The 57671-nt window shown below is 48.7% G+C and carries 52 protein-coding genes, 2 tRNA genes and 1 riboswitch (2 of these 55 only partly in view); of the genes, 11 read left to right on the forward strand and 43 right to left on the reverse strand.

Annotation, left to right across the window (positions count from 1 at the left end):
• The 4 genes in view from sctD to ACO6UX_RS13635 are tightly spaced (at most 29 nt apart) and all read left to right on the forward strand, a layout consistent with a single transcriptional unit that may run on beyond the window.
• Nucleotides 1–82: the final stretch of a type III secretion system inner membrane ring subunit SctD gene (gene sctD, locus ACO6UX_RS13620; RefSeq protein ID WP_422448427.1), read on the forward strand. The gene continues 1355 nt to the left of window position 1, outside the view; only the last 82 of its 1437 coding nucleotides appear in the window; its start codon lies off the left edge, out of view; the stop codon is at nucleotides 80–82.
• The gene (locus ACO6UX_RS13625; RefSeq protein ID WP_163371874.1) at nucleotides 48–320 is read left to right on the forward strand and encodes a hypothetical protein; all 273 of its coding nucleotides are present in this window, start codon (nucleotides 48–50) and stop codon (nucleotides 318–320) included. The genes sctD and ACO6UX_RS13625 overlap by 35 nt, the downstream gene beginning before the upstream one ends.
• Before the next feature lie 14 nt (nucleotides 321–334).
• Nucleotides 335–604, forward strand: coding sequence for an EscF/YscF/HrpA family type III secretion system needle major subunit (locus ACO6UX_RS13630; protein ID WP_101746242.1), 270 nt, complete (start codon nucleotides 335–337; stop codon nucleotides 602–604).
• Nucleotides 605–633: 29 nt separating this feature from the next.
• Complete coding sequence (locus tag ACO6UX_RS13635; RefSeq protein ID WP_101746243.1) at nucleotides 634–1008, forward strand: tetratricopeptide repeat protein; 375 nt, start codon at nucleotides 634–636, stop codon at nucleotides 1006–1008.
• Nucleotide 1009: 1 nt separating this feature from the next.
• On the opposite strand, the gene ACO6UX_RS13640 is transcribed toward ACO6UX_RS13635, so the two are convergent.
• From ACO6UX_RS13640 to guaB, 5 genes are all read right to left on the reverse strand, one after another.
• Nucleotides 1010–4414 (reverse strand): glycosyltransferase, encoded by a 3405-nt coding sequence (locus tag ACO6UX_RS13640; protein WP_422448429.1) that lies wholly within the window; start codon nucleotides 4412–4414, stop codon nucleotides 1010–1012.
• Nucleotides 4415–4470: 56 nt separating this feature from the next.
• Nucleotides 4471–4893 (reverse strand): CesT family type III secretion system chaperone, encoded by a 423-nt coding sequence (locus tag ACO6UX_RS13645; RefSeq protein ID WP_422448431.1) that lies wholly within the window; start codon nucleotides 4891–4893, stop codon nucleotides 4471–4473.
• A 72-nt stretch (nucleotides 4894–4965) separates the two neighbouring features.
• Nucleotides 4966–6558, reverse strand: a complete 1593-nt coding sequence (locus tag ACO6UX_RS13650; protein WP_422448433.1) for a Na+/H+ antiporter NhaC family protein — start codon at nucleotides 6556–6558, stop codon at nucleotides 4966–4968.
• Between the two features lie 139 nt (nucleotides 6559–6697).
• Nucleotides 6698–6868: riboswitch (Lysine riboswitch) on the reverse strand.
• A gap of 144 nt (nucleotides 6869–7012) precedes the next feature.
• On the reverse strand, nucleotides 7013–8590 hold the full coding sequence (guaA, locus tag ACO6UX_RS13655; protein ID WP_422448435.1) for a glutamine-hydrolyzing GMP synthase: 1578 nt from the start codon (nucleotides 8588–8590) through the stop codon (nucleotides 7013–7015).
• Nucleotides 8591–8720: 130 nt separating this feature from the next.
• The gene (gene guaB, locus ACO6UX_RS13660; RefSeq protein WP_422448437.1) at nucleotides 8721–10190 is read right to left on the reverse strand and encodes an IMP dehydrogenase; all 1470 of its coding nucleotides are present in this window, start codon (nucleotides 10188–10190) and stop codon (nucleotides 8721–8723) included.
• 131 nt (nucleotides 10191–10321) lie between these two features.
• Between guaB and xseA the strand changes: the two genes are divergently transcribed.
• Nucleotides 10322–11683, forward strand: a complete 1362-nt coding sequence (gene xseA / locus ACO6UX_RS13665; RefSeq protein WP_422448439.1) for an exodeoxyribonuclease VII large subunit — start codon at nucleotides 10322–10324, stop codon at nucleotides 11681–11683.
• Here the strand turns inward: xseA and ACO6UX_RS13670 are convergent.
• From ACO6UX_RS13670 to iscR, 17 genes are all read right to left on the reverse strand, one after another.
• The gene (locus ACO6UX_RS13670; RefSeq protein WP_422448441.1) at nucleotides 11673–11996 is read right to left on the reverse strand and encodes a cupin domain-containing protein; all 324 of its coding nucleotides are present in this window, start codon (nucleotides 11994–11996) and stop codon (nucleotides 11673–11675) included. The two genes, xseA and ACO6UX_RS13670, sit on opposite strands and share 11 nt — an antisense overlap.
• Nucleotides 11997–12016: 20 nt before the next feature.
• A complete protein-coding gene (gene der / locus ACO6UX_RS13675) occupies nucleotides 12017–13441 on the reverse strand; it encodes a ribosome biogenesis GTPase Der (protein ID WP_422448443.1) in 1425 nt (474 codons plus the stop codon).
• Nucleotides 13442–13593: 152 nt separating this feature from the next.
• Entirely contained in the window at nucleotides 13594–14760 is a 1167-nt protein-coding gene (gene bamB / locus ACO6UX_RS13680; protein ID WP_422448445.1) for an outer membrane protein assembly factor BamB, read from the reverse strand.
• Between the two features lie 4 nt (nucleotides 14761–14764).
• The gene (locus ACO6UX_RS13685; protein WP_422448447.1) at nucleotides 14765–15466 is read right to left on the reverse strand and encodes a YfgM family protein; all 702 of its coding nucleotides are present in this window, start codon (nucleotides 15464–15466) and stop codon (nucleotides 14765–14767) included.
• Between the two features lie 77 nt (nucleotides 15467–15543).
• The gene (hisS, locus tag ACO6UX_RS13690; protein WP_422448449.1) at nucleotides 15544–16821 is read right to left on the reverse strand and encodes a histidine--tRNA ligase; all 1278 of its coding nucleotides are present in this window, start codon (nucleotides 16819–16821) and stop codon (nucleotides 15544–15546) included.
• Between the two features lie 201 nt (nucleotides 16822–17022).
• Nucleotides 17023–17988: a helix-turn-helix domain-containing protein gene (locus ACO6UX_RS13695; RefSeq protein ID WP_422448451.1), complete on the reverse strand. Its 966-nt coding sequence runs from the start codon at nucleotides 17986–17988 to the stop codon at nucleotides 17023–17025.
• The gene (pilW, locus tag ACO6UX_RS13700; RefSeq protein ID WP_163371854.1) at nucleotides 17981–18742 is read right to left on the reverse strand and encodes a type IV pilus biogenesis/stability protein PilW; all 762 of its coding nucleotides are present in this window, start codon (nucleotides 18740–18742) and stop codon (nucleotides 17981–17983) included. Before pilW ends, ACO6UX_RS13695 begins: the two co-directional genes overlap by 8 nt.
• 98 nt (nucleotides 18743–18840) lie before the next feature.
• Nucleotides 18841–20007, reverse strand: a complete 1167-nt coding sequence (gene rlmN / locus ACO6UX_RS13705; RefSeq protein ID WP_422448454.1) for a 23S rRNA (adenine(2503)-C(2))-methyltransferase RlmN — start codon at nucleotides 20005–20007, stop codon at nucleotides 18841–18843.
• Nucleotides 20008–20124: 117 nt separating this feature from the next.
• A complete protein-coding gene (gene ndk / locus ACO6UX_RS13710) occupies nucleotides 20125–20556 on the reverse strand; it encodes a nucleoside-diphosphate kinase (protein ID WP_101746258.1) in 432 nt (143 codons plus the stop codon).
• Nucleotides 20557–20895: 339 nt separating this feature from the next.
• Nucleotides 20896–21099: a Fe-S cluster assembly protein IscX gene (gene iscX, locus ACO6UX_RS13715; protein ID WP_209199592.1), complete on the reverse strand. Its 204-nt coding sequence runs from the start codon at nucleotides 21097–21099 to the stop codon at nucleotides 20896–20898.
• A 65-nt stretch (nucleotides 21100–21164) separates the two neighbouring features.
• Complete coding sequence (gene fdx, locus ACO6UX_RS13720; protein ID WP_101746260.1) at nucleotides 21165–21503, reverse strand: ISC system 2Fe-2S type ferredoxin; 339 nt, start codon at nucleotides 21501–21503, stop codon at nucleotides 21165–21167.
• Nucleotides 21504–23381 (reverse strand): Fe-S protein assembly chaperone HscA, encoded by a 1878-nt coding sequence (hscA, locus tag ACO6UX_RS13725; protein ID WP_422448457.1) that lies wholly within the window; start codon nucleotides 23379–23381, stop codon nucleotides 21504–21506.
• A 21-nt stretch (nucleotides 23382–23402) separates the two neighbouring features.
• Nucleotides 23403–23945 (reverse strand): Fe-S protein assembly co-chaperone HscB, encoded by a 543-nt coding sequence (hscB, locus tag ACO6UX_RS13730; protein ID WP_422448459.1) that lies wholly within the window; start codon nucleotides 23943–23945, stop codon nucleotides 23403–23405.
• Between the two features lie 178 nt (nucleotides 23946–24123).
• Entirely contained in the window at nucleotides 24124–24459 is a 336-nt protein-coding gene (gene iscA / locus ACO6UX_RS13735; RefSeq protein ID WP_422448461.1) for an iron-sulfur cluster assembly protein IscA, read from the reverse strand.
• Nucleotides 24460–24559: 100 nt separating this feature from the next.
• Complete coding sequence (iscU, locus tag ACO6UX_RS13740) at nucleotides 24560–24964, reverse strand: Fe-S cluster assembly scaffold IscU (protein WP_066016291.1); 405 nt, start codon at nucleotides 24962–24964, stop codon at nucleotides 24560–24562.
• Nucleotides 24965–25010: 46 nt separating this feature from the next.
• A complete protein-coding gene (locus ACO6UX_RS13745) occupies nucleotides 25011–26225 on the reverse strand; it encodes an IscS subfamily cysteine desulfurase (RefSeq protein WP_422448463.1) in 1215 nt (404 codons plus the stop codon).
• A 106-nt stretch (nucleotides 26226–26331) separates the two neighbouring features.
• Entirely contained in the window at nucleotides 26332–26802 is a 471-nt protein-coding gene (gene iscR / locus ACO6UX_RS13750) for a Fe-S cluster assembly transcriptional regulator IscR (RefSeq protein ID WP_269673865.1), read from the reverse strand.
• A gap of 450 nt (nucleotides 26803–27252) precedes the next feature.
• Between iscR and ACO6UX_RS13755 the strand changes: the two genes are divergently transcribed.
• Nucleotides 27253–29217 carry a hypothetical protein gene (locus tag ACO6UX_RS13755; protein ID WP_422448467.1) on the forward strand — a complete coding sequence of 655 codons (1965 nt, stop codon included), beginning with the start codon at nucleotides 27253–27255 and terminating at the stop codon, nucleotides 29215–29217.
• Between the two features lie 93 nt (nucleotides 29218–29310).
• Here ACO6UX_RS13755 and ACO6UX_RS13760 read toward each other — a convergent pair.
• The 3 genes from ACO6UX_RS13760 to ACO6UX_RS13770 form a co-directional block, all read right to left on the reverse strand.
• Nucleotides 29311–29386, reverse strand: a tRNA-Val gene (locus ACO6UX_RS13760).
• A gap of 210 nt (nucleotides 29387–29596) precedes the next feature.
• On the reverse strand, nucleotides 29597–30442 hold the full coding sequence (gene cysE, locus ACO6UX_RS13765) for a serine O-acetyltransferase (protein ID WP_422448469.1): 846 nt from the start codon (nucleotides 30440–30442) through the stop codon (nucleotides 29597–29599).
• 7 nt (nucleotides 30443–30449) lie between these two features.
• Complete coding sequence (locus ACO6UX_RS13770; protein ID WP_422448471.1) at nucleotides 30450–31223, reverse strand: RNA methyltransferase; 774 nt, start codon at nucleotides 31221–31223, stop codon at nucleotides 30450–30452.
• A gap of 466 nt (nucleotides 31224–31689) precedes the next feature.
• Between ACO6UX_RS13770 and ACO6UX_RS13775 the strand changes: the two genes are divergently transcribed.
• Nucleotides 31690–32508 (forward strand): inositol monophosphatase family protein, encoded by an 819-nt coding sequence (locus ACO6UX_RS13775; protein ID WP_101746268.1) that lies wholly within the window; start codon nucleotides 31690–31692, stop codon nucleotides 32506–32508.
• Between the two features lie 46 nt (nucleotides 32509–32554).
• Here the strand turns inward: ACO6UX_RS13775 and ACO6UX_RS13780 are convergent, their stop codons facing one another.
• The 6 genes from ACO6UX_RS13780 to queA all read right to left on the reverse strand — a co-directional run bounded on the left by ACO6UX_RS13780 (nucleotide 32555) and on the right by queA (nucleotide 40769).
• Nucleotides 32555–34948: an AAA family ATPase gene (locus ACO6UX_RS13780; protein WP_422448473.1), complete on the reverse strand. Its 2394-nt coding sequence runs from the start codon at nucleotides 34946–34948 to the stop codon at nucleotides 32555–32557.
• A 110-nt stretch (nucleotides 34949–35058) separates the two neighbouring features.
• Nucleotides 35059–35976 (reverse strand): protein translocase subunit SecF, encoded by a 918-nt coding sequence (secF, locus tag ACO6UX_RS13785; protein WP_422448475.1) that lies wholly within the window; start codon nucleotides 35974–35976, stop codon nucleotides 35059–35061.
• Between the two features lie 10 nt (nucleotides 35977–35986).
• Nucleotides 35987–37855, reverse strand: coding sequence for a protein translocase subunit SecD (gene secD / locus ACO6UX_RS13790; protein WP_422448477.1), 1869 nt, complete (start codon nucleotides 37853–37855; stop codon nucleotides 35987–35989).
• 146 nt (nucleotides 37856–38001) lie between these two features.
• Nucleotides 38002–38349: a preprotein translocase subunit YajC gene (gene yajC, locus ACO6UX_RS13795; RefSeq protein ID WP_101746272.1), complete on the reverse strand. Its 348-nt coding sequence runs from the start codon at nucleotides 38347–38349 to the stop codon at nucleotides 38002–38004.
• A 187-nt stretch (nucleotides 38350–38536) separates the two neighbouring features.
• Complete coding sequence (gene tgt, locus ACO6UX_RS13800) at nucleotides 38537–39670, reverse strand: tRNA guanosine(34) transglycosylase Tgt (RefSeq protein WP_194246433.1); 1134 nt, start codon at nucleotides 39668–39670, stop codon at nucleotides 38537–38539.
• Nucleotides 39671–39740: 70 nt separating this feature from the next.
• Nucleotides 39741–40769 carry a tRNA preQ1(34) S-adenosylmethionine ribosyltransferase-isomerase QueA gene (queA, locus tag ACO6UX_RS13805; RefSeq protein WP_422449557.1) on the reverse strand — a complete coding sequence of 343 codons (1029 nt, stop codon included), beginning with the start codon at nucleotides 40767–40769 and terminating at the stop codon, nucleotides 39741–39743.
• A 328-nt stretch (nucleotides 40770–41097) separates the two neighbouring features.
• Between queA and ACO6UX_RS13810 the strand changes: the two genes are divergently transcribed.
• Nucleotides 41098–41184 (forward strand) — tRNA-Leu (locus tag ACO6UX_RS13810).
• A 357-nt stretch (nucleotides 41185–41541) separates the two neighbouring features.
• On the opposite strand, the gene ACO6UX_RS13815 is transcribed toward ACO6UX_RS13810, so the two are convergent.
• The 3 genes from ACO6UX_RS13815 to ACO6UX_RS13825 form a co-directional block, all read right to left on the reverse strand.
• Complete coding sequence (locus tag ACO6UX_RS13815; RefSeq protein ID WP_422448479.1) at nucleotides 41542–42843, reverse strand: TniQ family protein; 1302 nt, start codon at nucleotides 42841–42843, stop codon at nucleotides 41542–41544.
• Nucleotides 42840–43970 carry a TniB family NTP-binding protein gene (locus tag ACO6UX_RS13820; RefSeq protein ID WP_422448481.1) on the reverse strand — a complete coding sequence of 377 codons (1131 nt, stop codon included), beginning with the start codon at nucleotides 43968–43970 and terminating at the stop codon, nucleotides 42840–42842. Before ACO6UX_RS13820 ends, ACO6UX_RS13815 begins: the two co-directional genes overlap by 4 nt.
• Before the next feature lie 146 nt (nucleotides 43971–44116).
• Entirely contained in the window at nucleotides 44117–46384 is a 2268-nt protein-coding gene (locus tag ACO6UX_RS13825) for a hypothetical protein (protein WP_422448483.1), read from the reverse strand.
• A 132-nt stretch (nucleotides 46385–46516) separates the two neighbouring features.
• Here ACO6UX_RS13825 and ACO6UX_RS13830 point away from each other — a divergent pair, with 132 nt between their 5' ends.
• Complete coding sequence (locus ACO6UX_RS13830; protein WP_422445623.1) at nucleotides 46517–47473, forward strand: IS1595 family transposase; 957 nt, start codon at nucleotides 46517–46519, stop codon at nucleotides 47471–47473.
• Between the two features lie 284 nt (nucleotides 47474–47757).
• On the opposite strand, the gene ACO6UX_RS13835 is transcribed toward ACO6UX_RS13830, so the two are convergent.
• Entirely contained in the window at nucleotides 47758–49113 is a 1356-nt protein-coding gene (locus ACO6UX_RS13835) for a transposase (protein ID WP_422444684.1), read from the reverse strand.
• Between the two features lie 119 nt (nucleotides 49114–49232).
• Entirely contained in the window at nucleotides 49233–49448 is a 216-nt protein-coding gene (locus ACO6UX_RS13840) for a hypothetical protein (protein ID WP_422448485.1), read from the reverse strand.
• Between the two features lie 554 nt (nucleotides 49449–50002).
• Here ACO6UX_RS13840 and ACO6UX_RS13845 point away from each other — a divergent pair.
• Nucleotides 50003–50287 carry a helix-turn-helix domain-containing protein gene (locus ACO6UX_RS13845; protein ID WP_422448487.1) on the forward strand — a complete coding sequence of 95 codons (285 nt, stop codon included), beginning with the start codon at nucleotides 50003–50005 and terminating at the stop codon, nucleotides 50285–50287.
• A 55-nt stretch (nucleotides 50288–50342) separates the two neighbouring features.
• Here ACO6UX_RS13845 and ACO6UX_RS13850 read toward each other — a convergent pair whose 3' ends face one another.
• The 6 genes from ACO6UX_RS13850 to ACO6UX_RS13875 all read right to left on the reverse strand — a co-directional run bounded on the left by ACO6UX_RS13850 (nucleotide 50343) and on the right by ACO6UX_RS13875 (nucleotide 56697).
• A complete protein-coding gene (locus tag ACO6UX_RS13850) occupies nucleotides 50343–50648 on the reverse strand; it encodes a hypothetical protein (RefSeq protein WP_422448489.1) in 306 nt (101 codons plus the stop codon).
• A 372-nt stretch (nucleotides 50649–51020) separates the two neighbouring features.
• Nucleotides 51021–51566, reverse strand: coding sequence for a TIGR00725 family protein (locus tag ACO6UX_RS13855; RefSeq protein WP_422448491.1), 546 nt, complete (start codon nucleotides 51564–51566; stop codon nucleotides 51021–51023).
• Between the two features lie 21 nt (nucleotides 51567–51587).
• Nucleotides 51588–51767: a hypothetical protein gene (locus ACO6UX_RS13860; RefSeq protein WP_422448493.1), complete on the reverse strand. Its 180-nt coding sequence runs from the start codon at nucleotides 51765–51767 to the stop codon at nucleotides 51588–51590.
• A 91-nt stretch (nucleotides 51768–51858) separates the two neighbouring features.
• The gene (locus ACO6UX_RS13865; RefSeq protein WP_422448495.1) at nucleotides 51859–53256 is read right to left on the reverse strand and encodes a glycosyltransferase family 2 protein; all 1398 of its coding nucleotides are present in this window, start codon (nucleotides 53254–53256) and stop codon (nucleotides 51859–51861) included.
• Between the two features lie 26 nt (nucleotides 53257–53282).
• Entirely contained in the window at nucleotides 53283–54212 is a 930-nt protein-coding gene (locus ACO6UX_RS13870; protein ID WP_422448497.1) for a glycosyltransferase family 2 protein, read from the reverse strand.
• 232 nt (nucleotides 54213–54444) lie between these two features.
• Nucleotides 54445–56697, reverse strand: coding sequence for a dynamin family protein (locus ACO6UX_RS13875; RefSeq protein ID WP_422448499.1), 2253 nt, complete (start codon nucleotides 56695–56697; stop codon nucleotides 54445–54447).
• 185 nt (nucleotides 56698–56882) lie between these two features.
• Between ACO6UX_RS13875 and ACO6UX_RS13880 the strand changes: the two genes are divergently transcribed.
• Nucleotides 56883–57203, forward strand: a complete 321-nt coding sequence (locus ACO6UX_RS13880) for a hypothetical protein (protein WP_422448501.1) — start codon at nucleotides 56883–56885, stop codon at nucleotides 57201–57203.
• A 76-nt stretch (nucleotides 57204–57279) separates the two neighbouring features.
• Here the strand turns inward: ACO6UX_RS13880 and ACO6UX_RS13885 are convergent, their stop codons facing one another.
• Nucleotides 57280–57671, reverse strand: the 3' portion of a protein-coding gene (locus tag ACO6UX_RS13885; protein WP_422448503.1) for a TerB family tellurite resistance protein. 823 nt of this gene lie beyond the right edge of the window; only the last 392 of its 1215 coding nucleotides appear in the window; its start codon lies beyond the right edge, outside the window — the gene reads right to left on this strand; its stop codon occupies nucleotides 57280–57282.

Consider the following 57671-nt stretch of genomic DNA (forward strand, 5'->3'; position numbering starts at 1 on the left):
TGAGTATCTTTTATTAGCTAACGGAACTGACAGAATCAAATACCGTCTTGGAGGGAACCGTGACGGACAAACCGAAAAATGAAGAGAATATTCTTCTCTCAACAACTGAAGAACAGTTGATTCAAGATAAGGACGGCTCCTACCGGGATCAGATCCTTAACCATTTACTCTCTGAAGCGACTCGCCTGAAAGGATTAAAAGATAAAGGCGCAGCTCCGGAAGATTTTTCAAAAATCGACAGCCTGCTCACCGCTGTAGTTGCGGCTATGGAGGTCGTTGATAAGAGCTGGAAACAGCATCACGGTCAATCAAAAGCCTGAGAGGGAACTCAGCCATGGCATACCAGGATACCTACAACCCGAATTACAATCAGCCAGGAAGCGCCGGTTTCAGCTTTGACAAAGTATCTGAAACATTCGGAAGCCAGGCAGAAGCGCTCGATACAGCACTGAAAACCCGTGTCGCCAATATGGATCCTAACAGTACCAAGGATATGGTTGAGTTCCAGGTAGAGTTCAACAAGTACATGATTGTTGAAGGTCTTCGTTCAAGTATCGTCAAATCCATCAAGGATACGATACAGAGTATTATTCAGAAGCTCTAAACTAATTTTATGGATGGAGATAGTCAGCAATGATTGATGACAAACTTTTAAAAACTCTGGCGGATATTGGCTTTATGGCCAGCGGAACCGGGCTGCCAAAACATGCTTTTGGCATTTTCAACGGTATTGAAGCCGCCAGGCCTGACAGCCCGCTTAGCACCATCGGCTTTGCCCTTGAGTTTATGAATCGAAAACGTCATCAGGAAGCTATTGACCTGTTGCATAAGGAAGGTCTGGCAAAGCACCCTGAAGATCCTACTATCAAGGCCTTTCTGGGATTAGCTTTGATGTTTGAGGGACGTAATAAAGAAAGTGAAGACTATCTTAAACCACTGCTGTCTTCAAAAGAGGCAGAACCCGCTGAAATGGCCAGAGAACTTCTTGCCAACATCCACGGCCAATAGCTTATTCCGGAAGCTTACCTCGCAAAGCTTCCGGGAAGTTTTTCCCCGGCACCGCTTTCTCAATCATCCACTGCTTGACCACCGCCGTAAGAAAGATTAGAAATTGCTCCAGTTGCTGAGGGTTCTCAGCCATAGTCTGCACCAGACGGACAGACTTGCTTAACGTATCAACTGAAAAATAATGGTCAGAAATTACCCTTTCAGATAGCCCGGAACCAGACTCACTGAATACTCCCTTCCCTCCAACTTCACGCCTGAACTCAGTAATTGAGCCAGAAAGCAAATTCTTCACCAACTCATCTGACAGCGTTGTTGCAGGTTCAAACCACTCAGGTTCACCCCAGCGTTGAATCTCTTCTGCCCCCTGACATAATCGACTTACCACCCTGTCAAAATACCCCTTGAGACGCTTTCCTGAGAATGCCTGAAAGCCATGAAAGGTCCATAGATTCACTTTCTGTTGCCAATAGAACTCCTGATCTAAACGCGGTAAGTGACAAACAGTCATTCCTTTACAACGCTCCAGAAGCGCACACCAGTCATCGTGATGATCCACAACAACCCTGAACGTAGCATCGAGGCCTTTTTCAAAAGCACTGGCATATTGACTGCAAAGGAAAGGCTTGATGTTCGATAACGTGTCACTCGCAGCGGTCCGGACCAAATTATTGGTCACCAGACTCTCTTTCACCGGCGGCATCTCAATCAATTCACCATTAACCAACTGGAAGAGGCAATCCCGATAACCATTAAAGTGGAACTGTTCAACAACGCTCCAGAGAGACGTGAGCATAAAGCTGTTATCCGTGCCACAGAAGGCTCCCCGGGGATCATTCAACTCAGACTCGAACGCTTTTATAACACCAGGGCAGAAAGCAGCTTTAACATCCACAAGATGAGGTATGCCATTTCTGGATACGACATTCCGATTATGAACATCCCCCATTCCCAACAGGATCGATAAACCAGCAATAACTCCCAGGCGCTGGTAATAATCGTTTATCTGCTGATCATCCAGCACCTCATTGAGACCTCTATCAACAAATTCACTATAACCGTAAGCGCCTTGAAAAGATCCTGACAATATCCTTATGGTCGCCAGCCCAGGTTGCTCACCCAGCCACTGGTTAAGCTTACCGGCGATATTACTGTTATCAGCAGTATGCCCGATAATCTGCCGCTCGACAGCCAGATCCCTGTTTTTATAAACCAGCTTCTCGCCATTATCGCAAACGATAATGGCAATCATGCAAGAAGACGAAGTACTTAACGGAAAATCAAGGCGGGCAATACTCTGCGCTGGCTGTTGCCAGCGATCAGAAAATAGCTGATTGACACCCCCAAGATCTCTGTAAAACCGGGCAAATAATTGTTTAAAGTCTTTCAGTGCACGGATAATCCATAAGCGATTCAAACGATACCACAAAGGAAATTCAGCACTCAGGAATACCAGCCCGCCCTGCTCAACGACAGAGTCCAACACATCGGTATATTGCACAGTCCCTTTCATCTCAGCAACCCAGCCAATTGCCTGCAACAACTGACCATCCAGCTTTGCAGCAAAGGGCTTGAGCAGGCTCGCTCGAAATTCAGGGCTTTCTGACTGGTTATGGTAGAACGCCAGCTGCACATCCAGCCAGCAAAGCAAAGGCTCCAGAAGCCTGAACCGATGAGGCTCGACACAATCCAGATGCAGCATCACCTCAGCCGGGAGCCTTTGCTCTTCAGGCCACCATCTTTTTTGATGGTCAGCCTGATTTATTGACGGTTTATCGGTCAGAGCCAGCAGTTGATATTTACACATCCACATAATATTCAACAGAAGTGCCGGTTCCTGAGGAAACTTCGCCTTCAGGTCCGTCACATGGCAACCGGATAGACAAAGACGGGCTACCTGGTCAATCAGGTCCGTTTTTAACAATGAGTCCATTTCGGTATAGTGAACAAACTGCTCGGATCTCAGCAGCAATCTAACACCTCGATCCGTTGTCGTAAGGAACTGGTCATCTGTCAACTGACTGGCTGGGTAATGCTCAAATATCTGATGATAAGGAAGCCCAACTGGCCTTTTATTTAATCGGGAAATCTGATCAGCGTCTTTATTCAGACCACTCACCAACTGATGATACTCATCAACAACGGCTTCCCATCGATAATTCTCAAATACTCTCTGCCTTCCCTGCTCTCCCATGCCAGACAGAAGTTCAGGCTCCTGAATCAACTGATGAATTTTCTCTGAACATTGGCTTAAATTAACCGCTGTCCCCTGGGCTTGCAGCATATGGGCATGGTCCGTCAATAATGAACCAAGTGGACGGGCGAGATCATCCAAATCTGTCGATACGGTTTCAATCAAACAGCCACTGACCCCATCATCAACCAATTCCGAATAGCCATTCCAGTCGGATAAAACAACAGCCTTGCCATTAACCATTGCTTCCAGAGGTACGATGCCAAAACTTTCCTGAATATTATCCGAAAGCGTCAGAACCAGATCACAGGCTGACAGCCATTGATGTTTACGGTCATCTGCAATTTCCAGCTCAAAGCGGACACTGCCTTCAAGGTTTAAATCATAAGCTTGTTTTAACAGGGACTGCACCGTTGGATTGCCAGCATCTCCTGCACCCGCAATAATCCATTTGATATTTCGGTGCCCATAACCCTCCACCAGATCATTCATTACCAGCAATACCGGATGGAGGTCCATCTTGTTTGAAGGAGCAATCCGGCCAAGGGTTAAAATGACAAAAGATTCCTGAGCAACACCCAATACCTCTCTGGCTTCCTCTTTACTTCCTGCATAACGCTCATCAGGATCTATCCCCAGGGGCAGCTTTGCAACACTCCCCTTGTAAGGTATAGCCACACCAATATGATCTGAAATACTGGAACTTGCAGCAGACAACAGACGCATCATCACTTTTTTCTGCGCTGCGCTGCTGCATAAAATTGCGTCACAGCTTTTTAGCGGTGACAACAATAAATCACGGGTATTTGACATATTTGAGTCTGTACTCAGCGTATGAGCCCGACCCGTAATAGGAAATGGTTCCACACAGTACGCATCACGAAGCGCTGCGAGATGACCAACCCAGGGATCACCCTGATGAAAAACCTGGTACCTGACCCTGGAAAAATACCGGTTTAACTCATGAGCCGGCAAGAAATGGATGGCTTTATCACTGCCATAATGCTGAAGAAAAGATTCCCAGCCGGTTCTCAACTCCGGCAATAACGACTGAGGGGAAAATATATGTATCTCTTTGAATCGACTGTAACGAATGATGGCTTTCAGAAATCCGTCATTGGCACGCCGGAGTCCATTGAAATAGGCAGCTTCAGTACTGGCAACCAGGCAACCAAATATTGAGGAACCAGTGGATTGCTGCTTTTTCAAAGGCATATCGAACAACTCTAATCATTGACATACCTTATATATCGAACTGACAGCAGCTTCTATTAGGACATGAACATCATGGCTGGGCCAGGGGGGGCACTTTGCTCAACCCAATTGACAAAAAGTGCATGATTATTGGCCAATGCTGCAATGACCTCTTCAATACCATCAACATTCAGGCTCTTTATCGGAGCAGAAGCATATAGAGCCAAAGCATCGACATCAGGGTCGATACACAATGAAACACGCTCATGGGCAACCAGAGCCAGGTTTTTTCCCAGCAGCCTGATCAACAATTCTTCACGCTTACTATTATCCCCGGGCAGCCTGGCAATGATGCTATAAGCATAAAAGCGACCATTGGCCTGAAAACAGGCAACCTCTATCCGACCATCAACCAACAGAGAATATCTGTCGTTTTCATACTCCAGCTCATCTATCTGCTGACGAGCAGCGTATGAATTCATCAATTGTTCAAAGCTCATAGCATCCATGCCCTTGATTTAAATAAGTTCAAAAAGGCGTCCCTGCCTCTCCTTAAGCATAGTGCAGCTTAATTACTTGGCCAGATGACCGGAAGCGGGTGCCAAAAAGCGAGATTTCAAAGAAATCCTTCTGAACAGAATAATAAGACCTGTAAACGCCACGAGTGATGCAGCAAAGCCTAAGGAAATCGAGTGAGTAATCCCCATGACCAGATACCCGAACATGGCTACAGCCGCTATGCCAAGCGCGTAAGGAAGCTGAGTATTGACGTGATCCATGTGGTGACAGGATGCCCCGGTGGACGAAAGAATTGTGGTATCAGAAATCGGGGAGCAGTGATCACCAAACACAGCACCTGCCAGCACAGAGGCCAACATGGGCAGCATCATGGCTATGTCCGCTGCTGCCGCCATATCTCCGGCAATGGGCAGCATAATACCAAAGGTGCCCCAACTGGTTCCGGTAGCAAAAGCCATCACACCAGAGACAATAAAAAGCATCATTGGCAGAAAGCTGGGAGAAATATTCCCACCAACCAGACCAGCCAGATACTTACCGGTCTCCAGCTGGCCAATTATTCCAGTCAGAATCCAGGCAAACACAAGAATATAAATAGCTGGCAACATTGACCTGCTGCCCTCAGCGATCGCCTTCTTCCAGGTGTTTCCGGAAATATTTCGACCCAACAACCGGGCCATCGCAAACAGAAGACCAATCATACCGCCACTGATCAGTGATAACGTAACATCGGTATTCTCAAAGGCACCCAGAATGGAAAATGCCTGATCATCACCAGCAAGAGCGGTATACCCCGTCCAGATCATGGCAGCGATCGTTGCCAGCACCAGTACCAGAATCGGTGACACCAGATCCGCCACACGGCCATTTTCATCTTCTTCCAGAGCTGGAGCACCCGGAGGGTTACCCTTATTGGCATCAAACAGATTGCCAGCAAGCGCTGCACTCTCGTGTCTGGCCATGGGGCCAACATTAAGATCCATGGCTGCAGTAAAGAAAACCAGCGCCAGCGCAAAAATTGCATAAAGGTTCATGGGAACCATGGCCAGGAATGAAAAGACCGGGCTATCGCCAACAACACCGTGGGTCGCCATAATAGTACCCACCAGAGCAATGATATAAGCACCCCAGCTTGAAATTGGCATAATTACGCAGATTGGAGCAGCGGTCGAATCAATCAAATAAGCGAGCTTGGCTCTTGAGACTTTGTGCCGGTCAGTGAGTGGCTTACTGATACTCCCCACGGCAAGGCTGTTGAAATAATCATCAATAAAAATGATAACACCGAGAAAGACCGTCAGTACCTGCGATCCCTGACGTGTCTTGACACGCTCACGAGCCCACTCACCAAAGGCCCTGGCTCCTCCAGAAATAGTGATCAGGCTGGTGATCACACCCAGAACCAGCAAAAACAACAGAATATAGAGATTGCTAAAATTAAGGCCTTCATCCCAAAACACACCAACAAACCCATCAAAAATACGATGAACGGTGATAAGCGGGTTCAAGCCGGTCAGCAGTAACGCACCGGTGACAATACCAGCGCCCAGAGACCACAATACTTTCCGGGTTATGACTGCCAGAATAATTGCGACGGCTGGGGCCAATAACGATAACGACGAATCACTGAAACTGGTTAATTCCATAAAAACTGATCTCGTTTATTGATCACCCATGCCCGTTATTCCAATACTTATCAGGATGAGTGAACCAGTTGTAATTAGATCAGGAGGCAAGCGTACATGGAGGAAGCGCGAATAAAGAAAACCTCATCAGCGCTCTCTGGTACCCGTTAGCTCTCCACAGTAAAAACTGTGACAGTAGTACACCTGTTCGATGCACTACCAGTGAGACTGGTTGACCACCAGGCTCACTTCGGCACCATTTCCTTTCAATCGGACTACGGACGTCACCCTATTCCGATTTACTGATAAACAGCGCGCCTCTAACTAGGGAAAGAGGATCACAGGCAGGAATGTAGCAAGAGGATACTCACTACATCACCCCTGAATGGGCGCATTATGCACCATTGCTCCCGATATAAATACCCAAAGCAAGTATAAGTAAAGGAATCAGATATTACATTTAGTAATAACTGTATCACTCCCACTCAATCGTAGCCGGTGGCTTACTGGATACATCATAGGTCACCCTGGAAACATGCTCAATTTCATTGATGATCCGATTAGAGACTTTTTCCAGCAGATCATAGGGCAGGTGGGCACAGCGAGCGGTCATAAAGTCTATGGTTTCCACTGCTCGCAGGGCAATCACATACTCATAGCGGCGACCATCACCCACCACGCCAACGGATTTCACCGGCAGGAAAACAGCAAAAGCCTGGCTGGTCTTTTGATACCAGTCGGCCTTACGCAGTTCTTCAATGAAAATAGCATCCGCCTGGCGGAGAATATCCGCATATTCCTTTTTGACCTCGCCCAGGATGCGAACACCGAGGCCCGGCCCCGGGAATGGGTGACGGTATACCATGTCATAAGGCAGACCCAGCTCCAGACCTATGGTTCGAACCTCATCCTTGAACAGCTCACGCAGCGGCTCAACCAACTCCATCTTCATCTCTTCCGGCAGCCCGCCCACATTATGATGGGACTTGATGACATGGGCCTTACCGGTTGTTGAACCAGCAGACTCAATAACATCCGGATAGATGGTGCCCTGGGCCAGAAAAGTGATGTTGTCCAGGGCACTGGCATGTTCATCAAACACTTCGATAAAGGTATTGCCAATAATCTTGCGCTTGTCTTCAGGATCCTGAACACCGTTCAGGCGACCCAGAAACAGCGCTTCAGAGTCCGCACGAATAACCCGAACCCCCATATTTTCTGCAAACATGGCCATCACCTGATCGCCTTCATGAAGGCGGAGCAGACCATTATCAACAAAAACGCAGACCAGCTGATCACCAATAGCCTTATGCAGCAGCGCCGCTACGACACTGGAATCAACACCACCGGACAGTCCCAGCAACACCTTCTGTTCACCCACCTGCTCACGAATACGGGCAATAGCGTCATCGATGATCTTGCCTGGCGTCCACAGTTTCTGACACCCGGCAATATCAACCACAAAACGCTCTAGAATTCGTAATCCTTGGGTGGTATGTGTCACTTCAGGGTGGAACTGGACACCGTAATACTGCTTTTCTTCGCAAGCCATGGCAGCAATCGGGCAGGAGCCAGTGGAAGCAGCAACCACAAAGCCTTCAGGTATGGCGGTCACTTTATCTCCATGGCTCATCCAGACATCCAGAGTCAGACGACCACCTTCACAGACATGGTCTTCAATGCCATCAAAAAGGCGCACTTTCTCTTCCAGCTGAACCTGGGCATAGCCAAACTCACGCAGATCAGAGGTACTGACCTTGCCACCCATCTGCTCTGCCATGGTCTGCATGCCATAGCAGATACCCAGCACAGGCACACCGAGTTCAAAAACAATATCTGCGGCTTTTGGAGAGTTGTCACCGGTAACGGATTCAGGGCCGCCGGACAAAATGATCGCTTTCGGGCTGAACTCCCGAATAGCGGCAGCATCCATATCATAGGGATGCAGTTCACAATAAACACCGATCTCACGCACTCTTCGGGCAATGAGTTGGGTGTACTGGGAACCAAAATCAAGAATCAGAATGCGGTCTGAATGGATATCCTGGGACATGATTAATCTCTAAGTCCTGTGATCAGCAAGGCCGGGAGGCTTACCCTTACTGAAAGTAAACAGCCGGTCAGAAGCTATCTCATTTCTGTCCGGCTGCAGGTGTCAACATGAACAACGCTGTGAAGCAGTCTTAACCAACACGGTAGTTAGGCGCTTCCTTGGTAATCGTTACATCGTGAACATGGGATTCGGCCATACCGGCATTGGTCACGCGAACAAACTGTGGCCGGGTGCGCATGGTTTCCATATCAGCAGAACCGGTATACCCCATCGCGGCACGCAAGCCACCCACCATCTGATGGATAATGGCATGGAGAGGCCCCTTGTAAGGTACACGCCCTTCAATACCTTCTGGAACCAGCTTTTCAGCACCCGCTTCGGCACTCTGGAAATAACGGTCACTGGAACCGGAAGCCTGGGACATTGCCCCCAGAGAACCCATGCCACGATAAGCCTTGTAGCTACGCCCCTGGTAAAGCTCCACTTCACCCGGCGCTTCTTCAGTACCCGCCAGCATACTGCCCAGCATGACGGTACTGGCACCGGCAACAATCGCTTTTGCCATATCACCGGAAAAACGGATACCGCCATCAGCAATAACAGGCACTCCGGTGCCTTTCAGCGCTTCAACCACATTGGCTACCGCAGTGATCTGAGGCACACCAATACCGGTCACAATACGGGTAGTACAGATAGAGCCCGGACCGATACCCACTTTAACACCATCAGCACCCGCTTCGACCAGAGCTTTGCCAGCCTCGGCGGTGGCTATATTTCCACCGATCACCTGAACCTGCGGGTAGTTTTCCTTTACCCACTTCACTCGCTCAATCACACCACGGGAATGGCCATGAGCAGTGTCGACGATAATGACATCAACGCCAGCAGCCACCAGGGCAGCGACACGATCAGGCGTTTCCGCCCCGGTACCCACCGCTGCCCCGACGCGCAACTGTCCCTGACTGTCTTTCGATGCATTCGGGTACTGCTGGGCCTTTTTAATGTCCTTAACGGTCATCATACCGGTGAGATTGAACTGATCATCCACCACCAGCACTTTTTCAATACGATGCTTGTGCAGAAGCTTGCGAACGGTCTCCGGATCAGTACCTTCCTGAACCGTCACCAGACGCTCTTTCCGGGTCATGATCTCGGAAACGGCTTTATCCAGATTAGAAACAAAGCGGACGTCACGACTGGTAACAATACCCACCAGATCGCTGCCAGAAAGCACGGGAACACCGGAGATATTATGTCTGGAGGTCAGCTCCAGAAGATCTCTGACAGTGGCACTGGCATCAATGGTAATCGGGTCTTTGACCACACCACTTTCGTGCTTCTTAACCTTGCGCACCTCAGCGGCCTGCTGCTCCGGCGTCATATTCTTGTGAATAATCCCGATTCCGCCTTCCTGGGCCATGGCAATAGCCAGAGACGCTTCGGTAACGGTATCCATCGCCGCAGAAATCAGCGGAATATTCAGCTCAATACCGCGGGTCAGTTTGGTTTTCAGGGAGACATCTTTGGGGAGGACTTCGGAGTAGCCGGGCAGGAGGAGGACATCATCGAAGGTGAGTGCATCTTGTGCAATTCTCAGCATTGCCTGTTACCAAGAGTTTATTTTATGGGAAAAAAATTCGGACAAGTATACCCTATATTTCAACTTCAGCTAAACCACTTATTCAGGCAGAATACCAAAAAAACCGACAATCCCCCTGCCAGGCTTGATCCATGCACCACTTTACAGACAAACCGACGCAAAACGCTGAGGCATCCGCAAAAGCCCTCTCTGTTACGGAGTTAAATGGTAAAGCCAGGCGATTGCTGGAGATGAACTTCAATAATGTCCGTGTTGAGGGCGAAATATCCGGACTGGCCCGTCCCAGCTCCGGGCATTGGTATTTCACCCTGAAGGACAAACAGTCACAGATCCGCTGCGCCATGTTCCGCAACCGTAACCAGGCGCTTAAGTTTGTCCCGACTGAAGGCATGCTGCTGATGGTCAGGGGGCGCGTAAGCCTGTATGAAGGAAGAGGCGACTATCAACTGATTGTTGAACACATGGATAATGCCGGCACCGGTGACCTGCAAAAAGCCTTTGAGGTTCTCAAGGCAAAACTGGCCGCTGAAGGCCTGTTCGACATCACGCGCAAACAACCCCTGCCCGCTCACCCAAAGCATATCGGGGTGATCACCTCACCCACCGGCGCAGCCATTCGGGATATCCTCACCGTACTGAAGAGACGCTTTCCTGCCATACCGGTCACCATTATTCCCAGCTCGGTTCAGGGAGAGCAGGCAAAACACGAACTGGTCAATGCGCTAAAACTGGCAACAAGTGCCAACCGGTTTGATGTACTGATTATTGGTCGCGGCGGTGGTTCACTGGAAGATTTGTGGCCATTCAATGAAGAGTTGGTGGCCAGGGCCATAACAGACTGCCCTATCCCCATAGTCAGTGCCGTTGGTCATGAAATTGACTTTACCATTGCCGACTTTGTGGCTGATCACCGGGCCGCAACCCCATCAGCAGCGGCAGAAATCCTCAGCCCGGATCGCCAGGCCCTGTTAAATCAGCTTAACCTGATCAGCAGAAAGCTCACGACACTGACTCGTCATAAGCTGCAGTTAAGCCAGCGAGAGCTTGATAACCTGCAAAAACGGTTAAGACACCCCGGGGATCGTCTGAGAGACAACAGCCAGCGGCTGGATGATCTGGAAATCCGGTTAAAACAGGCCATCACCCTGAAACTGGAACGGGCTCAATCAAGCCTGGGTCGGCTCAGAGACCGGGCAAATCAACAGAACCCCCAACGTAAATTGGAGCTGCTGAAAAGCCGTAATGAATATATGGGGCAAAAGCTGATTCAGCTCATATCCAGCAGCCTGGAAAGACGTCACCTGAAACTGGAGAAAGTGTCTGGAGAATTGAACGCCGTGAGCCCTCTGGCAACACTTTCAAGGGGCTATGCCATCACCATGGCTGGCGATGCCATTATCCGAAGCAGCCAGCAGCTCCGGGAAGGCGATCAGGTAACCACACGATTCTTCAAGGGCGAGGCAATCTGCAAAGTGGAAAAAATCACAAATTAATATGAACCGCTAACCAGATGGTATCAACATCGGGTTGAGTCCACGCAACCCGATGCCTGCACCCGGCAGGCAGCATGATATAATCACCGGCATGGAGAGTGACAGAGGCTCTTTCCCCATCAAACTCCAGTACAGCTGAACCCCTTAACAACACCACCCACTCATCCCGGGACTGGTCATACCACTCTCCTATCGGCGTCGTATGACCACGGGAAACAATCCGCTCTATTTTCACGCCCCCGGATTCCTGCAGAGTCTCAAACAACTCTTCAGGTAATTCGTCAGGTATGTGTTCGAACAGATTGTTTTTCATTGATTACTCACCTGAACCAGTCAGGAACGCTTTGTCTTACGCTTCTCTTTGGCAAACTGCGCCGATTTTTCAACTCTGCGCTTACGGTGAGCCTGCCTCTGATCAACCTCTTTGGTTTCCGCATAAGGGTTATCACCTGAGCGGAACTCAATTCGAATAGGCGTTCCCATAATCTTCAGCACTTTACGGAAGGTATTTTCCAGATAACGTCGATAAGCTGCGGGCACCCGCTCAGTCTGGTTACCATGAATAATAATCGTTGGCGGATTCATGGCTCCAGCATGGCAGTAACGCAACTTAATACGGCGATGATTGACCATGGGCGGCTGATGCTCCTTAACAGCATCTTCCAGAATTCGCGTCAGACGATTGGTGGACAGTTTACTCGTCGCCGCTTCATACGCCTCTTCAATAGAGTCATACAAATTGCCAACACCGGTACCGTGTTTTGCCGAAATCATGTGAATGCGGGCATAATTGATAAACCCGAGTCGACGCTTCAGCTCTGTCTTTACCTGGGTTTTCTGCTCTTCTTCCATGCCATCCCACTTGTTCAGTGCAATGACCACAGCACGCCCCGCGTCCAGAACAAAGCCCAGCAGATGCAGATCCTGCTCCACAATACCTTCACGGGCATCCAGCACAAGAACCACCACATTGGCATCTTCAATCGCCTGCAGCGTCTTGATGACCGAAAACTTTTCGATGGATTCGGACACCTTGCCTCTTCTGCGGACACCTGCCGTATCAATCAGCGTATAGTCCTGACCAAAACGCTCATAAGGAATGTAAACACTGTCACGGGTCGTTCCCGCCTGATCGTAAACAACCACTCGTTCCTCGCCTAACAGGCGGTTAACCAGGGTAGATTTACCCACGTTAGGGCGACCAACGATACCAATCTTGATACCTCTGGGCCTGGTTGACAGCTCATCAGACTCTTCTGCCTCACCGTCAGTACACTCCAGCAGCACGTCATTGATCATGTTGCTGACACCCCGACCATGCACGGCAGCAATATGATAGGCTTCGCCGATACCCAGGGAAGCAAAATCCGCCTCGGCCTGCTCAGCATCCACCCTGTCTACCTTATTCAGCACCAGGTGATACTTTTTGCCCTGTTTGCGAAGGTGCAAAGCAATCATTTCATCAGCAGCTGTCAACCCGGCTTTGGCATCCACCAGAAACAGGACAACATCCGCCTCATTGATGGCCGCCAGCGACTGTTCTGCCATGGCAGAGTCAATCCCCTCTTCATCACCGGAGATACCGCCGGTATCCACGACAATATAGGGATGCGAACCAATTTTGCCCTCACCGTATTTCCGGTCGCGGGTTAACCCGGCCACGTTGGCTACCAAAGCATCCCGGGAGCGGGTCAGACGGTTAAAAAGGGTGGACTTGCCAACATTTGGCCGACCCACCAGGGCAATTACAGGAACCATAAGATTTACCAAAATTACAAATTACGCAGCGGGGAAATCATTCAGAACACGCTTTCCCAGCGCATCGGTCATCAGACCGAAATTGAAAACGGGCTGAATCCTTGTAAAGATTCAGCCCGACAACATTCTTAAAAGTCAGAAACCAGCTTCCACTACCCGGAAGCTTTTTCCTTCAAAGCAACCAGCTCACCATCAGCTGACAAGACCAGGATCAAGTCACCATCCACCAGAGGCTGGGTTTTAATTGCAGAAGAGTCAGCCTTGAAACGTCCAGCCTGACTGCCATCAACCTGCGACAACAGGTGCACATAACCCTCACCATCGCCGACCACAACATAACTGCTGAACGCTGCGGGTGCAGACAGCTGACGGAACTCAAAATCTTCCTGTCGCCAGTTAGCGGCACCGGTTCTCTGGTCAATGGAGCTGACATAACTCTCTTCACTGGTCAGGTAGATAGCACCAAACCCTTCTGTCATGGATTCATAACTGGACAGCTCTTTTGCCCAGCGAACCCGGCCACTGTAAAGGTCCAACCCGGCAACATTGCCCTGGAAGCTGACAAAGAAAATGGAATCTCCAAGGATCAGCGGAACCCCCTTGATATCAACCATCCGCTCCAGCTCAGTACTACCCTTGGGGGCGGCAACCCGGGAACTCCACAATGGCGCACCGTTTTTCAGACGGAAGGCTTTTGCTTCGCCGCTGGCAAACCCGGCAAACACCGCTTCGCTGAAGATCAGTGGAGCAGCTGAACCTCTTAACGTCAGCGCCGGCTGCAGCGCTTCCTGACGCCAGAGGTACTGTCCGCTCTCAGCATCAAGCACGGTCAGACGGTCATCAATACTCTGCACAGCGACATAGAAACCATCAGTTATCGGCGCACTGAGAATCTCGCTACTGACTCGCTCTCGCCAGAGTTCATTGCCATTTTCCTGGTTCAGGGCAATCACTTCACCATCCAGCGTCCCCAGCAACACCATACCCGCTGAGGCACTGACCCCACCACCAACACGGGTATTGAGTTTTTTCTTCCAGACTTCCTTTCCGGTATCACGCTGAAGAGCAAAAACCGTACCTTCTGCGCCAGAAACAAAGACTTTATCGCCATCCAACGCGGGCTTCAGGCTTTCAAATCGCTTGCCAACCCCTTTGCCAACACCCCTGGACCACACTTCAACCAGCCTGACCTTTTCCTCAGCAATCGTCTGGAGAGGTTTGGCCGTTCTCACCTCCTCTTCATCCGATGATAAAAGACTGCATGCAGAGAGTCCCAGCATCAGCAGAAGAATCAAAGAGCCTTTAAATAACCTCTCCATTGCGTTATCCCTCCTGAGGTGCCATTGCGGCCAGATCGTCCAGCTTGAGTTGCAACAACGGACGGTTCAGGCCGTTGTCCTGTGCGGCATCGACCGCTTTGCGGTAAGCCGTCTCGGCCTGCTTACGATCACCAAGGGCGAGGTAAGCATCGCCTTTTGCTGACTCAACTGTCGCCTCATAGGACTTGCCAGCATTCAGTCGGGTCAGGATATCCAGCGCCTGCTGACCATTCCCGGAAGACTCACTGATCAGTACCCTTGCCAGCCGGACACTGGCCATTGTCTGAATTTCAACTGCGGGTTTCTGAGCCAGAACCCACTCCAGGGAAGCCCGGGCGGCACTTAACTGGTTATCTTGCACCTGCTGCTGAGCCAGAAAAAGCGTTGCAAAGGCGGCATACTGACTGCTGCCATGATCCTTTTGCAATGAAGATACAACGTGACTTACCGTTGCTTTTTGCTCCTCAGTCAGCGGCGCTGATAACTGGGCCTGTTGCTCCAGAGAGGATCCATTGGAAATAGTATCCAGCAAGTTCTGATAAAGCGATGAAGCTTCAGCAATTTCCTGCTGCTGCGTCTTCTGCCAGTACTGATAACCGGAAACCGCTGCCAGTGTCATGGCAACACCCAGCACAACTGGCTGACCATAGTCTTTCCATAGATTCTTGAGCAGTTGGACCTGCTCTTCATCAGATTGGTAACTCACCCTTTACTCCTGACTTCTTTCCTGAAGCCGTTAACAGTACGATCGCATCAACGAGCAGTTTACTGAACAGCAGTATTCTATAGTACTTTTTGCAAATGTCCGGCCACATCGGCGATTGGCAGCTGCTGCTGGGCTTCATCCGTCCTCAGGGATTTCACAGTAACCATCCCCGCACCCAACTCATCTTCGCCCAGAATGAGAGCATAGGCAGCACCGCTACGATCTGCACGCTTCATTTGTGCTTTAAAGCTGCCACCGCCGCAATTCATCAGAATCTTCAGCTCCGGCAATCCATCACGCAGTCTTTCCACTAACGGAAGCGCCCGGTGGCCAACACCCTCACCGACAGCAACCACCGCCACATCCACCCGATTAGAAACGGATTCCGGCAGTAACTGCAGCGTTTCCAGCATCAACACCAGACGCTCAATACCCATGGCAAAGCCCACGGCAGGTGTCGGCTTGCCACCCAACATCTCAACCAGCGCATCATAACGACCGCCAGCACACACAGTTCCCTGGGCACCCAGGCTTTCTGTCACCCATTCAAAAACGGTTCTGCCATAATAATCAAGGCCACGCACCAGTCTTGGATTCACGCGATAAGCAACACCCACCTCATCCAGAATCTGCTTTAACTGCGCAAAGTGTTCCTGTGACTCTTCGTCCAGATAGTCGAACAGCTCGGGTGCACCGGCAACAATTTTCTGTGTGTTTTGATCTTTACTATCGAGAATTCTCAGCGGGTTGATGGTCAGGCGACGACGGCTGTCGTCATCCAGCTCTGACTCATAATCCCTGAGATAAGTCACCAGAGCTTCACGATAACGGATGCGGGCTTCCAGAGTCCCCAGAGTATTCAGCTCCAGCGTGACATGCTTTGTCAGACCAAGCTTCTGCCAGAACCGTGCCGTCATCATGATGATTTCCGCATCAATATCCGGACCTGTCATGCCATAGGCTTCAACACTGATCTGGTGAAACTGGCGATAACGGCCTTTTTGCGGACGCTCATAGCGGAACATCGGGCCAGAAGTCCACAACCGCTGAATCTGGTTGTAAAACAGGCCCTGCTGAATACCTGCGCGAACAACCCCGGCAGTGGCCTCAGGACGAAGGGAGAGCTTGTCACCATTGCGATCTTCAAAGGTGTACATCTCTTTCTCAACAATATCCGTACCAGAGCCAATACCCCGGCTGAACAGGGCAGAGCTTTCCACAATCGGAACCCGGATTTCCTGATAACCATAAGTGCTCAGGACAGAGCGTACCTGCTGCTCAAGGTACTGCCAGACAGGGGTCTGTTCAGGAAGAATATCATTCATCCCACGGATGGCTTGAAGCTGCTTGCCCAAGTTCAAATGTCCTCTACTAAAAACACCACATAACTTCACCCGGTTCGTCAGGAACAGGCGATTTGGCGGTTCGCAATAAAAAGTAGGCAACTATAACCGTTAACGCCTTTGTGTGACAATCCCACAGCCCTTCCATTAAAGAATGCCCATCGCTGTCGGGAGTTTCTTCACTGAAAGGACATAGTTTTAAGGACTATTGATTTACCCCTGACCACTGCCTGTTAACAGGACACTGGCCACCCGGGTATTCGAGCTTGGTTTGGCTACCGGCTCGCCATCCAGCAGGATACTGTCCACGCCAGAGGTATTACCGAACCGCAAATTCACTGGGGGAAAAACATCTAGATTAATGGAAGACCCGGCTCTCTGCACGGTTGAAATCAGCACTTCACCGGTGGCATCCTTGATTTCAACCCAGCAATCTTCTGAGAAATTAATAACAAGAGGCTGAATCAGATCAACAATTGGTGAATTGGGCTCATCTGTCGTATCAACAACCTCGGAACCGGCCATGGCAATTGGGAGAACCTCTGAAATGGTCTCTTTCAGAACAGGCTGATCCTTTTCCAGGCTTGGGTCTTCTTTTAAAATTGTGGTGTCATCAGCTGGAACAGCCTCTTCCTCCACGCTCTCGCTAATTTCCGCAGCAGAGGGGACAGAGACAACACTGACATCAGTCACCAGAGGCTCAGGCACATCCTCAGATACGTCTTCGATAATGGCCACCTCGACCACTGGTTCGATACCCAGCAAGCTATTCCAAAGGTAATAACCAAACCCTCCCAGCGACACAAGCAGCAAAAGCGCAAGCGCATATACCGGAGAAGGTGCACTGTGAGCTCGCAGCGGCTTCAACTTCTTAGAACCCTGTAAACGCGGAGATTCCAGCCCATCGACACCCATAAAATGGTCAAAGTCCCTGACCAGATCTTCGCCATTAAGCCCCACCAGTTTCGCATAATTACGAATATAGCCACGGACAAATGCCGCCTGTGGCAGGATATCAAACGTGCTCTCCTCAATGGCCTTAACATAACTTTCGGTAATCTTCAGGCTTTCAGCCACTTCAAGGATAGATAGCCCCTGACTGTCACGGGCCCGGGCAAGCACAGCACCGGGAGCAAACGTCTGAATAACTTCTTCCTGCTGAGTATCCTGTTCACTCATGACCCAATCGACTCCGATAATGCTTCAGCTCCACAGAGCCGGGATACAACCTTTCCAGCTTCAAAGCATAACCTGCCGCTTTATCCTGAGCCCGGTTTGCCCTTGCCAGCTCAATACCCAGTAGCAAACTGCGAGGACTCTGCTCCGCCGAACCGGCAAAGGCCTGGTAGTGCTGCCACCCTGTGTAGAGATTGCCTTGCTCTTTGTAGATAGCGGCAAGCTCCAGATTGGCCCTTGGCAAGTTACTGTTCAGACGAAGAGCCCGGGTAAAGTGATCAACCGCCAGGGAAGACCGGCCCATCCGCAAAGCAACAATCCCGAGGTTTTCAAAGGTTCGGCTGCGCTGGGAATATGCAACATCCCCGGAAGCCAGTTGAAACTGACGATAAGCGTCCTGAAGCCGGTTTCTGGAGAACAGGAAAGCACCAAAGTTATTGCGTATGTCCGCGGCATCAGGGTCAATGGCCAGCGCCTTGTTGAACGCCTGCTCGGCAAGCTGATCCTCCCCCTGACGCTGATAAGCCATACCCAGCATGCCATGGACACTGGCCGAATAGGGCTCAATCTCAAGCGCTCTTTCCAGCGGCCTTACCGCTTTTTCCGAGTAACCTTCCTGAAGATAACCCCTGGCCAGATTCATATAGTCCACCACTGCCCTGTTCTCATTAACAGGCCGACTGTCCGTGGTGACACAGCCTGTCAGTGCCAGAGATACAGAAAACAGTAGTGCAATGGGCCTCAATTTGACTCCCATGCTGATCCCCACATTTGCAATTTATAAATATATCCGGGACGCCGTTGAGAGTAGCAACCTGCGGGAGCCTGTCGGATAACAGATGCATCCCGGACAGCTTATACCTGTCTGGCTGCTATGTAGCGCTCACTGCGCCGGGTCTTATCCATTACATTGCCCACTAACTGACCGCAGGCAGCGTCAATATCATCACCTCTTGTCTTTCTTACGGTGACATTAAAACCAGCCAGCTGCAAACTCTCCTGAAACCGCCTCACTGCATTATTGCTGGGTCTTTCATACCCTGAATGAGGAAATGGATTGAACGGAATGAGGTTTATCTTACAGGGCAGATCTTTCAGCAAAGCAATCAGCTGCTGTGCCTGTTCAGGTTGATCATTCACACCGGCAAGCAACGTATACTCGATCGTAACGACCCGCTTACTGTCCGTCAAACTGTTCATGTAATGATGGATCGCATCCAGCAGCTGATCCAGCGGATACTTCCGGTTGATCGGGACCAGCTGGTTTCTCAGCTCATCATTTGGCGCATGCAGTGACACTGCCAGGGAGACATTAGATACCTCACTTAACTTTCTCAGCGCAGGCACAACACCGGATGTACTTAACGTCACCCGACGTTTGGAAAGTCCATAGCCAAGGTCGTCCATCATCAGGTCCATGGCATCAACGACATTATCGAAGTTCATCAATGGCTCGCCCATCCCCATCATAACCACATTGGTAATGGATCGATCCATCCTGGCCGGTACATTGCCAAAATGACGGGCTGCAACCCATACCTGGCCAATGATTTCCGCCACCGTCAGGTCAGAGTTAAAACCCTGCTTACCCGTAGAACAGAAACTGCAATCCAGGGAACAGCCTGCCTGGGAGGAGACGCACAGCGTTCCGCGTCCATTTTCAGGAATAAATACCGTTTCAACACAACTGCCACTGGCCACCCGCACAACCCACTTGCAGGTCCCATCCTCAGAAAAATGGCTGCTGACCACCTCTGGACCGCGAATTTCAGCATTGGCCTTAAGCCGCTCACGAAGGGATTTACTGATATTGGTCATCTCATCGAAATTATCAACCCGATGATGATGAATCCACTTCAAAACCTGCTCAGCACGGAATTTTTTCTCACCAATAGTAAGAAAGAAGGCTTCCATTTTTTTCCGTGAAAGCCCCAGCAAATTGACTTTGGCTGCCTGAGTGGCCAGCTCGCCAGCCAGTTCACTGGCCTGATCGATAATAGATGGCTCGATCAATTCTGACATCTTATTAATACCTCAAAGCCATCAGAAGGCCTGCCTCCTGATGGCTTATATTCTCATGTTTACCCCGAACACGGTCAGGCCAGGGCAAACTGACAATTTGTCAGCGGGCTGATTCCGTTAACGTGTTCTGGGGCAAATCTCCGAACCTTCGAAGAAGTAGGCCACTTCACGCTCAGCAGAAGCTACTGAGTCCGATCCATGAACCGCATTTTCATCGATGGTCTCTGCAAAATCAGCCCGAATGGTGCCTTCAGCAGCTTCCTTCGGGTTAGTAGCGCCCATCAGCTCACGATTCAGGGCTACGGCATTCTCGCCCTCAAGGACGGATACCACAACAGGCCCTGACGTCATAAACGCAACCAGGTCCTGATAAAATGGACGCTCTTTGTGCTCAGCGTAGAAACCACCCGCCTGCTCGTCAGAAAGATGGATCATCCTGGTCGCTACAACCTGCAAACCAGCCTGCTCAAAACGAGCAAGAATTTTACCGATGACACTCTTGGCTACTGCATCAGGTTTTATAATGGATAAAGTGCGCTCTACCGCCATTACGATCTCCAGATTGTCATTTTCGAGCCCTTTCGGGATTGTTATTACTTATTAAAAACGTACGACTCTCTCAGCTTTCCATGTCTTGGAGCCTGTCGGACTTAAGCGTCCGTAGCGAGGATTGCGAGAAATTGAGGATAAAAATTTCTGTTTCTGAGGAGAATAGCGGGGCTATTTGACGAAGAAGCAGGAATTTTTAGACCAATTTATCGCAACCGCAGTAGGACAGTCTTAAGTCCGACAGGCTCCCTGGCTCAGGCTGTCCGTAGCAGGAGTTCTGGCAGCATTGTATACAATAGAGTCGATAGTGTCAGTTCTTTCAGCCTCAACGCCAAAAAATCACTCTTCAGACTCTTCAATCCAGGCCATCTGAATGGCCTCAAGCACCTTTTCACCACAACGCTCAGGATCATCTTCAAAACTGTCCAGCGCCAGAACCCAGCTTCTCAGATCGACAAAATTGACATACCGGGGATCCACATCCGGATAAGCCTCATAAAGCTCAATGGCAATATCATAAACATCTGCCCACTTTAAACTCATTGCCCCACTCCATGATCATTGCGCTGCTCTGTTCGGGAAACCCCCAAACAGACCAGCAACCGACATCAACGACGTTCAGAAACCTGGTTAATGGTGTACCTGGGAATCTCTACCACCAGCTCCTCATCACCCACCACAGCCTGACAGCTCAGCCGGGACTCAGGCTCAAGCCCCCAGGCCTTGTCCAGCATATCTTCTTCGAGCTCATCCGGCTCTTCCATGCTGTCGAAGCCTTCCCTGACAATGACATGACAGGTGGTGCAGGCACAGGACTTTTCACAGGCGTGTTCAATTTCAATACCATTCTGCAAAGCTGCGTCGCACACTGTGACTCCGGGCTCAACTTCGAGAACAGCACCTTCCGGGCACAATTCATCGTGAGGTAGAAAAACGATACGAGTCATTCAGAACTCCTCCAAATCATCTAACTTCTGTCCGGAAAGAGCCTGACGAATACCCTGGTTCATTCGACGGGCAGCAAATTCTTCACTGGACTTGGCAATACGTTCAATTTCACGGGCAATGGACTTGGCATCACCGGTTTCACGGCACTGTTTCAGCGATTCAACATCTGCCAGCAATGCACCGTATTCATCTTTATCGAGCAGTGTCTGGCCATCCTTATCCAACGCAACTACCAGCGCTTCAACAACCCGATCAGCCTCAACCTGCTGCTCAAGCAGCGCCCTGGCATCACGATCATCACCGGCATGGGCAAACGAATCTTTCAGCATTCGGGAGATATCAGAATCACTGAGACCATAAGAAGGCTTCACCTGAATGCTGCTCTTAACCCCGGTGGACAATTCCTCCGCAGCAACACCCAGCAAACCATCCGCATCCACCTGAAAGGTCACACGGATTTTAGCACCGCCCGCAGGCATGGCAGGAATTCCACGCAACTCAAACCGGGCAAGGGAGCGATTATCACGAATCAATTCTCGCTCCCCCTGGAAGACATGAATAGCCATGGCCGTCTGACCATCCTTGCAGGTGGTAAATTCCTGAGCCCGACTGACCGGAATGGTGGTATTGCGATGAATCACCTTTTCCATCAGGCCGCCCATGGTTTCCAGCCCCAGGGAGAGTGGAATCACATCCAGCAGCAGCATATCTTCTGCCGATTTATTACCAGCCAGAACATTAGCCTGAAGAGCTGCACCAACGGCCACGACCCGATCAGGGTCAATGGAGGTCAACGGTTGCCTGCCGGAAAATTCCTTAACCCGTTCACGAACCCTTGGCATGCGGGTAGAGCCACCCACCATAACCACTTCATCAATCTCATTCGCCTTCAGCCCGGCATCCCGAAGGGATCGCTTGAATGCCCGAATGGTACGATCAATCAAGGGGTCTACCAGTTCGTTAAACTGCGCGCGGGAAAGCGTACCACGCCACTCACCAAAGTTGACTTCCACTTCAGATCCGTCGGTCAACCCTTCCTTAACCCGACAAGCCTCAACCATCGCTTCCCGAAGCTGCAATGGGTTAATTGAGGACTCATCAACCCCCGCTTCACGAAGCATCCAGCGTGCCACCAGACGGTCAAAGTCATCACCACCCAGGGCAGTATCACCACCGGTGGCCATCACTTCAAACACGCCTTTTTCCAGACGCAAAATTGAAATATCAAAAGTACCACCGCCAAGATCGTAGACAGCGATAACGCCTTCGCCCCCCTGATCCAGACCATAGGCAACGGCTGCCGCAGTAGGCTCATTCAGCAGACGATAGACCTTCAGCCCTGCAAGCCTGGCAGCATCTTTGGTTGCCTGTCGCTGGGCATCATCAAAGTACGCCGGTACAGTAATCACGGCACCATCCAGATCACCACCCAGCGTCTCTTCTGCACGACCAACCAGGGAACGGAGAATCTCGGCAGACACTTCAACCGGGCTGACGTCACCACTGCGGGTTTTGATAAACGGCATTCCTTCGCTTTTTCCCGAAGCGTCGGTTACAAACTGGTAAGGCAGCACACCGCCAAGGGCATCAACATCCTCAAGCCCGCGCCCCATCATGCGCTTGACAGAGACAATGGTATTGCCCGGGTCAATCAGCGCACTGGCTTTTGCGCTGTTGCCAACATCAATTCCCTGCTCGCCGTAGTGAACAACAGAAGGCAAGGTATGATGGCCATCGATATCAGGAAGCGTCTCAGCAGCACCTGATCGAACAGCTGCAACCAGGGAGTTGGTGGTTCCCAGGTCAATGCCTACAGCACGCTTGTATTGATGAGGTTCCGGAGCCTGTCCCGGCTCGGAAATCTGCAGTAACGCCATATCTGCCTCTTCTCTTCCTGATTAATCGTCCAACAACTCGGATTCCAGCTGTTCCAGTTCAGCCGCCAGCTTTACCATGAACTGCATCTTTCTGACAACCGTTTCTGCCTGTTCAAGATCCTGCTCTGTTCCAGATGACCAGAAGCCTTCAAACCGCTGAAGATATCGAAGAATATCAGCATCCACCTGACTGGCCAGCCTCTCAATTTCCTGCTCAGGATTTGATGCAGACCTGATATCCGCGACAGCCTCACGCAACTCCATCTGCTCCATCAGAAATCCGGGATCCATAATGGTGTTGCGCTCCATATCAACATCACGGCCTGCCAGCTTCAGCAAATAGATCACCCTTGGCAATGGCTGTTTCAGTGTGTCAAAGGCCTCATTAACATGGGAAGCATACTGGATAGAGATACGCTGCTGACGCTCATCATCCCCGGCAAACCGGTCAGGATGAACTGCCCGTTGCAACGCACGGTACTGACTGGACAGGCGTTGCAAGTCAACCTGGCAGGAAACAGGCAACTCAAAAAGCTCAAAATAGTTTTTGGTTAAATCAACCACAATGCAATCTATTCCCAAGTCAGAAATGACAAACCCGGAGCATTCAACAGCAAAAAGGAACACCCCTTAAACAAATAAGGCCCGACCAGTGAGAACCAGCCGGGCCGGAAGGCAGATCAAAAGTGTCAGCCAACTTCTTTAACAGTATTAACGAAGCCGGAAAGCTTCAAAATTACCGTCAGCCAGCATCAGCAACATTAAAGCTTTCACCACAACCACACTCACTGGCAGCATTCGGATTGTTAAACTGCAAACCTTCGTTGAGCCCTTCCTTTACCAGGTCCAGCTCTGTGCCATCCAGGTAAACCAGACTTTTCGGGTCAACAAACACTTTGACTTCGTGATCTTCAAAAACCAGATCATTTTCATCAACTACATCCACAAATTCAAGGACATAGGCCATACCAGAGCATCCCGAAGTACGTACACCCAGCCTTATGCCGAGTCCCTTGCCCCTGCGGGAAAGCTGCCCTTTAATGTGACGGGCAGCCGCAATGGTTACGGTAATTGCCATTTAAAACTCCATCCACTTCCGGGAAACCAAACGATTACACCGGCTATATTCCTGCACTATTTAAAGACAGCACTTCTGCACATGAATACCCGGAACCGCATCAGGCAGCTGGAGCTGCATCATCATGCTTCTGCTTGGCCCGATAGTCATCGATTGCCGCCTTAATGGCATCTTCAGCCAGCACCGAACAGTGAATTTTAACCGGTGGCAGTGCCAGCTCTTCGGCAATATCGGTATTCTTGATGGTTGCCGCTTCATCCAGCGTCTTGCCCTTCATCCACTCGGTTGCCAAAGAACTGGAAGCAATAGCAGAGCCACACCCATAAGTTTTGAAGCGTGCGTCTTCAATAACGCCTTCATCATTGACCTGAATCTGAAGACGCATAACATCTCCACAGGCTGGGGCACCGACCATGCCAGTGCCCACGCTTTGAGAATCCTGGTCAAGCTTACCTACGTTGCGTGGATTCTCGTAGTGATCGATAACCTTTTCGCTGTATGCCATTTTTGTCTCCTCTGAAGTTTTGTTTGTGGCAAAACTTCATAAAAAATCAGTGTGCGACCCATTCAACCTGACTGAGGTCAACGCCATCTTTGTACATATCCCATAGCGGTGACAGCTCTCTCAGTTTTGCAACCGCTTCTCTGATCTCTGCTACGGCATGATCCACTTCAGCCTCTGAAGTAAAGCGACCCAGACTGATCCTCAGGGAACTATGGGCCAGCTCATCACTCAAGCCCAGAGCCCTCAGCACATAAGATGGCTCAAGGCTGGCGGAGGTACATGCGGAGCCAGAGGAGATAGCAAGGTCTTTCAGGGACATCATCAAAGACTCCCCTTCAACAAAGGCAAAGCTGATATTTAAAATCCCCGGAACCCGCTGCTCAAGAGAGCCATTCACATGAACTTCTTCCAGGTCGGACAGCTGGGAAAGCACTCGATCTTTCAATACAGCCAGACGCGCTCTTTCTGAATCCATCTCCGCCGCAGCAATACGGCATGCCTCACCCATACCAACGATCTGGTGAGTGGCCAGAGTACCGGAGCGCATACCCCGCTCATGACCGCCACCGTGCATCTGGGCTTCCAGACGAATTCGGGGCTTGCGGCGGACATAAAGAACACCGATACCTTTCGGGCCATAGAGTTTATGGGCAGAAATGGACAGCAGATCGACTTTCATCGTTGCCATATTCAGCGGAATTTTGCCGACACTTTGTGCCGCATCCACATGAAAGACAATCTTGCGTGAACGGGTCAGATCACCAATGGCGTCAATATCGTTGATCACACCAATCTCATTGTTGACGTGCATCAAACTCACCAGAATGGTGTCATCACGCAGGGCATTTTCCACCATTTCCGGCGTGATCAGGCCATCGCTGTCAGGCTCCAGGTAGGTGACTTCAAACCCTTCTCGCTCCAGCTGACGGCAAGGGTCCAGTACCGCCTTATGTTCAATTCGGGAGGTAACAATGTGCTTGCCCTTTTTGCTGTAAAAATGAGCAACACCCTTAATGGCCAGATTATCGGATTCAGTAGCACCGGACGTCCAGACAATCTCTCTTGGATCAGCATGAATAAGATCGGCAACCTGACGACGGGCATCTTCAACAACCTCTTCAGCACGCCAGCCAAAGACATGGGAGCGGGAAGCCGGGTTACCGAAATTACCTTCAAGAGAGAGGCACTGAATCATCTTCTCAGCCACTCGCGGGTCAACCGGCGTTGTTGCGGAATAATCGAGATAAATAGGTAATTTCATCTGGTACATCTCCAGGCGGTCAGTACGCTCAATACCCTTGATTCGCAAAGGGTTAAAATCATCATGCCACTACACACGCATCTTCAAAGCACTGTAAAAAGATGCCTTACAGGATGGTGTCAGCGGCAATTTTGTTGTCTTGCTGCTCATCCTGACGAATAGCAACACTTTGCACTTCCCTGCGCGCAACAAGATCAGCGAGGCTGATCCCTCCAAGAAACGAATGAATCTGTTCACTCAGGTCCTGCCACAAGTGATGGGTCAGACAGGTTACACCTTTCTGGCAACCGCCTGCTCCCTTGCACTTTGTAGCGTCTACGGACTCATTAACAGCATCGATCACCTGGGCAACATAAATAGCTTCAGTACCACGACTGAGTCGATAGCCTCCCCCGGGCCCCCGCACACTGCAAACCAGATCACCACGACGTAGCTTGGAAAACAGCTGTTCCAGGTAAGAGAGAGAGATTTCCTGACGATCCGATATGTCTGCGAGAGAAACCGGCCCCTGATCGGAATGAAGTGCCAGATCCAGCATGGCGGTCACCGCATAACGTCCTTTGGTCGTCAATCTCATACAGCATCTCTCTTGCTATTCAGGCAGAGTTATCACTCTTTATCCGCTCATGATCACCTTAAGCCCATGTTTCTTAACTGTGACTCCCCGGACAGCAGAATATTTACAGACTCAAGGCACTTGCGAGGCATTATGAAATACCTTAGCAAAACAGTCAACTATTAGCGATAAAACTTAAACAAATTGTCAAATAAATCGTAGATAAAAAAGATGTTAAAAAGCAGATTCATATATTTTTTCGGCATTTTATAGAAAGCAGTTCCAACTTTCAAAGACACTTTTCCCAGTAGCTGGCACACCACAATTGACCAGCAAACGCCCCTCCTGCTGAGTTAGTTTCACTGACAACAGCGTTAACCGGGGATCTTTTAGAGAAAATACCTGTCTGAAATTGAGACTCCCTCACAAAGGAATCAACCGAGAATCATTATTTACCCAAGGATTGCAACAATGGATACTCAACTCTACACAGCCCTGATCCAAAGCTTTTCTGCACAACTCGAGCAACACCTTTTAGACGATACATATCGACTGGACACAGAAAACACATGCCTGATAAGCAATAGAAGAAAGGTTATCTGCATTGTCAACGAAGAGATTGGCGAACACAAAAACAGCCCACTCAATCTAGCGCTTGCGAAGGCATTTTACGACAAACTCCCTCCACAGATTAAAAGCCTCGCGCAACTCAGGGTTGCACCGCACAACGCCAGCAAATCCCTGGTCAGGCCAGCCAATGATGCAACACTAAAAGAAAAATACCCGACTCCAGGCCCACGAACGGCATCAGCCAATGCATCATCCAGATCTGAAAACCTGCTGACGGATGAACACTACAAAAGACTTAAAAGTCTTCTGGAAAACCAGACAGATAGTGCATACTTTAACGATGATGCCGCAGCCATCACATCGCTGGATGGGCAAATTCACTACATGCCCGGAAAAAACGGTAAGTTCAAAATAGATTTAACCTGCGCCAAACTACCAAATTACAGGGCCATAAAAGAACATTACACTGAATGGGCAACAGCAACATCTGCCGCCCAATGGGACAAATCTGCGTTACGGGGCAAAGATAAGACCTTTCCCAAGAAACATACCAAGGCAACACCTGGTTTATTAAAAGCATCTCTGCCACCCACGCCCCACACAAAATCTCCTGCAACAAAACCCAAAAGCTCACCCATCAAACAAAAGCCCCTTGAACCGCGTGAATATCAAAGCGAAAAAAAACTGACACGACCGACAATGACTGCTGCACAACCCCCTTCAGGGAAGGTGCAATGGCAAATCCAACAATTCCTGGACAATATCGATGCTGAAATTGATCTGATAAACATTCCCGGCCCTGATAATGCTTCTCGCTGGGACCCCGAGACAAAATCACGTATTCGCAGCGCACTCAAAAATACATTTGCTCTCTACCGCGAGCAATTCAAAAGCGGTCAATGGTGCAATACCACTCAGAAACTGCAGAATGATTTAGACAAATTAAAAGAAATGCAAAGAAGCATGTACCATGCAGCCAGATCACCCGACGCAAAACCAGAAGACCTTCCCCTGAAAGGCATTAAAAACAGAGACTATGATTGCCTGCCAATCTCACAAAATCAGTGTGAAATACATAACCAGAATTATCTCTTTTTCGTCACTGCCTACCAGCTTATTGGCGAGGATGCTCTTTGCCCGGAAACACACCCTATACCGAACGAAGAGATTGAAGAAAAACGTAAAATTCAAAATAGCCTTATAAATCTTCGTAAGGAACGGGCAGATCTTGAAAGTCTAATAAGACAAACAGCCATCGACAATAAAGAAAAACGTGCCACTATTGAAGACCTAAAAAAGGAAGACCCAGAAGCCCATAAAAAAAAGATAAAGGAGAAAGCGGAGTCTATTTTTCTTAATGAACTACTCCTACCGGGACATGAAGAAGATTTAGCCAAGTTGCAAGATAAACTGCATCGTGAGGAAGAAAGAATAAAAGATATAGAAAGCAAAGAACGTGCAAAAGCTATTAACCTGGCCAAGGACTGGAGCAGCTTCTATAAATACCAACTATCAACAAAACAAACAGACAATCGCACCAGACACCTTCCAGAGAAATTTAATAATCCCATTGATCGTGGAAACACTTTCCCTTCATGGTTATTTGGTATTCCAAATGAGCTACACGTAAATTATGACATCATTCCCAAATCATCAATGGCAAAGGTATTGCAACAGAATTGGACGGCTGTCTGTGTCGACCAGAATGCTAAACATTTCTGCACACTGGTAAAACGAACCGATGGATCAATAGCCGAACTCAATGACAGTTGTGTCAACCCAAAAAGATTTCCAAATGTGCAAGCGATGATTGCGTACTTCATGGACCCAGACTGCAAATTTGGAATACGAATCCAAAAGAATTGAGAATAGACAACGCGAAGTTAAGATTAACAATGCCAATCGTCAAAATGGCTATCGCTGGCTATGCAGGGATATTACTGAGGAAAGATAAAAATCTGGTAGTCGGTACTGGACTTGAACCAGCGACCCCCACCATGTCAAGGTGGTGCTCTACCAACTGAGCTAACCGACTGAAGTGCCGCGCATATTATCAATACTTCTAAAAAATGCAATACCTTTGCCGCAACAATTTCAGCAGAAAATGCTGCGGCAATATTTCAGGAACTGCTCACGGGATCGGGACAATCATCCTGAAACAAAGCACCATATATCACTTGCCACCCACTCTAACCAGGAAAAAAGCCAGATCATCACTGGAAAGCCAGTCAGATTAAACTCACAGCTACGGTAGCGATGAAGTAATCTCCTCTTTCACAGGTGCAAAGTCTTCTTTCTTTAACTCTGGCAATGGCCGCACCTTGCACTCAAGACCATGGTCTTTTAACACCTGGCACAAAGTATCAAAGCGGGAATCCACTTCATGGAGATGATCCAGCATAGCCGAGATGGCATGGGCGGTAGGGTCAGGCATTTCAGATGTGACGGCATAGGCATCAAAACCCATTTTCTCCGCCATCTTTTCCGCATTGGCATGACGGCGTTCACCATTGCTATCGGTCACCTCCGACTTCTTCACAATCCTGCCGGGAATACCAACAACGGTTGCCCCCGGCGGAACTGCACGCACAACCACCGCATTTGACCCAACTCTCGCTCCTTCTCCTACCACAAATGGTCCAAGCACTTTTGCGCCAGCTCCCACAACGACGCCATTAGCCAACGTCGGGTGCCGCTTACCCTGGTTCGCCGGATGCTCCTTGCCCTTATTGGGAGAAGTACCTCCCAGCGTCACACCATGATAAAGAGTGACATCATCGTGTATGACCGCCGTTTCTCCAATAACAACCCCCATACCATGATCGATAAAAAAGCGTCGACCAATGGTAGCGCCCGGATGTATCTCAATACCGGTTAACCAGCGATTAAATGTTGACAGCATGCGCCCCAGCCAGAAAAACCCCGACGTCCAGAGTTTGTGCGACACCCTGTGCAGCAATAACGCGTGCAGCCCGGGGTAGTTGGTAACCACCTCGAAGGTGTTCCGTGCCGCCGGATCCCGGTCCATTACTGTTTTAATATCTTCTTTTATTCGCTCAAACATGGTCTGCGCCTGTCTGTTATTATCCATGTCCTGCTCATTCTGTTTCTTTCGTGGCAAGACATCGCTGGGTTTCTGACAGAACCCCCCGAAGAATACTCAGCTCAACACGATCCGGACGAACCCGCCCATAAAGGCGACGCAATTTGGCCATAATCTTCTCGTGGCTGCTGTGATCGAGAAAACCAATCTCCAGCAACACCTGGTACAGATGGTCATAGTAACGCTCCATATCCTCCATATTTGCCAACTCATGACTGCGGGGCTCGGGCATCTCAAAGGTATCAGCACTGAGCAACTGCATCATCCGCAACTCATAACAGAGTACCTGTACCGCCGCCCCCAGATTGAGAGAGCTGAATTCTTCATTGGTTGGGATATGAACCTGCAGATGACAGCGTCGCAACTGATCATTGGTCAGGCCTTTATCTTCCCGGCCAAAAATCAGGGCGACCTTATGGATCACTGCTTCGTCAATAATGCTCCGGGCACATGCTCGGGGGTCCACCAGCGGGAGAGAAACACCTCTTACCCGGGCGCTGGTACCCACCACAAACTGACAATCCGCCAGGGCCTCATCCAAAGTTGCACAAACCCTGGCATTTCGCAGGATATCGTCAGCGCCAGAAGCCAGGGCTGTTGCGGTGCCGGATGGAAACTCATCCGGCGCGACCAGACATAACTGGCTTAACCCCATGGTTTTCATGGCACGGGCAGCAGCCCCGATGTTACCGGGATGGGAAGGATTGACCAGTACTATGGAAATGTTCTCGGAAAAATTGTCGAGCACCGCAGGAATCTCTAGCTTCATGTAGTATCAGCCAGTCAGTGTACTCAAATTACGGCCAATGCCAAGCTTATAGTAAAACTACCGACCGGCAGACGCACATACTCCATTGCAAGTTAAAGGGCATCCTGTCAGAATGCGCCCCCACTTTTTCGTGAAAATGTTGCTACCCTCTGAACGACAGTCATTTTCACAGCATAGCCCGGATATTTCATAAACTGCCCCGAATCTCGCGCACGACCACATGGATGTGGGAGATAGGGCGACGCAGGATGCCAAAGCCGAGGACTTTGTCGCTCTAAGGGATTTTGTGAGGGAGCGCCGTACCGGGGAGTACGGTCGACTGAGCAAAACTCCCTTAGAGCGGCAAAGGACAAGCGAGAGCGGGAGCACGTTTATGAAATATCCGGGCTAGGATACAATCGGATCGTTGAATCCGGTACAATCCCATCCCCATACGATCTTTCACATTTCAGATGTAACTAAGCCTATGCAACCGATGGTTAATATGGCGCTGCGTGCAGCACGCCAGGCTGGCGAAATCATAGCCCGCGCCTACAAAGATCTCGATCACGTTAATATCGAATTCAAAAGCCGTAACGACTTTGTAACTGAGGTGGACAAGGCTGCTGAGAAGGCCATTATCGCCTCTCTGAGCAAAACCTACCCTGACCATGGCTTCTACGGTGAAGAAAGCGGACACCGTGAAGGCAAGGGTGAAGGCAAAGATTACCTCTGGATCATCGACCCGCTTGACGGCACCACCAACTTCATCAATGGCATCCCTCATTTTGCGGTTTCCATTGCGGTTCAATACCGCGGACGCCTTGAGCACGCCGTTATTCTCGACCCGCTCAAAGAGGAAGAGTACTGCGCCAGCCGTGGCCACGGTGCCACCCTGAACAGCAAACGCATTCGCGTTGGCAACCGGAGAAATCTGGACGGCGCACTGATCGGTACCGGCATCCCATTCATGCACCCGGGCATCAACCACCTGGACAGCTACCTGAATATGATGAGAACCCTGCTGGGGGATACTGCTGGTATCCGTCGCGCTGGCTCTGCCGCTCTCGACCTGGCCTATGTGGCTGCCGGTCGTCTGGATGCATTCTGGGAAATCGGCCTGCAGGACTACGATATGGCAGCAGGCGTACTGATGATTCAGGAAGCGGGCGGACTGGTTGGTGACTTCAAAGGTGGTCATACCTACATGAAGAACAACCAGATCGTTGCCGGTAACAGCGGCTGCTTCAAAGAAGTACTGAAGCGCATCAGGCCTTTCGTTACCGAAGGTATGTTCCGCTACTAACCCCATTTAGAGTGAGGCTATTTTCCGCCTCACTTCATCCCTTACCTCAGCCAGACCTTCCCTGCCCATGATCAGCAGGCAATATATTTTGCAGTTTCTCCTTACCGATCGTTTTGAACACCAGATCATCGGGAAACAGGCGGGAAAGAAAATCAGCACCACCCTCTTCATGTGCTGTCGCGGTAACGAGCGTGAGTAATTTCCCTCCCTCCAGCCCCTGCAAAGACTGCTTGGTATGAGCATCCAGCACAGACACCATGGCACGGTCATAGAAAGCACCATCGTAGTTAATCATGGTATCAAAATCGTCAATAATCACGACATAATGACAGTCAGGATTGGTCTGATGATTACGCCGCTGTGCAAATACATCATTCAACGGTCTGGTGCGATCCCTGGATTTGACCACATCGGTGGCCGACACATAGCTGCAAAAAGAACCAAACTCATGGTTCGCCAGGGCAGCCAGTGTTGATTTACCACTACCCTGAGGACCTGTAATAAGAATACGCAGGGTAGAGCGGGAATCATCCCGCTTAAAATCAGCCAGTGTCGTCTTAAGCTGACTGACCATTTCTGGTAAATAGCCATCGTACTTGAAGGTTTTCCCCGCCAGGGACATGAAATTACTTTTCCCAAACTGTGGCTGAACCCGGGTAAAAGCCCATTTGAAATCAGCCATGCAGACATCCAATGTCGCTAATTGACTGAGCGCCTGAGGACAGAAAAAAGTGTCGCTCTCTGCCAGCCCCTGCCCCCTGCGCAGAGCCGATTGCATCGCCTTCTCCACCAGGGATCCCAGTTCAGCACCACTGAAGCCGGCGGTATTTTTCGCCAGCTCTTCAAGAGAGACATCCGGATTCAACATCCCGCCATCCGACAGATTCCTGGTCTGGATCTTTAAAATCTGAAGACGCTGGTCGCCTTCTGGCAAATTAAACTTCATCTGCATATCCATGCGCCCGGGGCGCATCACGGCCGGATCAATCAGGTCTGGCCGATTGGTTGTGCCGAAAACAATCAGGCCACTTTGCTCCTCAATTCCATCCAGGCAGGTCAGAAACTGATTAACAACTTTATCCCCGGTGCCATTATCGCCCGCCCTCCCCCTGGCCGGTAGCATCGAATCAATTTCATCAATTAACACCAGACGAATACTCTGTTTATTTTCCGGGTCGTCATCCGAAAAAATCGCTCTGACCCGCTGCTCCGACTCACCAACATATTTGTTAAAAACCTCTGGCCCGGAAATAATCCGGGTCGATACGGTAAAGCCATTTTCCTTGAGTAAGGACTCAATAACCCGGATAAACAGCGTTTTACCCGTACCCGGAGGCCCCGAAAGAATCCCACCCCTGGTCAGTTGACATTTCATGGTATTTTTCAGCTTATCCGGCACTAGTCGTGGACTGATAAACGCATCTATAAACTGTCGAATGGCCTCATTCGCACCACCTATACCGTAAGCTTCACCATTGTAGTCAAACTTTTCGGCAAGCTTCCCGATATTGATAGCCGCGGGAATATCAGTAATGTTCAGTTTTTTTCTTAAACTGGCATTGGCGGTAATGCTTGAAACCCGGGCATCCCTGGCCAGCAGGCCAACAGTCGACTCCCGGACATCGCCAGTGGATCTGAGCGTTACACTGGCCACCAAAAAATGATCACCATCCTTGAATAAATAGGATCGGGAGTCTTGCAGTGGACAACCGGAACGGTGACACATTTGCAGAAATGCCCCTGAAATAGTTTGCCAGGTCTTGGTCACTGGCTCGCGCCCACCGGAGGCCCGGGGAGCACTTTTGGCAGTCGTGAGAAGCTGAATATGGAGCGCCACTGAATCCCAGCAGTCATCAGTGACCACCACCGGCGTTAAATCAATCGTCATCTCAGAGGAAGGCAGTTGGCAATTACTTCTCATCACCTGCGTTAAACAGGCTGTTTCAGGGGCAACATCATTTCGTTTCAATACTTTTACCACCTGGGTGGAACCATTTTTGCCATTCAAACACGCATAGGTAGAATCAAGTGGTGTTCCATTTGCCACAACCACACTGTTCGGTTCTGGCCCGGCAAGCCATTCGTCCCTGTACTTGTCGGTGTTAAATCTGCTGCCACCGGTTTCTTTTGTTGCTGCCTCAGTGCCACCATTCAGTTTTGCCTCAAACCTATCCGACAATATCGGTATGATGCTGTCACGATGCCTGAGACGATCACCACCCTCGCCAGGACAATGCTCAGAACAATGCGCCTGCGGTCGTCCAAACAGTGTTTCCCGATCTTTCATGTATTGTGAATATTGCGAAGCAGAGTCTTGTGAAGGTCTCACAGAGCGGCTATCAAAAGAACCATCTGCCCCTCCACGGGCACCCGAATCTGTTCTGCGATGGCTAACGGTTACATCATGACCACATGGATGAAAATTATTTCCCGTAAACATAGCAACCTCTTTAATTGGTATTTATGGTGCCCTGCCTTGCAAGAAATTTACTATAGACCAAAAAAAAACCGGCAAAATTGCCGGTTTTTTAACCTCTTCAATCCGATGCGTTATGGCATCTGTTCAGAGTCTTCATTTTCCTTCACCGGAACAATCAGATCCTCCCTGCTGATTCTCATGTAGATCAGCATATTGGAAGCGATATAGATGGAGGAATAAGTACCCACACCCACACCCACAATCAATGCCAGGGCAAAGTTATGGATCATTTCGCCACCGAACAGGAACAGGGCCAGCAACACCATCAAGGTGGTACCGGAAGTGGCCAAGGTACGACCCAGGGTCTGGGTCAATGAGACATTGATCACCTCATCGGCATCCCCTTTTCTCAGCTTGCGGAAATTCTCACGGATACGATCATAAACAATAATGGTGTCGTTCAGTGAGTAACCAATCACTGCAAGCAGCGCCGCCATCACCGTCAGGTCAAACTGCAACCCTAACAGGGCAAACAGACCCAGGGTAAAAATCACATCGTGAGCCAGGGACAGAATCGCACCAACGGAGAATTTGAACTGGAAACGAAAAGCGATGTAGAGCGTAATCAGCAACATGGCGAACAGCATACCAAGGCCGCCCTGCTCCCTCAGTCTCTCACCCACCTGAGGCCCGACAAACTCAACGCGCACAGCCTCAACGTTGCCGTCATAGTTCTGCCCCAGAAGGCCGGCAACTGATGCCTCCATTTTCGGATCATCGCCGGGAATACGAACCAGAATATCCTCGGCCGAACCAAACTCCTGAACGACAACGTTGTCATAACCGGCGGTTGCCAGCTGATCACGGATATCAGCCGTTTTCACCGGTTGATCATACACCAGCTCAATCAGCGTGCCGCCGGTAAAATCCAGCCCCCAGTTAATCCCCTTAACCGCAAGAGCACCAACAGAGCCCAGCATTAACAACAGCGACAACACCGAAGCGTAGGAGCGTAGCCGCATGAAATTGATGACTTTCAAATCATTCACCACTGCCACCTCAAATATACAGTTTCTTCAGGTTACGACCGCCATGGGTCAGGTTGACCAGGCCACGGGTCAGAACAATGGCTGTGAACATAGACGTCAGAATACCGATACACAGGGTGACCGCAAAACCTTTGATTGGCCCGGTTCCCACGGCAAACAGGATGATACCCACCAACAGGGTGGTGATATTACCGTCGAAAATGGACACAAACGCCCGGTCAAAACCGTCATGGATCGCCCGCTGCACCGGCCGACCACCGCGAATCTCTTCCCGAATACGGGAAAAAATCAGCACATTGGCATCCACCGCCATACCCAGCGTCAACACAATACCGGCAATACCCGGCATGGTCAGTGTGGCACCAAACAGACTCATCACCGCCACCAGCAGCACCAGGTTCATGGCCAGGGCAAGGTTCGCCAGCACGCCAAACACCCGGTAAACCACAACCATAAAGATCAGCAGCAGAAACAGACCGATAACGGTGGAATGAATACCCATCTGGATATTCTCCGCACCCAGGCTTGGCCCCACCGTTCTTTCCTCAGCGAAATACATCGGAGCAGCCAGGGAACCCGCTCTCAACAACAACGCCAGCTCAGAAGCTTCGGCAGTGGAGTTCAGGCCGGTAATACGGAACTGATTACCCAACGCACTCTGAATGGTGGCCAGGCTGATAATACTCTCTTCCTGCTGAAAACCCGGGATTGTTTCCTTAACCTGCTGACCGTCGACTGTTTTGGTGACCACTTTGGTCACAGGCTTCTGCTCAATAAAGATAACCGCCATGGCCCGCCCCACGTTATTACGGGTAGCGCGGTTCATGACAGCACCGCCATGACTGTCCAGATTGATATTAACCTGCGGCTGACCGGTCTGGGCATCAAAGTTGGACTGGGCGCTGGACACCTGGTCGCCGGTAATGATGATATCCCGTTCAAGATCCACCGCAGGACGACGGGCATCCCGGAAACTGAACGACTCAGTGCTGGCCCTGGAAGCATTGGGCAGCGCTTCCAGACGGAACTGCAGGTTAGCAGTCTTACCCAGAATACGCTTGGCTTCTGCCGTATCCTGAACGCCGGGCAACTCAACAACGATGCCGTTACGACCCTGACGCTGAACCAATGGCTCGGACACACCCAGCTCATTGACACGGTTACGGACCGTGGTCAGGTTCTGACGCACCGCATAATCTTCAATCTCTTTAATGGCCGTTTCAGAGTAGCGATAAGAAAGTACAGGGCGACCATTAACGTCAGCGTTCTCAACCGTCAAATCAGGAAAATCTGTGTTGATCAGGCGGGCAGCCTGGTCACGGGATGACACGTCATTAAATGCCAGCTGTCGTGCACCATCGGCACGTTCAGGCATGGTGCGATAGCGGAGCTTTTCTTTACGCAGGGACGTTCGAATTTCTGAGGTGGCAATATCCATTTTCAGCTGCAGGGCTTTCGCCGTATCGACCTCCAGCAGGAAGTGAACACCCCCTGACAGGTCAAGCCCGAGCTTCATGGGGTAGGCCCCGATAGCAGTTAACCATTCCGGCGTCGTCTGGGCCAGATTGATGGCGACAATATAGTCATCCCCAAGCGCTTCTTTGATCAGCGATTTTGACAACTGCTGCTGATCAGCACGGTTCAGACGAATCAGCAATGCCTTGTCGTCAAGTTCAACAGACTTGATATCAACATTGGCCGCTGCCAGAGCCTTTTCAGCACGCTGCTGAACACGCTCATCCATCACTCTGGACGAACTGGCACCCGTCACCTGTACTGCCGGGTCTGCGGGGTAAAGATTGGGAAGGGCATAAATAAACCCGAGACCTACGATGACCAGAATCAGCAGGTACTTCCACAATGGATAGCGATTGAGCATGGCTCACCGGTTCCTGATTTAATAGTGATGCGCAATAGCGGCATTGTTATACGGCCTTTACCGGGAAAGTCTTTTCCGGGCTTCAGGCCTATGGCACAGTCCATTTGGTAAAAGAAAGCAGCCAAACAAGGCTGCTTTTCTAAAACTTACTTGATGGCCTTGATGGTACCTTTGGGCAGGGTAGCGGCCACAGAACCTTTCTGGAAGTTCAGTTCCATATTGTCGGCAACCTGCAGGGTCACAAACTCATCCGTTACATTGCTGACTTTGCCAAGAATACCGCCAGTGGTGACCACCTCATCACCCTTGGCCAGACCGGCAATCAGGTTTTTGTGCTCTTTGGCACGCTTGCTCTGGGGGCGCCAGATCAGCAGCCAGAAGATCAGCACAAAACCACCCAGCATGACCAGCTGACCGATCATACCCGGTCCAGCTGCCGCAGCAGCCGCACCACCTTCTGCCGCAGCGTGTGCCTGACTGATGAAAGGAATCATTCCAATACTCCTAATCGTATTATTACCGTTGACGCAGCAATTTACCTGAAAAACAACCAGTCCGGAACCCACCCCTTCGCCTAAAGCGGGCAAAAGCGGTGGCGGAGCCCAATTCCAAAAGCATCAAGCCCAGGACCTTATCCGTATTTACACGAACAGACTGTTAGTTGGGACTATCCAGAAAATATCAACCCCAGTCAGGAACATCCTGACCACGCTTGCGATAGAACTCGGCAACAAACGCTTCCAGCTTACCTTCTTCGATAGCACCTCTCAGACCGGCCATCACCCGCTGGTAATAGCGCAGGTTATGGATGGTGTTCAGCATGGAGCCGAGAATCTCACCACACTTATCCAGATGGTGCAGGTATGAGCGACTGAAATTCTGGCAAGTATAGCAATCACAGTGCTCTTCCAGTGGACGCTCATCCATCTTGTGGGCCGAGTTGCGGATCTTGATCACCCCTTCATCGACAAACAGGTGACCATTGCGGGCGTTACGGGTTGGCATGACACAGTCGAACATATCAACACCACGACGAACCGCCTCAACAATATCCTCCGGCTTGCCAACACCCATCAGGTAACGGGGATGGCTCTCGGGAATTTTATGGGTGATATGGGAGAGAATACGCATCATATCCTCTTTGCTTTCACCCACGGAAAGACCGCCAATGGCATAACCATCAAAGCCAATCTCGGTCAGACCTGCCAGGGACACATCACGCAACTCTTCAAACATGCCCCCCTGGATAATGCCAAACAGGGCAGAAGGACTTTCACCGTGAGCGGCCTTGGAACGAGCCGCCCAACGCAGAGAAAGCTCCATAGAGGTACGCGCCTGCTCTTCATTAGCATCACCCGGCGTACACTCATCAAAAATCATCACGATGTCCGAACCCAGCTCACGCTGAACCTGCATGGAAATCTCCGGGTTCAGGAACACCCTGGAACCATCCACCGGAGACTGGAAAGAAACGCCCTCTTCGGTAATTTTGCGCAACTTGCCCAGGCTGAAAACCTGAAAGCCACCGGAGTCTGTCAGAATCGGACCGTGCCACTGGTTAAAGTCGTGCAGGTCGCCATGCTTCTGAATAATTTCGGTGCCCGGACGCAGCATCAAATGAAAGGTATTACCCAGAATAATTTCTGCACCAATCTCTTTAATGTCCCTTGGCAACATGCCTTTTACCGTGCCATAGGTTCCCACCGGCATAAAGCATGGTGTTTCAACCGTGCCACGGGGAAAGGTCAACCGACCACGACGGGCTTTGCCATCGGTAGCCAGCTGCTCAAACTGCATAAAGCATTCTCTTGTCATGAATTTTGTATAGCTCTTTCTCTTAAACTACAAAGACACGCCTTCTATTAAACTCGACAGTGTCTGGGAATCAGTCCACCTTACGGGTCAGCAACATGGCATCGCCGTAACTGAAGAAGCGGTACTTTTGCTCAACGGCTTCTTTATAGGCAGCCAGCACATTTTCCCGACCGGCAAAAGCACTGACCAACATTAACAAGGTGGATTGCGGCAGATGAAAATTGGTCACCATCAAATCCACACTGCGAAACTCATAACCCGGATAAATAAAGATGCTGGAATCCCCCTGGAACGGGGCAATCTCACCGGATGCCGAGGCCGACTCAAGGCTGCGCACCGACGTGGTACCCACCGCAACAACACGATTACCCCTGGCACGGGTTTCCCGCACCGCCTGACAGACGGCCTCAGAAACTTCGATATACTCCGCATGCATCACATGGTCTTCAATCTTTTCAACCCGAACCGGCTGATACGTTCCTGAACCCACATGAAGCGTCACAAATACTTTCTTAACGCCTTTGGCCTCAAGACGCGCCAGCAATGCTTCATCAAAATGAAGCCCTGCCGTTGGTGCCGCCACCGCGCCATCCTTTGCCGCAAACACCGTTTGATAACGCAGACGATCACTATCACCATCTTCACGGTCAATATAAGGTGGCAATGGCATGTGGCCGTGTTCCAGCAGCAGCGGTAAAACCGATGTTTCAAACCGGAGAATAAACAGAAAATCCCGACGCCCTTCCACAACAACACGCACCGCGCCATCTGCCAGCAATAACACAGCGCCCGGCTTTGGCGACTTGCTGGCCCTTACCTGGGCCAGCGCCAGATTATCCTCCTCCACTCGCTCAATCAGCACCTCAATTTTGCCACCCGTCTCTTTCTGACCATACAAACGGGCCGGAATCACCCGGGTATTATTCAGCACCAACAGGTCACCGGGCTCAAGCAGACTTTCTATATCAGAAAACTGTTGATGCCTAACCTCACCACTATTACCATCAAGGCACAGAAGGTGGCTGCCGGTACGATCCTCTGCAGGAAACCGGGCAATCTGCTCATCGGGCAGATCAAAATCAAAATCACTGACTTGCATGGACAATCCGGTGGTTAATGTCTTCATTCCCAAAAGCAGCCCACGCCACTTATGGGAAAAAAGCACAGAAAAACCAGTCATATTAAAAAAGCACCGAAGGATACTGCAAAACGAAGGAAGTGTCAGGAGGGCTATCCCATGCCATGTTACGGACTTAACTTACTTTTTTGCTCTCACTGTTCAATAACTGCTTGATCTCAATAATCTCTTTGATATACTTCGCCGCACTTGAGCAACCGCCACTTCGCCAGCCAGACTCAACTCTTCACTCGATGAGAAAAAGTTTTGAAATCAGCGAACAGATAACATAAGCTCAGCAACATCAAATGCCAGTGTGATGGAATTGGTAGACATGACGGATTCAAAATCCGTTGCCTTCACGGGCGTGTCGGTTCGAGTCCGACCACTGGTACCAATGATTAATGTTTTATTCCTTCCTGTCCGTGATCACGGATATTGTCCGTTTGGACAACTTCTCCGACAAATCCTTTTATCTGCACATACGCTTTCCAGAAAAGCGGACATTTTCTTGCTCAGATTCCCTCATAATACTTAGGAAAGCGGACACTTCCTCAGAAAAATTCCCGGACAAGTTTCGGCAAAATAAATTTCCCAATAACTGCCTGAAAAATACGAAAATTCTGTAAACTTACCAAACGACATAGCCCATGACCGCACAATATGTGCAAGCCATAGCCACGTTAATATCCAGGATTTTTCTTACAGAGAAACAGAAAGGAATTTCAGAAAGGAAATCTTTGAATGGATATTTTTACAGCTTTTCAGTTACCTCTCGCCATATTTCAGTAAACTCCCCAAAGCCAAAATTTTTCAACTCATTTTTCAAGGCTGCCCGCACATAATTATGGGAAGGAAAAACACCGCCATCTAATAAATGCTGACAGGCTTCCTCAACCAACGAAATTTTTCTTTTATTTCGAGCCTTCCGCTGCTTTGCCCGAAGCTCATTATTTTTCGCAACCAGTTCGGCAGTTTTTTCCGGAAAGTGATAACGCAGGTAACTCACCCCAACTTTGAGCTGTTCTGCCACCTGATTCACCGAAATGATCTCGCTGTGATCATTTACAATTTTCGTTAACTGACACTCAACCCAATCGAGCTTGTCAGCATTATCGTATGATTGTCGCCCATCCAGTTCTGCAATTTTCGCATCCGGGTCAATCCGCTTATGGTGAAACAGCAGGTCTGCCGGACTAACCTGCACAGCAACACAAAAATTCAGCAAGGTACTCAATGTCGGTCTGGTTCCACGCTTACCATCAGAAAACCACTGACTGATTGTTGCTTTCGAAAAAGAAAGTAATTGCTCAAGCTTTTTTGTCGAAGTCACACCCAGCCTTGACATCACAACCCGAATGCCATCTCTCAATAACTGTTGAAGTGATACACCCTCTATTACCAGGTGTCGACTAGCCACCAGGTCCAAGAGATATAGCTCCTTTTGTGAAAGTGCCTGCCTGTCATCCTCACCACTCGGTTCACCCAGAAATGAACCGCACTCAGGACAATACCCCACGGGCAAAACGCGCTGAACCATATACTGTCTCGCACCGCAATCTGAACAGCTACTTTTCAGAGTACATTGATGAATAGGGCAAGCTTCCAGACTTTGCAAACTCCAGAATAACGGCTCATACAAAACCTCCCCCGCACTACGCCATTGATACAGACACTCCGGGCACCATTTTTTTGAAGAATGAAAGAGCCCTTTGCCCATAGAATCCAGCAATGTTTTCCAGGGAGACATGGATAATAACTCTACGCCACGCTGCCCGGTAAATACTGCCAAAGCACTCACATACACCTCTGCCTTAGGCCGATAGCCGTTCATTGCAGAAAAGCCATAACTTATAAACAGATCATTGGATACCTGCCCCTGCCCGAGAACAGGGTTCAGAAAATGTCTCAGAAAATGATGCGGTGCTTTTCGATGAGCATAGGCCAGCCGAACCAGATAACTCCCCACGGACTCAAACATGTATCCATCACCGGCATCAGCTGGCTCCAAACCAAACAGAACAGTGCGTGGTAATTGTTGAAAGGTTGCCATCATAGTTGCGGCCCCACTGGGTCATGACTGGGTTTGCGCTGCACACCCCTTGGCCCCGATTTTTTATGAATTTGTGTTCCCCCACCCAACAGCATGTCTTCGACATCGAACATCGTAACCCTGGAAAAATAATCTTTACCCATCTTGATTTCTGCGGCAACCCGGTTCAATTCCCGGGGATCCATTCTATTATCCATCAGACTTTTAACGCTGACATAATCCCCACCAGATTCAAGCGTTCTGTACAATGTCTTAGTCAACCAGTCCTTCAGAATGCCGATACAGCCACAGCAGCCCAAATGAATTTCACTGACTTTGTCAAACAAAGCATCAGAAAAGCGTATGGGATAGCGCGCAAGCAATCCATCAAGGGCATAAGCAAAATGATCAAGGTCTTTCTGAGAGCCTCTATGATAAGGCCCCAACTCGATAATCTCCGACCGCCTTCCGAGCTGCGCACTGGTTTCACCAAAGCGCAACAGTCGGTAAGTTCCGACCAAGACAATAATACAGCCACTCAAACTTGCCAGGGACTTCAGCAGCTCCATACATTGAAGCGCTTCCAAGGGTGTTCTGCAGGCATCAATAATATGCTGAGCTTCATCAATAATCAGGTACCTCACTTGCCGCTGAAATAGAAAGTTTTGGATGACTTCCACCAAGTCAGAGACCTTGTTATCTTTCAGCAACAACTTCGAAATTTCTTTCTGGCTGACTCCCTCCGAAAATTCCAGAGCGTAGCTCCCGCTATCAATCAAAGCATCACCACCAGTCCTTAAAATACTCTTTAACAACGGATCCCAGGCAAATTTACCGCCAATCGATGCAGGACATTGCACACTAATAACTGGCACCATACGAGGATCATTTTTCATAGACTCCTGGCTTTCTGCCAATTTATCCTCAACAAACTTTCTGGCAGCACAGCTTTTTCCAGCACCTGTTGGCCCAACCATCTCGATAAATTCAACACCCCCTATTTTTTTAGCCTTCATCAGAAGCTCATCGTAGGCTTGACTCAAGATCTGATGTTTAATCTGCTTATCCGCAAAAAATTCAACCCTGTCCGTGATGGGTAATTGAAGAATGTCATCGCCGAATTTTCGGTTAGGGTGTAAAGTTTTTGCCATTTCAGACCTTCCTTAATCCTTGTAATTGTTAACTTGAAATAAGCGACTATTTCAGGTGAAATAGTTTCTTGATGAAAACTGGATTGATCTTAGCTACTACCAAGCCCAACTCTGATAAAGCACACCTGCAAGGAACGGTAAAACCACTAAAAATCATCGATATCATTGACACCCGGTTCAATACGCAGCGAAGGAACCCTTTTGCCAGTTTTGGATTTTGATGGCTTTGCCATTTCATCTTCCTGCTGTTCTTTAAGCTCCCGTTCTTTGTCAGCAATTTTCCTGTTGATAGGTACAGCGCGTTCAGCCCTTGCCTTCTGTGAATGAAAAGACCGGGTGAAGCTGCTGGCTTCAGTAATTACTGATCGATCAATCCCCGGATAATAGCGATCCTCAACAGCCACTCGTTTACAACGCTTCCAGCCATTCAGGTTGCAATACACATAAGAATCATCTTCAGGATCGATACGTATCTCAACTTCACGCCCCAACCATTCAGGGCTACTGAATAAATCATGCCCATAGTACTTTCCTTTTCTTTCAACACCTTTTACCGGCTGAATAATACGGGTTCGTTTATGTTTATCGTATGGAAGCATCATGATTTGTAAATGCTCATCATTAATATCAATTTTCCGATTATCCCGATCACCGTGAAGAATCAAACTTTCTGCAAGGACATCATCCGGTATCAACATATGAGCAGGATGTTCTGTTTTGTTGTAATGCTCATAAAAATAATCCTCCAGTAACTGCTTCAAAGATTGAAAATCCCAAAGTGCATTTTGAAAAGGATTGACTTTTGACGTTAATTGTCGTGGATTTTTCATAAGCTTTGTATTTCCGGTCAAGCCGTGTATGACTGCTTCATTGAGCTGCTTGAATACACTCTCAACAGCTGAACCACCACGAGGATTACTTTTTCGGCTATGAATTGTCACTGAAAAAAAAGCACACAACTGCTCAAATACGACGCTTTCAAACTCTGCTCCACCATCAACACAAAAAGATTCTGGAAACCGACCATGCCGTTGGATTAATTCCCGAACAACCATCAGTACAGAATCAATTGACGGACTATTCATTGTGAGATAAACAGCGAGTACATCCCGGGAATAAGAATCTGAAGCAACCGTTAACCATGGCTTTGCTGGTTTCATATTTGGAAACTTTAACGCTTGATCAAGTTGTGTGTGATCAATATGAACATATTCATATGCACGGGCGCCCCGCCTGCTCTCAATTACTCCATCACTTGTGGTGATAGGCATCATTGCTTTGAATTTTTTATGACCTTCCCGTTTACGAACTCGTTTACCAAGATCAACCAATTTAATCAAACGTCTCAACCAGCTATAAGAGCCTGATTCAATATGTTCATCCTTACAAAGACGAACATAATCTCGATAAATAGCTGCAACATTCTTATTTTTTGCTGAGAGATATTCTGAATCAATTACATCATTGGCAAGCTCCAGAGACCTACCACCGATGAATCTTTCGCTATTACCCTTTTCCTGATTTTTATCAACTAACTCAGGTAAACCATTGCCTCTGCGAGTAACACCTTCACTATGACGTTGCAAATATCGTCGAATAGTCCGAGTACTGCACCCTAAATATTGTGCAGCCTGATGGCGATTGATATCTCCTGCAATCAACTGATTCAGAGCAGCATGTCGTTTCAAAGCTCTTTTTTGATTATCCTCGCTAGCAGACAACATAAGCGATGTATGCACATCTTCTTCCTGCTCATAATGAACAACCGATAACTCTCTGGATTGAATGAGACCTCTGACATCCTCTAACTTAAATGGTTTCAATTGAGTCTTTTTTCCCCCAGTAATTTCAACCAACACAGTCTGCTTCGATGACTCAATAGACTGGAGCAACCACTGTTGCTCCCCATGACGACAAATCATTCCCTCTGAAATGGGAATATTAATCGATGACAAGAATTGAGAATTGTTTGAAGGCTTGGCATCCCTGGTTAATGAATAAACCTGACAACTGGCTTCAGAAGTAAATAACTTGCAGGTTTCCAGCTCAGAAAGTAAGTCATTTTCCAAATCAACAAATACCCTCCGATCAGCAACCATTTGCAGAATATTATCTGCCTTTAATTGCGGGTGATGACCCAGAAGTTCACCGATTTCCATGACCGGTGAATTAGTAATAAAATTTATACACTGTCGTTCCATTTCAGTTGGAATATCTTTCTGTTTACTATTTCGCAAGTAATCCATCAGATGACGGATATTAGCCAGAAACCGAGGGTTACAATCAGCATCTGTGAAATAAACGTAACCAATACCAGTCCCGTCGAGCTTCCTCTCCATCACTGGTGAACGAAAGCATTGTTCCTTTTCGTCATAGATATAACGGTCAGGGTATTTCTTACTGAGTTCCAGCAACTCTTCTACTCGTTTACACTCAATAAACTTTACTCCATGTTCTGCAACTCGAAACGCATCCGGGGGGCTATGTTTGTTTTAAAGGTTGATAGGTCTAAACTGTCGTGATCCCCTGCAATGGGAGGCTACGTTATGAAGCCCCGACAGTTTCAAGATCTTCTTAATGCTGTGCCGTTATTAAGCAGCCAGCAGCGAAATACTCTTATCAATGCTCTATCAGAGCAAAATTCTCCTTCCAATATTGCAAAGTCTATTGAGGATAGTTTTGTACGGGCTCCGAAATGCCCTCATTGTGGATCGGAAGCCCTTCAGCGCTGGGGGAAAAGGAACAAACGCCAACGATTTCGGTGCAAGGTTTGCCGAAAAACACTGAACGCTTTTTCCAAAACACCCTTGGCCCGTTTAAGACGCCCTGAAGCATGGCCGAAATATCTTGAGGGAATGACCCACTCTTTAACGCTTCGCCCGGCTGCCAAGCAATGCGGAGTTTCGTTAAATACATCATTCCGTTGGCGACATCGTTTTTTACAGGTCATTGAGCATGATCAGGCACCAGAACTCAGTGGTATTGCCGAACTCGATGAAACTTTTTTTCGCGAATCTTTTAAAGGTCAAAAAAAAGGCCTGCCAAGACCCGTGAGGAAACGAGGTAGTGATAAGAAGACAGACTGTCGAAAAATACCAGTCATGGTAGCTAGAGACCGAGGAAGTCAGACGGTTGATGGTGTATTGAAAAATGAGAGCGCAGATGAACTCTGTCGCCATTTAAGTGGCCGGATAAATATTGAAACTGTCGTATGTGCCGATGCCAGTCTTGCACATGAAAAGCTTGCGAGAGCGTTAGGATTTACTTTTAAGGAGCTGGTGTCATCCTCTGGAATACGGGTGATAGAAGGTGTTTTTCACTTACAGCATGTGAATGCATACCACAGCCACCTGAAGCAGTGGATTACAGGGATTTTTCACGGAGTTGCCACAAAATATCTATCACACTATCTGGGATGGAGAAGGGCTTTAACTGGCATCAATGCTCTAACATCTGATCGACTGGGCAACAAAATTTTAGAATTTCTTCACTTCAACCCTTAAGCGCAACATAGCTCATCCGGGGTATGGCGTATGGACTGATATTTTCCGTCACTCGTTTTAAACGACAGCTGGAAAGTTACAGGCTGATCAAATACCGCCTTTATTTCAGAAACTTTCTCACACATCAACAGATGAGCGCAGCTACTCCCGATGAATACACGTCAGCTGCCACAACCAGAAAACTGACATACTCATAATTTCTGAAAACACAAGAGAACCCTCAACTTTCGCTGCTAAGAAAAATAACTATCATCACCCTGAAAAATTCTGGCTATCTTGCCAAATCATGATGTGTCAAAAGCTATCTTTTGTGCTTTAGCACCATGGGCAATGGCTTTAAACAAACTGTCCCAGCTATCAATCATTAACGTGAGAAAGAAGCTGGTGATTTTCCTCCATAATCGCTTTCGTGTAGGCTTCTTTGGTTTATTTAAAGCCTGCTGAAATTTTGGACAAGAAAATTCCTGAATCTGATCAACCAGGAATGCGAGAAAAGTAAGGTAGGCGAAATTCGTAGCCAGATGTTTTTCGCCATGACCGTAATTGTGTTCAAGTTGATAGCCTTGATTTTTCAGGGTATTAAACGTTTCATTTTCAATGCGCCATCTACAACGGCCTCCTCGCATCACGGATTCAACGGTATCATCGGTTAATTCAAGATCAGTTACCCAGCACCAGACATGCTGGATCCCTTTTTTGTCGATTTCAATGTAATCCAGAACATTAACCCGCTCTGTTTCATCCTGAAGATTGAGGGGGACGTTATTGGCGTAGCGGAATTTATGAGTCGTGTTATTTTTCTCATCAACGATTTTGTGGTGATGAACCTGGCCTTCGTCATAAAGGGCATTCATGGCCTCAATAAGCGACACATGGTTACCATCTTTGGCCACGATAATATAGTGCCAGCCATGCTCTCTGATCAGAGCAATGGTAGGGTTGTCCGCATATAGACCATCCAGAAGAATCACCAGTTTCAGGCGTGGATGGTCATGTTTTGTCTGCGCCAGAAAACGTCTTATTGCCGCTTTTTCACAATCATTTTTTGTGGAACCATCCTGTCGGCAAATTGCTTCCGGCGCTAAAGGAATGACGGTTTTTCTGGAAGGGTGGACAATACAGCCCCCCATAATATTGTGGTAAAAGGTTTCACTTTTTTTGCCCTCGTTTTTAATGCAGCAGTCATCACAGCGGCAGGTTCCCGAATAAAAGAGACCCGTACCATCAATAGGAAGCAGATAAAGATCTTTCAACTTGCCACATTCGAATGCATAAGCTTGCAGAGCACCATTGCGCTGAACGACAGAAAACAATTCTTTAAACGGCGTCTTCAACCCGAGTGGATTAACCGGGTCAACAACCTCTCTCATTCTGGTATCGGAGGGAACTTTGCCATCTTTTACGTGATAGAGCTTTTCAAGATTATGACAGCAGATTTCATCAAGCCGCTCTTCATCAAACCCTAATAGTGAATCGAACTTTTGATGCATCATCGCAAAAGCAGATTTCAGAAAGTTAGGAAAGGGTATCACGCATTTATTTGGACGATGATCTGGAATGCTGTCGAAGCATTCTGATACCTTTTTTATCAAGTAAGAAGCACTGAATTGCCTGACATTTTTCTGAATAGCCGTACCCATGACTGACTCGACGACAATGATTGAGTAATATGCAATTTTAGTCGAAGAATTGTGCGGGCATGATTTTTTTACCTCTTCTGTATCTCTCGTGGCTGTAGTGCTTCAGGATTCATCGGGAATTACTGCAGATGAGCGTATTCCAGATCGCTCTCAGCTTGAAGCGCAACGCCCATCATACTACTGGGAAAACGGGTCATCTTACTGCGACCACCACTGTTTACGCGACGAACAGGATCCCTCATTGATTGCTGGCAGAGGTCTAGCCCTTTCTCACTGAGGCCCCACTGCACAGCATTCACTTTAATGTATTCTAACAGTGCTGATGAATTATTCATGATCAACTCCAGTTGTTGTTATGTTGTCCATACTTTTCACGCTAACAAGCTAATCACTTCCAGAAAAGCAAACGAGGAAAACTGTTTAGTTTTTTTCATGAGCAAGCACAAGTTGTGTTTTGGCAGCTTGTCAAAGCTTTTAATGCTTTTAATGCTTTTAATGCTTGAAAACTTATATTTTTCCAATTACAAATTTCGCCAATCCGTTATTAATCAAATAGTTAGATTAGCGACAAATGTCGTAAAATATCATTAAACCGTTTGACAATTTTAAATATTTTATTATAAATTACGGCAACTTAACCCTATTTTGGCAGCTCTATGATTCACTTATAAGTGAATCATAGACGTTTTTCTGAAGTATTCCACTACAATTAACCACACTATATCCACCTGTTCGTTTAGTATCGTTGGATAATCAGGCTAACTCACCTTCAATAACTCTTGCCCCATTTGAGATATCTCCTCTTTCTCAGCTAGCTATTACTTAGTATCCTTCATACCCTTCACCCGAGAAAGCTTACTTCTACCATTGACATTGCTGGCTTACTTATATGACCGATAAAAACAGTGACCTGGAAATATCAGAAGGCGAACATAAGGAGTTATTCTTTAAAAAGGTAGGTAAAAATATCCGCACACAGCGGATAGCCGACGGGAAAAGTCAGAAGGAACTGGCTAAGAGCGCACAGCTACAACCAACTTATCTTAATGAGGTAGAAAAAGGCAGACGCAACTTCTCCATGCTAATTCTACTGAAAATCAGCAGAGCTCTCGATATTGCTCCCAAAAAATTACTGCAAGGCACAGATAGAGATCTGTTAATGAATAAGCAGTAGGTAAATCATGCCTGAAGCAAACCATGTTCAAATATCCTACAGCATAAAGGTCTCTTTATTTCAGGCATTGAGCAACATAAACGCTATTACCCGTTGCAAACCGAACAACTCTGCCGTCATCCGACACATCCAAAATCTCAGTTACTGCCGATGTCAGCCAGTAGTCCTGCGCAGTGTAGCTACGGGCAATTAAAGAACCACACAGAACAGACAAACCTACTTCTATCCAGCCATTTCTATCAGTCAATTGCTTGCCGTTGACGCGATCAACAGGGTGAAGCAATGGACCTGAATCTCCAGCACCATCCCCGATACGACTTAACTGATAATTGCTTCCAGAGGGAAGCCGAGCCTTCTTCATGTTTATCTTCCGGAATACGTTCTTAGTGGGCCTCACTAAAGTTTGACCTGATAATCCGTTTTGAGTTCAACTCGTATTCGGACAAGTAACAGGATTGCTCTCCTTTTTCTTCTCGAAAGCTATCGATGAAAAAGGATAGATACCACCTCACTGGATTCAGCACAATTTTTCACTATTTGGAGTTGCTTTGTGAGTAAGGCGAACTTTTCATATCCAGGCCAATAACATCTGCAGCCGTTTATTATCAGGCATCTAAAAATCAATCAGAAAGACATCTCAACAATTCTTCCTGATTGATTCACACTCTCTTCTACCAGTTTCTTGACTATCGTAAGACGCTATTTCCAGCAAACATCACAAAAAACCAGCTTATCAAACAGCCGCCCGTTGCCGCCTGTTATAAAGCGGGAGATATTCATCAATAATACCGACAGCCTCAAAGGCATTGTCGACCCCAAATACCCGGTCATCCCTGTCATCCCGATAGCGCTGACGGTTATCGATCTTTGTATCTGCCAGCTGGCCACTCCAGCCCTCTACCCGATACGCAACCATAAGCCTTTTCATTGACCAGGCCATTGCTATCTCTGATAGCGTACCGGCACCACCGCCAATCGCAATCACTGCATCAGCCTGAGCCACGATCATATTGCGAGCAATGTCCAGGCCGGTTGGAATCACGATATCTGCCGCCGGATTTGCCTCCTCCGGATCATTACCCGGAAGAATGGCAATGATATCTCCCGGACTCCACGCTTCTGAATCTCTGGCTCCTGCACTGGCAGCCACCATGATGCCACCACGCCCACCGGTCACGACACGATAACCGGCATCAATTAACAGGCGACCAAGATCGAATGCCAGCCGGAACTTTTTATCGGTTTCCTGAACACCAGCATCGCCGATTACGGCAATCATTTTCTTTTTATCCATAATGAATCAAATCAACTCCGGGCTTATCTCACCATCTTCTGTACCACTGATCTGATAATTCTTTTCCATAATGCCAGCGATCAACTTTTCTCTTTGTTCACGGTCAGGTCCTTTCCCCATACCAGATGGCTCATAAAGATACAGCGGTGTTTTTATCCAAACCGGGTTCCGGGTCATTCTGACCATGGGGACCATAAATGCCCAGTCGGATGCCAGATCACAGTATTCACCCGTTTCTGAACGTAATAACTCATCCGGGATGGCATCAAAAAGACTTTTACGAAATGAGCGTAAATGTTGCCAGACATTTCCCCCCCCTGTTGTTGCCCTCGCGGGGACAACTGAAATCAACCGGATAATCGCACACCTTATCGGTTCGAATCATGGAGCCTACGGTAAGATCTGCGCCATTGTTATAGGCTTCAGCGACGGTTTCAATTACCCGGCTGCCAATCAGACAATCGTCCGCATCCAGAGTTATCAGAACGGATTCCGTATTATCACAGATATAACGAGCAGCCCAGACCATATTTGCCAACAGGCTTCGCCGTTCTGCCACAGCAATAAAAGTAACCTTATTCTTGTAGGGTGAAAGAGCCCACTTTATGTAATCCCGACAACGTCTACTGGAGTCATCATCCATCACCACGGCACCCCATTCATGTTCTGCCACAACCTTCTGCCTTAACATTGAGTCAAGACAGCGCTGAAAACGGGAAGGTTCAACATTCCGGCCACAGACAAGAAAGATAAATGGCTCCCTACGTCTGGGCCCCAACCAGCAGGCGATATCACCTTGCAGATCCACATGACCTGCCTGGGTCTTTGGACAAAAGCCAGCCTCTATCTGATTCCTGATGGTCTGTAATGATGCCAGGTCCTTCTTATACTCATTGGTAGGATGAATAAAAAACAGCTCGCCATAACCACCACGCCATGAAGACCAGTCACCCTGACGCACCACATTGTCAAGGCTGCGGTGCCAGGCGAGTGCCACCCTATCATTTCCAGCCAGTGTGTTAGGCCATGGCCGGGATGCCAGTAATCGCTTACGGTCAAACAATGCTCCACGCACTTCTATCCGACAGGAGTTATCCGTAAACCAGAATGATGTATCCATGTTCTCAGGAGGTTTAGCACCCGGTTTATAAATAGGCAAACTGGCTGTTAATGCTTTTGGATCGCTGCGAAGTGTATGAATCATATCTGCCAGCCAGTCATGTTCAGGATCAATGCGACCAATCAACAGGTCACTGTCCAGCTGTAATACATAATCTCCACTGCACGCTTCTACACCCTGTAAAAATGGCAGCAGTGGTGCTCCCTGGACAGAGTGTGATGACAAACTCTTCAGCCCAAACCACCGGTAAAACACTTCCGAGTCAGGTTTGCACCAGACGACCTGATCAATCCAGTCCTCACTGATCAGCCGCTCTACCACTTGCTGAAAAACCGATGGATTTGATACCCCATAAGCCCTGGTAAAATCACTGGTTCGACAATCCACTGCCAGAATCCGTTCATAAAACCCAACCGGACTTTCCAGGTGAGTGAGCAGATGCTTAACCTGTGCTTCTATACTCTCCCACTCCATATAACAGCTTTTAATCAGCAGAGAAACTCGACTATCACTGTATATCTGATCCTGTTCCCGCCGGGTAGCTTCAACCACCATAAAATCAGATGCCGGTTCAAATCGGTTCAGATCCTATGAGGGCAGTTGGCGGAATACATCGACAGCAAAACCAGATGAAAGCCAATAGTTTCTGGTGTGAGTTTTTCCCTTTCTGGCATCTGTACTGAAATGGGTCCTTCATTTTCAAATCGCCAGTCAAAGAGCCGATAAGCCCGGTCGAGAAAGGCCTCCTGCTGTGCAGCGTTCATTAATGGCCCATATTTCTGATAAAACCGCTCCAGCCCTTGATGCTTTTCCTTGCTTGCAGGCGAAGATAACCTGGGTCGGCCTGCCTCAGCATAATGCCTTACCGTATGAATACCGGTAGATACAACTTGCGTATCAATATTACAAAGACGCAGACAGAGATCCCGGTCAGTGCAGCTGCTGAGCTGTTCATCAAAAAGCCCTGCCTGCAAAATCGAAGAGAGTCTTACAAACAGGTTGGAGCCCTGAATATGCGGGTTACCAACCAACAGCGCATCTGCCGTCAGCCTGGCGGGAATGCTTTGGTGAACAACGTCATCATCGACATCTTCAACCCGTATCAAACCACTGACCACCATATCCTGTGATGCACTTATCTTACCGGCACATACCGAGAGATGACTGGGCTCCCAATAATCATCATCATCCAGAATTGCGACCCAGACATTGTGCACATCACAGCTGGCATTACGCAGCAGAAAATCCAGCCCGGTATTCCATGCACCGGCAGCACCCGGGGTACGTTGATTGGTAAGATAATGACCATGAGGAAACAGTTCTTCAAACAGCAACTGGCTCACGGACGGTCGAAGAAACCGATCATCTTCGACCAGAACCACAGTATCAGGCACGAGTGATTGATTCAGGATTGAGGGAAGTGAACGGTGACGAAGCAGGTCATTGCGATTTTTCGTAGCAACCAGCACAGCAATATGGACGGCAGGCTGCTGAATACCCGGAATAAACATGATATTCCCTTGATAGTTACCGAGGAATAACATCGTGCGCTTCGATACCAGCAAGGGATGGCTATCTCCATCAATCTTCTGGTTACTGATATCCCGGCGATGCGACTGTCGAATGACAGAGAATAGATCATCTACTCTGAGTCAACACGGCCCGGTTACTGGCTAAGAAGTTCAATCAGACATAAAAAATTGCCGCAGCCCGGCTCTTTTAATACCGGGCTAAACAGCCATATCAAGGATTTATCGTACTTAAATCTTCAGCCAACATTCCAAGGAGCTGATCATACTCTGCCATAACCTGCTGACGGTTTTCCAGGTCCTTGCCCAGCTGTTCAACGTCGTTATTAAGGTCTCGGGTCAGTTCCGGAATAAATGACTCTCCTTCTGTTGTCATGGTGGTAAGCATTGATGACGTATTGCGGTCAATCTCGGCACTCATCTGTTCCACCAGAATACCGACCACACGGCCCTGTTCCTGGCGAAGTCTGGCGATACTGTCGTTTTCCACCGTCGCGGAAGTAAACTGCTGACGCACTTCATTAATGTACTGATCCATATCCATGGTGATGGCGGGAACGGTCAGGCCGGCCAGTGCATTTTCCAGTGGCAGCATCACCGCATTGGGGTCAAAACCATCGGCAGAAAAGTCGAACATTTCACGGATCAGTTGTTTAATCTCCTGCCGCAGACGGTTGATATCCACGGCTCGACCAAGGGCTGAGATCAGCTGTTTCTCGGTTTCAAGAACGAAGGTTTCCAGCTTATCCACCGCCTGTTGCACATTGGCGTAGGTGTAGTTGATGGTACGGTATTGTGTCTCGTACACAGTTCGGGTACTGCCCCATGAGAATGGGTTATACCACTTGGAAGCACTCACGGTTCTGGCCACCTCATAGGCTTCCTGTTTGGTGCCGCTCTCGGTTTCCACCCGTTTGGCATCCAGCGCCATGGCTCGCAAATCCAGTAATAACTGTTGCATCTGCTGTTGCAGCGCCTGCTGTTGCTGGCTGAAAATCTGCTGAATCCGTACTTCGCCGGTTTTGATACGTTGGATAATAGTGGCCTGTTGTTTGGCCAGCGTCTCCAGGTCACCTTCGGCCAGCTGTTTGCGCCGATGGTTAATATCGCTCTCCATCTGTTGCAGACAGTGCCTTACCCCAAGGCGAGTGCCTTTGACGATATCTGCCAGGCGGCTATCCAGAATGGTGGTTTTATTCCTGCGTACCTCATCCATGCGTTTATGGACTTTGTTAAAGTTGGCCAGCTGCATCAGTAGTTGGGGCGAAAACTCAAAGCCGGGGAACATGGTGTTCAGCTGTTTCAGGCTATGCGCCTCTTCCTCACTGAGATCGGTACCTTTAATAGCCAGATCATAGCAACGACTGGAGATAAAGGTGGGCGGCAGGGCTTTTTGCAGGGCAGCAAAAATATAGCCTTCGTCGTCCACACTGTTTTCCCGGTTGGCCTGCCCTTGCAGACAGACTCGTTCCACATTCTGCTGCGCCAGATTATTCAGCTTACCGGTAATTCCGGGCAGTGCCTGAGCGATCGACGGATAGTTGTGGTATTCATCCAGCAGCGCACTGTCAAACACCGAGCCGATCAGCAGAATCTCCCGAATGCCCTTATGGGGAATATTCTGGGCCAACAGCGCCATATCGTGCATATCCATAAACTGGCTGCAATAGCTGAGAAAGAACACCACATCGCACTGACCGATAAACTCCTGGGTGCGACGACCACGGGAGACAATCGGATCGTTCATCCCCGGCGTATCCACCACCTCAATACCATCCAGACCGGGAACGTTCAGTTTCAGTTCGGTGCTTTTTACAATCGGGGTAAAGCGCCCCTGGGCACCAACAAAATCCGTCAGTTTTTCAATCAGATTCTGGTTAGAATCTGCACCATCAATACGGTGAATCGTTCCGAGATAATCCGTTACCGTAATGCCAGACTGTGCCACCATGGCCACCAGTTCACAGCATGCCTTTTCCTCTTCGCTCGGGCGTGGGGCTTGGGGCGGGCGAGTACTTTTGCCTCTGGAAGCTGATTGTCCAGAACGAAAAGCCGCTAAAGCCTGCTGATATATACGATCATTTTCTTTAACTTTGGCAGCAGTTTGTTCTACGGTTTGCCACTCTGCCACAGTATAAAACTCTACCGATGCCTCTGGCTGTTCCGAGTAGGAAATACGGGTCAATGCCGCCGTCATTGGCGTTGCTGCTTTGGGCAGAATATCCTGACCATTAAACAGTAAACTGTTCAGAAAAGACGACTTTCCTCGTTTAATCTGGCCGATTATACCGATTCGTAAGAGTCGGCCTTCCTGCTGGGCATTGGCGATATCATTCTGAAAACTGGTCGCCAGCTGATGCAGGTCTGCAAAGTGGTTGGGGTGGATCGTTTGTTTGAAGGTTTGGTAGCGGTCTGACAAGGTAAGTAACCGGCTACTGATGGCTTGTGTTTGGTATTGTATGTTCATTTATATCTTGGCCTTAAAAAATTATTCTCGCGCTGTGCTTAAAGTTAGTGATATTGCCTATGGTTCTATTGCTTAAAAAACGGTGCCGGTGCAAGTTAATCGATAAAAATTCTATTGCTACCTCTTGATTTCTTACAACCTAATCCCCATATCTACAGCCCTTATAACTGAGTAGGTGAAATATTATGGCAATCATTATCCAACCTTCCTCTTTCAACTACACAATTGACAGCACTGGAGATGAGTGTGAAGTCAACGGAAGTGATATACAATTTGACTCTCATTGCGTCAATCGCAATCCCCAGTACAAAGAAGACGATACTGAAGAGTTACATTATTTCTCGGTGAATACGCTCCACGGAACTTTCAAGTGGGCAGTGAATTTAACCATTGGTATGCAGGGGTTTGAGATTACAGAATCAGTGCTTACCGAATATCCAGAAGGCATTACAGTAGAAGAGGACACAATCTTCTCAATCTGTGAATATGAAGAAAATGTAGCTTAATCGTAGCGGGAGTCTAAAAAAAGAAATAGGCTCCCATACCTACAGTTTAAATATTTCTCAAATACCATTCCCCAATTTATTCAGCTTCCCAGTCTATTGATCTAGGTTGGCACGCCCTTTTACCTCGAGTTAACCTAAACTTACCAGACTGCACAACTTGGGCAAAAGTCATATCAACTCTTTTATGAGGCGTCGTTTCATTGTTATGTCCAACACACTCATAAAAAACGTCCGATACAGCAACAATTTCACCAATCACATTATTCTGGCCATCCGCCGAAGCTGGAAAAATAATTTTCCTCATCCATCCTGGATCGCACACTCCCGATTGAATACTTTCAATAGACAGCCCCCAAAAATCAATCAATATTTCCCCGGGCACTTCTGCGTTCAATCTACCTTTTTCAATCTGGCATGAAATGCTACGCTTAACAGCATCATAGCCAATATCCATGCCATGTATATCCA

It is taken from the genome of Endozoicomonas sp. ALB091, from assembly GCF_049310265.1.
Taxonomy (GTDB): domain Bacteria; phylum Pseudomonadota; class Gammaproteobacteria; order Pseudomonadales; family Endozoicomonadaceae; genus Endozoicomonas.

What these genes read in the sequence shown, in the direction of transcription:
- guaB (WP_422448437.1), bottom strand. Translation starts at nt 10,190, where the DNA reads ATGCTGAGAATTGCACAAGATGCACTCACCTTCGATGATGTCCTCCTC.
- ACO6UX_RS13855 (WP_422448491.1), bottom strand. Translation starts at nt 51,566, where the DNA reads ATGATTGCCGTAATCGGCGATGCTGGTGTTCAGGAAACCGATAAAAAG.
- yajC (WP_101746272.1), bottom strand. Translation starts at nt 38,349, where the DNA reads ATGATTCCTTTCATCAGTCAGGCACACGCTGCGGCAGAAGGTGGTGCG.
- ACO6UX_RS13845 (WP_422448487.1), top strand. Translation starts at nt 50,003, where the DNA reads ATGACCGATAAAAACAGTGACCTGGAAATATCAGAAGGCGAACATAAG.
- iscA (WP_422448461.1), bottom strand. Translation starts at nt 24,459, where the DNA reads ATGGCAATTACCGTAACCATTGCGGCTGCCCGTCACATTAAAGGGCAG.
- ACO6UX_RS13640 (WP_422448429.1), bottom strand. Translation starts at nt 4,414, where the DNA reads ATGCCTTTGAAAAAGCAGCAATCCACTGGTTCCTCAATATTTGGTTGC.
- ACO6UX_RS13820 (WP_422448481.1), bottom strand. Translation starts at nt 43,970, where the DNA reads ATGGCAAAAACTTTACACCCTAACCGAAAATTCGGCGATGACATTCTT.
- ACO6UX_RS13860 (WP_422448493.1), bottom strand. Translation starts at nt 51,767, where the DNA reads ATGGTCAGAATGACCCGGAACCCGGTTTGGATAAAAACACCGCTGTAT.
- ACO6UX_RS13630 (WP_101746242.1), top strand. Translation starts at nt 335, where the DNA reads ATGGCATACCAGGATACCTACAACCCGAATTACAATCAGCCAGGAAGC.
- fdx (WP_101746260.1), bottom strand. Translation starts at nt 21,503, where the DNA reads ATGACTCGTATCGTTTTTCTACCTCACGATGAATTGTGCCCGGAAGGT.
- hscA (WP_422448457.1), bottom strand. Translation starts at nt 23,381, where the DNA reads ATGGCGTTACTGCAGATTTCCGAGCCGGGACAGGCTCCGGAACCTCAT.
- ACO6UX_RS13650 (WP_422448433.1), bottom strand. Translation starts at nt 6,558, where the DNA reads ATGGAATTAACCAGTTTCAGTGATTCGTCGTTATCGTTATTGGCCCCA.
- ACO6UX_RS13870 (WP_422448497.1), bottom strand. Translation starts at nt 54,212, where the DNA reads ATGTTTATTCCGGGTATTCAGCAGCCTGCCGTCCATATTGCTGTGCTG.
- ACO6UX_RS13850 (WP_422448489.1), bottom strand. Translation starts at nt 50,648, where the DNA reads ATGAAGAAGGCTCGGCTTCCCTCTGGAAGCAATTATCAGTTAAGTCGT.
- secD (WP_422448477.1), bottom strand. Translation starts at nt 37,855, where the DNA reads ATGCTCAATCGCTATCCATTGTGGAAGTACCTGCTGATTCTGGTCATC.
- ACO6UX_RS13695 (WP_422448451.1), bottom strand. Translation starts at nt 17,988, where the DNA reads ATGAGTGAACAGGATACTCAGCAGGAAGAAGTTATTCAGACGTTTGCT.
- ACO6UX_RS13755 (WP_422448467.1), top strand. Translation starts at nt 27,253, where the DNA reads ATGGATACTCAACTCTACACAGCCCTGATCCAAAGCTTTTCTGCACAA.
- ACO6UX_RS13830 (WP_422445623.1), top strand. Translation starts at nt 46,517, where the DNA reads ATGAAGCCCCGACAGTTTCAAGATCTTCTTAATGCTGTGCCGTTATTA.
- xseA (WP_422448439.1), top strand. Translation starts at nt 10,322, where the DNA reads ATGCACCACTTTACAGACAAACCGACGCAAAACGCTGAGGCATCCGCA.
- ACO6UX_RS13875 (WP_422448499.1), bottom strand. Translation starts at nt 56,697, where the DNA reads ATGAACATACAATACCAAACACAAGCCATCAGTAGCCGGTTACTTACC.
- tgt (WP_194246433.1), bottom strand. Translation starts at nt 39,670, where the DNA reads ATGACAAGAGAATGCTTTATGCAGTTTGAGCAGCTGGCTACCGATGGC.
- cysE (WP_422448469.1), bottom strand. Translation starts at nt 30,442, where the DNA reads ATGGATAATAACAGACAGGCGCAGACCATGTTTGAGCGAATAAAAGAA.
- ACO6UX_RS13840 (WP_422448485.1), bottom strand. Translation starts at nt 49,448, where the DNA reads ATGAATAATTCATCAGCACTGTTAGAATACATTAAAGTGAATGCTGTG.
- queA (WP_422449557.1), bottom strand. Translation starts at nt 40,769, where the DNA reads ATGCAAGTCAGTGATTTTGATTTTGATCTGCCCGATGAGCAGATTGCC.
- iscU (WP_066016291.1), bottom strand. Translation starts at nt 24,964, where the DNA reads ATGGCATACAGCGAAAAGGTTATCGATCACTACGAGAATCCACGCAAC.
- bamB (WP_422448445.1), bottom strand. Translation starts at nt 14,760, where the DNA reads ATGGAGAGGTTATTTAAAGGCTCTTTGATTCTTCTGCTGATGCTGGGA.
- der (WP_422448443.1), bottom strand. Translation starts at nt 13,441, where the DNA reads ATGGTTCCTGTAATTGCCCTGGTGGGTCGGCCAAATGTTGGCAAGTCC.
- ACO6UX_RS13880 (WP_422448501.1), top strand. Translation starts at nt 56,883, where the DNA reads ATGGCAATCATTATCCAACCTTCCTCTTTCAACTACACAATTGACAGC.
- guaA (WP_422448435.1), bottom strand. Translation starts at nt 8,590, where the DNA reads ATGTCCCAGGATATCCATTCAGACCGCATTCTGATTCTTGATTTTGGT.
- ACO6UX_RS13775 (WP_101746268.1), top strand. Translation starts at nt 31,690, where the DNA reads ATGCAACCGATGGTTAATATGGCGCTGCGTGCAGCACGCCAGGCTGGC.
- ACO6UX_RS13670 (WP_422448441.1), bottom strand. Translation starts at nt 11,996, where the DNA reads ATGAAAAACAATCTGTTCGAACACATACCTGACGAATTACCTGAAGAG.
- rlmN (WP_422448454.1), bottom strand. Translation starts at nt 20,007, where the DNA reads ATGTCAGAATTGATCGAGCCATCTATTATCGATCAGGCCAGTGAACTG.
- iscX (WP_209199592.1), bottom strand. Translation starts at nt 21,099, where the DNA reads ATGAGTTTAAAGTGGGCAGATGTTTATGATATTGCCATTGAGCTTTAT.
- ACO6UX_RS13635 (WP_101746243.1), top strand. Translation starts at nt 634, where the DNA reads ATGATTGATGACAAACTTTTAAAAACTCTGGCGGATATTGGCTTTATG.
- ACO6UX_RS13770 (WP_422448471.1), bottom strand. Translation starts at nt 31,223, where the DNA reads ATGAAGCTAGAGATTCCTGCGGTGCTCGACAATTTTTCCGAGAACATT.
- ACO6UX_RS13835 (WP_422444684.1), bottom strand. Translation starts at nt 49,113, where the DNA reads ATGGGTACGGCTATTCAGAAAAATGTCAGGCAATTCAGTGCTTCTTAC.
- pilW (WP_163371854.1), bottom strand. Translation starts at nt 18,742, where the DNA reads ATGGGAGTCAAATTGAGGCCCATTGCACTACTGTTTTCTGTATCTCTG.
- ACO6UX_RS13745 (WP_422448463.1), bottom strand. Translation starts at nt 26,225, where the DNA reads ATGAAATTACCTATTTATCTCGATTATTCCGCAACAACGCCGGTTGAC.
- ACO6UX_RS13865 (WP_422448495.1), bottom strand. Translation starts at nt 53,256, where the DNA reads ATGGTGGTTGAAGCTACCCGGCGGGAACAGGATCAGATATACAGTGAT.
- ACO6UX_RS13645 (WP_422448431.1), bottom strand. Translation starts at nt 4,893, where the DNA reads ATGAGCTTTGAACAATTGATGAATTCATACGCTGCTCGTCAGCAGATA.
- ACO6UX_RS13780 (WP_422448473.1), bottom strand. Translation starts at nt 34,948, where the DNA reads ATGTTTACGGGAAATAATTTTCATCCATGTGGTCATGATGTAACCGTT.
- iscR (WP_269673865.1), bottom strand. Translation starts at nt 26,802, where the DNA reads ATGAGATTGACGACCAAAGGACGTTATGCGGTGACCGCCATGCTGGAT.
- ndk (WP_101746258.1), bottom strand. Translation starts at nt 20,556, where the DNA reads ATGGCGGTAGAGCGCACTTTATCCATTATAAAACCTGATGCAGTAGCC.
- ACO6UX_RS13815 (WP_422448479.1), bottom strand. Translation starts at nt 42,843, where the DNA reads ATGATGGCAACCTTTCAACAATTACCACGCACTGTTCTGTTTGGTTTG.